Consider the following 56,113-nt stretch of genomic DNA (forward strand, 5'->3'; position numbering starts at 1 on the left):
TATGACCAGAAAGTTGTGCCTATTCCGGTCATCAATTACGAAGGGGATAACTTCTGGGTTCGTGGCCTCGGCGCGGGCTATTACGTCTGGAACGACCAGACGGATAAGCTCTCCATCATGGCCTATTATCTTCCGTTCCAGTTCAAGCCGAAGGACAGCGATGACGAACAGCTTCGCCGTCTGGATAAACGCAAGTCCACCTTAATGGCGGGCCTTTCCTACACGCACTTCACGCAGTACGGTTTCCTGCGCACCTCTCTTGCAGGCGACACGCTGGATAACAACAACGGCATCCTCTGGGATATCGCCTGGCTTTATCGCTATACCAACGGCAACCTGACGCTGACGCCTGGCATCGGCGCGGAGTGGAACAGCGATAACATGAACGAGTACTACTTCGGTGTGAGCCGCAACGAGTCTCGCCGCAGCGGCCTTGACGATTACGATCCAGAAGATGGCTGGAACCCGTATGTTGAGCTGACCGCCAGCTATCGTATGTCGGATAACTGGACAGTTTACGGCTCCGGGCGCTATACCCGTCTTAGCGACGAGATCAAAGACAGCCCGATGGTGGATAAATCCTGGGCGGGTCTGTTATCAGCGGGTGTGACTTACACCTTCTGATCCTGTGTAGTGCATATATTGCTTAATAACGGGGCGTTCGCGCCCCGTTTGCATTTCCATGGTGCAATGTTTACAGGCAACGGTTACGGAGGATGTGATGGCGAAAAAAGAGGTTATCTTTCCTGAAGCGCTGGCGCTGCCCGCTATTGGCCAGGGAACCTGGTACATGGGGGAAAAGGCGAGCCAGCGCAAGAGCGAGGCGGATGCACTGCGCGCGGGCGTCGACCTCGGTTTAACGCTTATCGATACCGCTGAGATGTATGCCGAAGGCGGCGCTGAAAAAGTGGTGGGCGAGGCGATACGCGGACTGCGTGACAACGTGTTTCTGGTTTCCAAAGTCTATCCGTGGAATGCGGGCGGAGCGAAAGCCATTGCCGCCTGCGAAGCGAGCCTGAAGCGACTCGGCACCGATTATCTCGATCTCTACCTGCTGCACTGGCGTGGCGATATCCCGCTGGAAGAGACGGTCGACGTCATGCAGACGCTGATGCAGCAGGGGAAAATCCGCCGCTGGGGCGTCTCTAATCTGGATTACGACGATATGCAGGCGCTCTGGCGCATCGGCGGTGGCAGCGAGTGCGTTACCGATCAGGTGCTGTACCATCTCGCCTCGCGCGGTATAGAACATGACCTGCTGCCCTGGTGCCAGCAGCATCAGGTGCCGGTCATGGCTTACTGTCCGCTGGCGCAGGCGGGCAGGCTGCGCGAAGGGTTGATGCATGACCCGGTGGTAAATGATATTGCCCGCGAGCGCGGCATTTCGGTAGCGCAACTGCTGCTGGCGTGGGTTATCAGCCATCAGGGGGTAATGGCTATTCCCAAAGCGGGCAGCGTAACGCATGTGAAAGAAAACGCGGCCGCGCTGGAGATAAGCTTAAGCGGCGACGAACTGGCCCGGCTGGATAACGCATTTCCGGCGCCAAAAGGAAAAACGCGGCTGGATGTGGTGTAAGCGCGTTTTCCCCTCGCCGGGAGGCGAGGGGAGCGAGGCTTACCCTTTTTTCACTACGCGCAGCGTCTGCGCCAGGCGGGAAGGTTTCTCAACGCGTGTTTTCTGCGGCGTCGTCACGCAGGCGGTCTCCACGCAAACGAAGCTCTTATAGCCCTCATCCGCTACGTCCGCCATGCTGACAGAGAGCGCCGGGCCCGGGTTCCAGCCCACCACATTGCTGTGGTGGTGATGCACCACTTCAATACAGCGCTTGAGCGCAGCGTCGTGAATCAGGCTGCACGCTTCGGCGTTCAGATAAACGCGGTCGGTGCGGTCCGGGAAGGTCTGGACGCCATCGCTAAGTTTGCCCTGTTCCCCGCCGTTCACTTTATCAATATAGGTGTCGCCAAGGCCGCTGACCTTAACCGCGCTGATGTCGCCTACGTTGAAGTAGGTGTGCAGCGCAGAGGTAGTTTCAAAATCGCCGTGCGCTTCCAGTTCCATTTCACACGTTTTTCCTACTTTGAAACGGGCGTAGAGCGTGAAATCGTGCGGCCAGTACTGACGGCTGGCGTCGCTGCTGTGCAGTTCAAACGTCAGCACGACGCCGTTTTCGTCTTCATTATGAGCGCTTAAGGACCAGGGCAGGTTGCGGGCGAAGCCGTGAGAAGGCAGTTCTTTCTGCGCCGCCGGGCCAAACCACGGCCAGCAGACGGGCACGCCGCCGCGCAGCGCTACGCCAGTTTTGAATGGCGTAATGTTGCTCAGCCACAGCACTTCTTCTTCTCCGGCCGGTTTCCAGGAGAGCAAATGCGCGCCCTGCAGCGCAAATGAGGCGCGAACCTGAGGGTGGTCCACCACTATCAGTTCCAGCTCATCATGCTGGCGGCGGGAAAGGACAGGCGTAATCTGTTCAACTACCGGCAGCGCAAAAATCTTATTCATCATTTCGGGCAATCCTCTGTCTCGAAGCCATAAAAAAGGGCGACCGAAGTCGCCCTTAGGATCAGATTCTCATCTCGTCTTATTTGGAGATGTGAGCGATCAGGTCCAGAACTTTGTTGGAGTAGCCGGTTTCGTTGTCGTACCAGGAAACCAGTTTCACGAAGTTGTCGTTCAGCGCGATACCTGCTTTGGCATCGAATACAGAAGTGCAGATTTCGCCGTTGAAGTCGGTGGAAACCACGTCATCTTCGGTGTAGCCCAGCACGCCTTTCATTTCGCCTTCAGCCGCTTTCTTAATCGCGTCTTTGATCTGCTCGTAAGTTGCTGCTTTTTCCAGACGAACGGTCAGGTCTACAACGGATACGTTCGGGGTCGGAACGCGGAACGCCATACCAGTCAGTTTGCCGTTCAGTTCCGGCAGCACTTTACCTACCGCTTTAGCTGCGCCGGTAGAGGACGGGATGATGTTCTGAGCCGCGCCACGGCCGCCGCGCCAGTCTTTGTGAGACGGGCCGTCAACGGTTTTCTGCGTAGCAGTGGTAGCGTGAACGGTAGTCATCAGACCTTCGATGATGCCGAAGTTGTCGTTGATAACTTTAGCCAGCGGCGCCAGGCAGTTGGTGGTGCAGGATGCGTTGGAAACGATGTCCTGGCCTGCGTATTTATCAAAGTTAGCACCACGTACGAACATCGGGGTGTTGTCTTTGGACGGGCCAGTCATTACCACTTTTTTCGCGCCAGCGGTGATATGCTTACGAGCGGTTTCGTCGGTCAGGAAGATACCGGTTGCTTCAGCGACTACGTCAACACCCACTTCATCCCATTTCAGGTTAGCCGGGTCTTTTTCAGCGGTAACGCGGATTTTTTTACCGTTAACGATCAGGTGGCCGTCCTGCACTTCAACGGTACCGTCGAAACGGCCGTGAGTGGAGTCATACTTCAGCATGTAAGCCATGTAGTCAGCGTCTAACAGATCGTTGATTGCAACGATTTCCACGTCAGAACGTTTCTGAGCAGCACGGAAAACAATGCGACCGATACGGCCAAAACCGTTGATACCTACTTTGATAGTCATATATTCCACCAGCTATTTGTTAGTGAATAAAAGGTTGGCTGTAAAATTACAAAAACCTTACGCAGCGTCAAGCGGAATCGTGTCAATCATTGCGACAAATCAATCCTGTGCACAACCTTTGCTCGACTGACTCGCTCACTCTTCCTTTTGAGCTACAGCACCACATTGGGACGTTGCGGTGAATTTTAAAGGCCCATTAAGCCAAAAACGTGAACGCCATCACATTTAGCCCCTGGGCTTTCTTTCAGCGCTAAGTTTAGTCTAAAAGATGACACCTCACTGTTAATGTTTTGTTAGAATCTGCCAGATAATGTGACTGCTTAACCCTGCCCCGAGATGTGAATTATGGCCAATCAAAACTCCCAGGATGAACTGAAGAAAACCCTGACGGAAATGCAGTTTTATGTCACCCAGAACCACGGCACCGAGCCGCCGTTCACCGGTCGTCTGCTGCATAACAAGCGGGAAGGCGTCTACCACTGCCTGGTGTGCGATGCGCCTTTGTTTAACTCGCAATCCAAATATGACTCTGGCTGCGGCTGGCCGAGTTTTTATGAGCCGGTAAGCGAAAATGCTATCCGCTATCTCAATGATTACTCGCACGGCATGCAGCGTATTGAGATCCGTTGCGGCACCTGCGACGCGCATTTAGGTCACGTTTTCCCGGATGGCCCACAGCCGACAGGCGAACGTTATTGCGTCAACTCCGCCTCACTGAGCTTCTCTGATGACGACGGCGGCGAGCAAATTAAAGGCTGAAGAATCGATTCAGCAAATTATTCCTGGAGACTTGCTTTTATGAACCTGGATGACCTCATCAGCAGCATGACGCCGGAAGTTTATCAGCGCCTCGCCACGGCGGTGGAATTGGGAAAATGGCCTGACGGCGTGGCGCTGACGCCGGAGCAAAAAGAGAACAGTTTGCAGCTGGTGATGATGTGGCAAATGCGCAATAACACGGCGCCGCAGCATATGACCATCGGCACGGACGGCGCTATCGTCATGAAGAGCAAACAGCAGCTTAAAGAAGAGTTCGGCATTGTGCCGCCTGCTATTGCCAGGATGAAGCCCGAGTAAGCTGAACGCGTTGCTGAACGAAAAAGCCCTCCGTACGGAGGGCTTTTTTACTGGCCTGAAAGTAAGCGCGACGGCGGGGGGCGTTAACCCTGCGTTTCCCGCCAGTCATCAAGCGTGTAGAGCGTTGCGCCTTCCGTCGCCATCTCCATAAACGCGCGGGCGCTATCCTGCGGCTGTAAGTTAACGCCGCGACAACCGTCGGTGATAACGTTTACGTCATAGCCAAGCTTCAGCGCATCCAGGGTGGTGAATTTCACGCAATAGTCCGTTGCAAGCCCCATCACTATCAGCTCGCTGACGCCGCGTTCGCGAAGCCAGCTGTCCAGCGCCGTTTTCTGGCGGTGGCCGTTATCGAAAAAAGCGCTGTAGCTGTCAATAGTGGGGTTCTCGCCTTTGTAGAACACCGCTTCAATGGCTTTTTTATTTAACAGCGGGTGCAGTTCCGCCCCTTCGGTATGTTGCACGCAATGGTCTGGCCACCAGGTTTGCGGCAGACCGTCAAGCGTACCCTGGGTAAAGGGCTCGGTTCCCTGCACCGAGGCGAAGCTACCATGGTTCGCCGGATGCCAGTCCTGGCTTGCCACAATCCGGATGTCACGGGCCTGACACCACTCAATCAGCGCGTTCGCCACGTCCACCGTGCTGTCGCCTTCCGGGACGGAGAGCGCGCCGCCAGCGCAGAAGTCATTTTGCAAGTCCACCAGCAGCAGGGCGCGTGCAGTCATGAAAGCCTCCTTATTCGTCCGGGGTCAGCTCACCGCGCAGGTTGCGCATCATCGCGTCGCGAATTTCGCCAGCGTCCAGCCCCTGGCTCAGTAAGTAATGGAGTTTAGTCAGCGTCGCTTCCACTGTCATATCGAAGCCGCTGATAACGCCCGCATGCGCCAGCGCGTTGCCGGTGGCGTAACCGCCCATGTTGACTTTACCGGACATGCATTGGGTCAGGTTGACCACCACAATACCGCGCGCGCACGCTTCACCCAGCTCTTTGAGGAATTCGCCGTTCTGCGGCGCGTTGCCCACGCCATACGATCGCAGGATAAGCGCGCGCACCGGCTGACGCAGGAAGTTTCGCACCACATCCGCGGAAATGCCCGGATAGATGGTGACGACGCCGATAGGCTGCGGCGTAATCGGGTGCACCTGCAATTCACCGTGTCCGTGAGGCGCAGGCGGCGTATTCAGGCGACGTATATGAATGCCTGCTTCTAACAGCGGCGGCAGGTTAGGGGAGGCGAAGGCGTCAAAGCCATCCGCGTGCGCCTTGGTGGTGCGGTTGCCGCGATAGAGACGATTGTTGAAAAAGAGCGTGACTTCGTTAATGGGATAGTTCGCCGCGACGTAAAGCGAGTTCAGCAGATTGATTTGCCCATCCGAGCGCAGTTCCGCAAGGGGGATCTGCGAGCCGGTGACAATAACCGGTTTGCTGAGGTTCTCCAGCATGAAGGAGAGGGCCGAGGCGGTGAAGGCCATGGTGTCGGTGCCGTGAAGGATAACAAAGCCGTCGTAATCATCGTAGTGGGCTTTAATGTCATCGGCGATATGCTGCCAGTCCTGCGGCGTCATATCCGAGGAATCCATCAGCGGGGCGTATTCATGAATGGTGAAATCCGGCATTTCGGGGCGGTGAAACTCCGGCATCAGGGAGAGCTGGCGCTGCAGATGGCCGGAGACCGGAATATAACCCTGTTCAGAGCGTTGCATACCGATGGTGCCACCGGTGTAGGCAACGTAAATCGATTTCTTTTGCATGGTATCGCTTAGGTTGTGCATAAACAGGCGCAGTATAGTGGCGCGGGGAGAAAAAAACAGCCCGGCAAAAGCCGGGCCGGGATAGCGTTAACGCACGTTGCCGCAGGTCAGGCAGAAGGCGTAACGGTTTTGCGGGTCGTTAAAGGCGGCGAGTTTATCGCTTTCCGCCTTCGCGGTTTTGGCCGCCTCGCTGAGCGGCGCCGGCAGATAAGCCTGCAACGCTTGCGGCAGCATCGCCTGTACCGAGCCGCTTACGCCGCTGAGCACCATATCCATAAAGGTGGGCTCGTCCTGGTAATAGTCGACGTGCCAGCTTTTCAGTTTCGCAAGCTCCGCCGCCTTCGCCACCGCGTCATCGAAGTCGCCAAGGCTGTCCACCAGACCGTTGTTTTTCGCATCCTGACCGGTCCAGACGTGGCCCTGGGCAATTTCATCAATCTGCTGCGGCGTTTTGCTGCGTGACTGCGCCACCAGGTTGATAAAGCGCTGATAGCCGTTTTCGATGGTGAGCTGCATCATTTGCTGCACTTCTGGCGGCAGCGCCTTAGTGACGGACACGTCCGCCAGCGGGGACGTCGCCACGCCATCAGTGTGTACGCCAATAGCATCAAGGCTGTTTTCCATGGTGTTGATCACGCCGAAGATGCCGATAGAGCCCGTCAGCGTGCTGGGGTTCGCCACAATGTAATTCGCAGGGGTCGAAATCCAGTAGCCGCCGGAAGCCGCCATGCCGCCCATTGAAACCACCACCGGTTTGCCCGCCGCTTTGGCGGCCGCCAGTTCAGCGCGGATGACTTCCGACGCGGTCACGCTGCCGCCAGGGCTGTTTACGCGTAGCACAATCGCTTTTACCTGCGGGTCGAGGCGCGCGTCGCGGATCTGCGAGGCGGTGGTATCGCCGCCGACATTACCTTGCGTCTCTTCGCCGTCCATAATCGCGCCGTTAGCAAAAATCACGGCGACGGACGCGCCCTGCTGCGTCGGCTTATTCACCGGGTAGTCGTAAAGGCTTACCGCGCTGAAGTCTTTATCCTTTTTGCTCCAGCCAAATTGCTTAACCAGCGCTTTTTCCACCTCGGCGCTGGAGGCAAGCGCATCCACAAGCTTATTGTCGAGCGCATATTTCGCCGTGTCGCCGCCTGCTTTTTGCAGCCCGGCCAGCAGCCCCTGCGCGCCCGGGAAGACTTGCGAGGCAGGAATTTGCCGGTTGGCCGCCAGCGTATTGAGATAATTTTGCCAGAGTTCGCCAATCCAGCGGCTATCCGCTTCCCGCGCCTGCGGCGACATATCGTCACGAATAAACGGCTCCACGGCGGATTTATAGGTACCGACGCGGAAAACGTGGGTGCTCACCTTCAGCTTATCGAGCAACGACTTATAGTAAAGCCCGTTAGTGGCGAAGCCGTGCAGATCCACTTCACCCTGCGGTGACAGCCAGATCTTATTGGCGAAGCTCGCCAGGTAATACTGGCCTTGGGTGTAGCTGTCGCCTACCGCCAGCACCGGTTTGCCGCTGTCTCGAAACTCGCGCAGCGCCTTGCCGATATACTGCATAGAGGGTTGGTCGGCCCCGGCGAAATCTTTCAGATCCAGCACGATGCCGGTGATATTGCGGTCGTTTTTCGCCTGGCGAATCGCGGCCACGATATCAAACAGCGAGTTTTCCTGAAGCCTGTCGGAGTTGGCGCCGAACAGCTGGCGGCCCAGCGCGCCAAGCTTGTTGTTGACGGATGGTTTGTCCACCACCACGCCGGTAATATCCAGCAGCAGCGCGCCGCGACCCGGCTGCGATGACTCGCCGCCGCCAAGCTGCATCCAGATGCCGACGCCTGCCAGGATGAGCAAAATAAAGAACAGGTTCATCACCAGTTCGCGGATAAAATTGAGCAGACGCCATGTCCACTTAAAAAAGCCGGCAATAATTCGCCACAGGGTTCGCATGTCCTCTCCCTAATCGTGTGAACGGGGGTATCCCGTAAGCCGCCCGCCTCAAACGCGGGGGCGCTCAAAGTGTAAATAGAGGCAGGCGGCTTGTCAGCAGGAAAGAGGGGCGATGCTGTAACAAAAGAGGGCGCTGTGTTAATTTTGTAAACAAAATGCATGACAGGAGAGACCTGATGGACGCACTTGAACTGCTCGTTAACCGCCGTAGCGCCTCCCGGCTGGCCGAACCTGCGCCAGCGGGCGAAGCGCTGGAAAATATCCTGCGCGCCGCGATGCGCGCCCCCGATCACGGCACCCTGCAACCCTGGCGATTCTTTATTATCGAAGGCGAAGGGCGTGAGCGCTTTAGTCAACTGCTGGAAAAAGCCGCACGGGAAACCGGGCAGGATGAAAAGGCTATCGAGAAAGCGCGCAACGCGCCGTTTCGCGCGCCGATGATTATCACCGTGGTCGCGCACTGCGAAGCGCACCCGAAAGTGCCGCAGTGGGAGCAGGTGGCTTCTGCGAGTTGCGCGGTCATGGCGATGCAGATGGCGGCGCTGGCCCAGGGCTTCAACGGCATCTGGCGCAGCGGCGCGCTAACGGAAAGCCCGCAGGTTCGCGAAGCGTTCGAATGCCGCGAGCAGGATCGGATTGTCGGTTTTCTCTATCTCGGCACCCCGCAGTTAAAAGCCTCCACGACCATCAGCGTGCCCGATACCGCGCCTTTTGTTCGCCATTTTTAATAAAAACGCCTCTGGCTGTCTGGATTGTGAGCAAAAGCGGCGCAATTCAGACAGCCGTACTTATCACCCTCTCTTTCTGGCGCTACCATAGGCGCGCGTCGTCCCGCCCGCAGGGTGCGACACCGTTCATCAACAGGAGAGGTCCATGAGTGAGCAAGCTATTCGTTTGACGCAATACAGCCACGGAGCCGGTTGCGGTTGCAAAATTTCCCCGAAAGTGCTGGAGACCATCCTGCACAGCGAGCAGGCGAAGTTTGTCGACCCGAACCTGCTTGTGGGCAACGAAACCCGCGACGACGCCGCGGTCTACGATCTGGGCAACGGCACCTGCATCATCAGCACCACCGATTTCTTCATGCCTATCGTTGACGATCCGTTTGACTTCGGCCGCATCGCCGCCACCAATGCCATCAGCGATATCTACGCCATGGGCGGCAAACCGATCATGGCGATAGCCATTCTCGGCTGGCCCGTGAACACGCTGGCGCCGGAAATTGCCCGCGACGTGATTGAAGGGGGCCGCGCCGCCTGCCAGCAGGCGGGCATCAGCCTCGCAGGCGGCCACTCCATTGACGCGCCTGAACCTATTTTCGGCCTCGCGGTGACCGGCGTCGTGCCAACCGAGCGGGTGAAGAAAAACAGCACCGCTGAAGCGGGCTGCAAACTCTTCCTCACCAAGCCGCTCGGCATCGGCGTGCTGACCACCGCCGAGAAAAAGTCGCTGCTGCGCGATGAGCATAAAGGCCTGGCCGCTGAAGTGATGTGCCGTATGAACAAAGCGGGGGCGGATTTCGCCAGGGTTGAAGGCGTGAAGGCAATGACCGACGTGACTGGCTTCGGCCTGCTCGGCCACCTGAGCGAAGTATGCCAGGGGGCGGGCGTACAGGCGGAAATCTGGTATCAGGAGGTGCCGAAGCTGCCGGGTGTGGAAGACTATATTGCCCAGGGCGCGGTGCCGGGCGGCTCGGCGCGCAACTTCGCCAGCTACGGCCACCTGATGGGCGAGATGCCGGAAGCCTGGCGCAACCTGCTGTGCGACCCGCAAACCTCCGGCGGCCTGCTGCTGGCCGTCACGCCGCAAGCCGAAGCGGAGGTCGCTGCCATCGCGGCGGAGCACGGCATTACGCTGAGCGCCATCGGCGAACTGAGAGACGCCCGCGCAGGCCGTCCGATGATTGAGATCCGCTAACGCCATGCGGTTGTTCATCGCCGAAAAGCCCAGCCTCGGGCGCGCCATCGCCGACGTGCTGCCTAAGCCGCACCGCAAAGGCGATGGTTTCATCGAATGTGGCAACGGTCAGGTGGTAACCTGGTGCGTGGGCCACCTGCTTGAGCAGGCGCAACCCGATGCGTATGACAGTCGCTATGGGCGCTGGAACCTGGCGGACCTGCCTATCGTGCCGGAAAAATGGCAGTTGCAGCCGCGCGCCTCAGTGACCAAACAGCTCAACGTAATTAAAAAGCTGCTGCGCGAAGCGAGCGAAGTGGTGCATGCGGGCGACCCGGACCGCGAAGGACAGTTGCTGGTAGACGAAGTGCTGGACTACCTGCAGCTCCCTGCGGAAAAACGCAGGCAGGTACAACGTTGCCTGATAAACGACCTTAACCCGCAGGCAGTGGAGCGCGCCATCTCCCGCCTGCGTGAAAACCGGGAGTTTGTGCCGCTCAGCACTTCTGCGCTGGCCCGCGCCCGCGCTGACTGGCTGTATGGCATCAACATGACCCGCGCGTATACCCTCCTTGGGCAAAATGCCGGCTATCAGGGGGTATTGTCGGTCGGGCGCGTGCAAACGCCGGTGCTGGGGCTGGTGGTCAGGCGCGATGAAGAGATAGAAAACTTCATACCCAAAGATTATTTCGAAGTGAAAGCGCATATCGTCACGCCGAAGGATGAGCGCTTTGTCGCCACCTGGCAGCCCAGCGAGGCGTGCGAGCCGCACCAGGATGATGAGGGCAGGCTGCTTAACCGGGCGCTTGCTGAGCATGTCGTCAAGCGTATCGCCGGGCAGCCCGCGCGGGTCACGGCCTACAGCGATAAACGCGAATCGGAAGCCGCACCGCTGCCGTTTTCGCTTTCGGCATTACAGATTGAAGCGGCGAAGCGCTTTGGTTTTTCGGCGCAGAACGTGCTGGATATCTGCCAGAAGCTCTATGAAACCCACAAGCTGATTACCTACCCGCGTTCCGACTGCCGCTATCTGCCGGAAGAGCATTTTGCCGGACGGCACGCGGTAATAAAGGCGATTGGCGTTCACGCAAGCGATCTGCTGCCGCAACCGGCGGTGGACCCGGAGCGCCGTAACCGCTGCTGGGATGATAAAAAGGTCGATGCGCACCACGCCATCATTCCGACAGCCCGCAGCGCTTCCGTTTCGCTTAACGACGGCGAGGCGAAAGTGTACGGGCTTATCGCCCGCCAGTACCTGATGCAATTCTGCGCTGACGCGGTATTTCGCAAATGCGTTATCGACCTTGATATCGCAGGCGGCAAGTTTATCGCCAAAGCCCGCTTTCTGGCGGAAGCGGGCTGGCGCACGCTGCTTGGGGCGAAAGAACGGGATGAAGAAAACGATGGCTCGCCTTTGCCGGTGGTCGCCAAAGACGATGAACTGCTGTGCGAGCATGGCGAAGTGGTGGAGCGGCAGACGCAGCCGCCGCGCCATTTCACCGACGCCACCTTGCTTTCCGCAATGACCGGCATCGCCCGCTTTGTGCAGGATAAAGATCTCAAAAAAATCCTGCGCGCCACCGACGGGCTGGGAACAGAGGCCACCCGCGCGGGGATTATCGAGCTGTTGTTTAAGCGCGGCTTTCTGGAGAAGCAGGGGCGTTATATTCGCTCGACCGAGCCGGGCCGGGCGCTTATCCATGCGCTGCCGGAGCTGGCGGCGCGTCCGGATATGACGGCGCAATGGGAATCGACGCTGACGCAAATCAGCGAGAAGCAGTGCCGTTATCAGGACTTTATGGCGCCGCTGGTGCAAACCCTCTACGCGCTGATAGACCAGGCGCGCAGCGCGCCGGTTCGCCAGTTCCGCGGCCTCGCGGCGCCGCAGGCCAAAGGGCCGCGGAAATTCAAAGGCGGCAAAAAAGGCGGCGGACGCAGTAAAAAAACCGGCGCGCCCGCGTCGGGCGGCGCAATGGAGTAAGCCCCTTGTTTAGGTGTGGTTTTGCTTTATCATGTCGGCGCCGCAGGTGCGGCGTAACGGATAACGCGACAGGTGTTTTCAATGGACAATGAAACGAAAGTACTGCAACTGATGAAAGAGGCCGGCAAGCCGGTTTCGGCGGGTGAAATTGAAAAGGTTTGCGAACTCGATCGCAAAGCCATTGATAAGGCGTTTAATAACCTGAAAGCGCAGGGGCGCATTGTCTCCCCGGTTCGCTGTAAATGGCAGCCCGCTTAACTGACCTTGATAAGCCTGCGTCGCGCCGACGCAGGCTTTTTTATTCTCCGCCGTTCAGATAACGCCCTGCGCCAGCATCGCGTCCGCCACTTTCACAAAGCCCGCGATATTGGCGCCGCGCACATAGTTTACCTGACGCTCGCCTTCGCCATAGGTCACGCAGGCGTGGTGGATGTCGTGCATGATGTGGTGCAGGCGGGCGTCCACTTTCTCCGCTTTCCACCCCATACGCGCGGCGTTTTGCGCCATCTCAAGCCCGGAAGTGGCGACGCCGCCCGCATTGGCCGCTTTTCCTGGGGCAAAGAGCACGCCCGCTGCCAGAAACGCGTCGGTAGCTTCAATCGTGGTGGGCATATTCGCGCCTTCCGCCACGGCTTTTACGCCATTGGCGATGAGCGTTAACGCCACCTTGAGATCCAGTTCATTTTGCGTAGCGCAGGGCAGGGCGATATCCACCGGCACGCTCCAGGGCTGTTTGCCTTCCAGATACGTCAGCTTAAACTCGCGCGCGTAATCGGCTACGCGGCCGTCGCGGCTTGCCTTAATCTGCGCCAGTCGCGCCAGCTTTTCCGTCGTGAAGCCGCTTTCATCCACCACCGTGCCGTTGGAATCGGAGGCGGTGATGACGCGCGCGCCGTAAAGCATCGCTTTTTCAATAGCGTATTGCGCGACGTTGCCGGAGCCGGAGACCGCCACGCGCATCCCTTCAAGCGCCATGCCGTGCTGCTTGAGCATGGCGTCGGTGAAGTAAATCAGTCCATAGCCGGTCGCTTCCGGGCGAATCAGGCTGCCGCCGAAAGAGAGCCCTTTGCCGGTAAAGACGCAGGCGTTATGGTTGCCGAGCTTTTTCATCATGCCCGCCATATAGCCGACCTCGCGTCCGCCCACGCCGATGTCGCCCGCCGGAACGTCGGTATCCGGGCCGAGGTGGCGCCACAGTTCAGTCATTAGCGCCTGGCAAAAACGCATAATTTCGCCTTCGCTCTTGCCTTTGGGGTCGAAATCGCTGCCGCCTTTGCCGCCGCCCATGGGCAGCGTCGTCAGTGCATTTTTAAACGTTTGTTCAAAGCCGAGAAATTTCAGAATCGATAAGTTCACGGACGGATGAAAGCGCATGCCGCCTTTGTAGGGGCCGATGGCGGAGTTGAACTGCACGCGCCAGGCGCGGTTGACCTGCACTTCATTACGATCGTTTACCCATACGACGCGAAACTGGATAACCCGCTCCGGCTCGACAAGGCGCGCCAGTAAAGCGTGGTCGCGGTAGTGAGGGTGGTTATCCAGAAAGGGCCACAGGGTGGTCATTACTTCGCGCACCGCCTGGGCGAATTCCGGCTGGTGCGGGTCGCGCTGCTGCGCAGAGGAAAGAAACTGCTCCAGAGTAAGATGTTGTCCCATAAGGTATAAGCTCCTTTTATAGATAAATGATTTTATTTGTGAAATTTATGAATAAAAATGCGCCAACCCGGCGACTATACCATTCAGTTAAGGCGATAAAGCAAGCAAATTTTGTCAGCTGCCCGGTGGCTTTTTTTCGTTATCATCATGAAAACTTATGACAAAAAGCGATATATTGACGAAGCTTGTGAGATATGGCGCAGTAGCGGTTAACGGCGCGGCGTAACCGTAACCATCAGGAGAAAATGCATGCTCAGGATAAACGTAGTGCTGGCGGGAGGATTACTGCTGCTGTCGGGCTTTTGCGCAGCGGGAGAGCGTTATCATTCGGGTTCCGACGGGTATCCCGAAGAGCGCTACTCCTCGGATATTGGCGTTGCCGTACCGCCGGAAGTGTTCAGCAGCGGCGGTCATCGCCCGCCGCCCTGTAACCAGTGCTGTATTTATCAGGATCAAAACTATTCGGAAGGGGCGGTCGTCAATGCCCAGGGCGTCATGCTGCAATGCCAGCGCGATGAAAAAACGGTTAGCACGAACCCTCTGGTCTGGCGTCGCGTGCAGCCATAAACGCGGCGAGCAGGGGGATATCCGCCGGAGCGAGATCATAACGCGACGCGTCGGCGGGGTAGCACCACACCAGCGCGCTGTGGCAGTGAGCAGTCAGCGTGCCTGCGAAATCGGCCACATGCCAGGCGTGCAGACGGATGCGTCTGCCGCTGACTTCCTGCTCGTGGCTCGCGACATAGTGGCCAACGTGCGCCTGAATGCCTAATTCCTCCGCCAGCTCGCGCGCCAGCGCCTGCGGCTGGCTTTCTCCCGCTTCCACTTTGCCGCCGGGAAACTCCCAGCGTCCCGGCTGGTCGCCGCTGGCTGGCCGCTGCGCCAGCAGGATCTTGCCCTGCTTTTCGATAATGGCGGCGACAACATCAATCGTTTTCATAAGCTCAAGATGAAAAAAGAGACGTCCGTGCTCGCCTTACCGCTCCCCTCAGGGGAGAGAAGCGGCGAGCGGGACGGACAGGGTAGTCTGCGGATTTCGCTTTGCGCTCGCCCTGAAAAGAAAAAAGGCGAGCACGCATATAACGATGCTTAAAGCTTAAATTTCGCCCACACCGGCGCATGGTCGGACGGTTTTTCCATGGCGCGAATATCGTAGTCGATACCGGTTTCCACCAGACGCTCCATTAGCGGCGAGCTTGCCAGCAGCAGGTCGATGCGCAGCCCGCGATTATCGTCAAAGCCGCGCGAACGGTAGTCGAACCAGGAGAAGCGGTCGGTCGATTCCGGGTGAGCATGGCGGTAGGTATCTACCAGCCCCCAGTTCAGCAGGCGGCCCATCCATTCGCGCTCTTCCGGCAGGAATGAGCACTTGCCGGTGCGCAGCCAGCGTTTGCGGCTCTCTTCGCCGATGCCGATATCCAGATCCGTTGGGCTAATATTCATATCACCCATAATAAGCACCGGGTTCTCGCGCTTAAGCTCGCTTTCCAGATAATCCTGCAGGTTTTGATAAAACGCCGCTTTAGCCGGGAATTTTGTCGGATGATCGCGGCTTTCGCCCTGAGGGAAATAACCGTTAATTACCGTAATGTTGCCGATTTCAGAGGGGATCTCCGCCATAATCAGACGGCGCTGCGCCTCTTCATCATCCCCCGGAAAGCCGCGACGCACGGCGACCGGCGTCTCTTTTGTCAGCAGCGCCACGCCGTAATGTCCTTTCTGGCCGTGGTAGAAAACGTTGTAACCGAGTTTTGCTACCTCTTCGAGCGGGAACATATCGTCATGCACTTTTGTTTCCTGAAGACCGATGACGTCGGGCTGATGCTGCTCCACCAGCGCTTCAAGCTGATGGGGGCGGGCGCGCAGGCCGTTGATATTAAAAGAGACAAATTTCATAGTCGCTGCCACATTGCGGAAAGTCAGGCGCCAGAGAATATCAGAAAAGCCCCCGCATCGCTGCCCCTGAGGCCATCCTTTTACTTGCGCGGATGAATGGCTCGCTTTCGCCGCTACGCCCCGTTTCGGCGCACAGCGCCCTGTTTCAGCGCATGGCGCCCTAAAAAAGGGCGTTTTTTTCCTCTGAATCCTGCCTGCGATCACAAATCCAGAAGGATATTCGGTTTATGCATAACATTGCTTATTTATTTTTCTGCAACCGCAGCGCATCACGTTAGTATGCACTGTTTATGCACTAATAGTGAATAATTCTGGTTCGTAAGTTGTTGATTTTAATTGTGCTGTCATCTCTTATGCATTTTTGCCGCTGGCTGGCACGAAGCCTGCAATCTATTGTAAGAGCGCAAACACATCATATTTATTAACAAATCGACAACCATTAATTTACCGGAAGAGGTCGCTATGTCGCAGTCAATTACCCGTCAAAACTTTGATGAATGGATGATCCCGGTTTACGCGCCGGCGCCGTTTATTCCGGTACGGGCTGAAGGTTCGACGCTGTGGGATCAGGAAGGCAAGGAGTATATCGATTTCGCTGGCGGCATCGCCGTTAATGCGCTGGGGCACGCTAACCCGGAGCTGCGCAAAGCGCTGGAGGCGCAAGCGGCGAAGCTGTGGCACACCGGTAACGGTTATACCAACGAGCCGGTATTAAAGCTGGCTAAACAGCTTATCGACGCCACGTTCGCCGATCGCGTTTTCTTCTGCAACTCGGGGGCAGAGGCCAACGAGGCGGCGCTGAAGCTGGCGCGCAAATACGCCCACGATAATTTCGGTCCGCAGAAAAGCGGCATTGTCGCTTTCAAAAACGCGTTTCATGGTCGCACCCTGTTTACCGTCTCGGCGGGCGGCCAGCCGGCTTATTCTCAGGATTTCGCGCCGCTGCCACCGCAGATTTCTCACGCCGTGTATAACGATCTCGCCTCCGCCCGCGCGCTTATCAATGACGATACCTGCGTGGTGATAGTCGAACCGATGCAGGGCGAGGGCGGCGTAGTGCCAGCCGACCCCGCTTTTCTGCAAGGGTTGCGCGAACTGTGCGACGCGCACAACGCGGTACTGATTTTTGACGAGGTGCAGACCGGCGTAGGGCGCACCGGTTCGCTTTACGCTTATATGCACTACGGGGTAACGCCGGATGTGCTCTCCACCGCCAAAGCGCTGGGCGGTGGTTTCCCGATTGGCGCCATTCTTACCACCGAGCGTTTCTCAAAGGTCATGGGCGTTGGCACCCACGGCACGACCTACGGCGGCAACCCGCTGGCGGGCGCAGTGGCGGGGCGTGTTCTGGAGCTTATTAACACCCCTGAAACGCTGCAGGGCGTGAAAGCGCGGCATCACGCTTTTATTGAACAGCTTACTGCGTTGAATGACCGTCTGAAGCTGTTTAAAGAAATTCGCGGTCTCGGGCTGCTGCTCGGGTGTGTGCTTCACGATGAGTATGCCGGTAAAGCGAAAGCCATCTCCACGCTGGCCGCGCAGGAAGGCGTCATGGTCTTGATTGCCGGCGGCAACGTGGTGCGCTTCGCGCCCGCGCTTAATATCAGCGAAGCGGAGATCGCCGCCGGGCTTGAACGCTTTGCCCGCGCGTGCAGCCGCTTTCTTGCGGAGGGTTCATCATGATGGTGATTCGCCCTATTGAGCATAACGACCTCGGCGCGCTGCTGGCGCTTGCCGGGAAAACGGGCGGGGGGCTTACCTCGCTCCCGGTCGATGAAGCGACCCTTAGCGCCCGCATTGAGCGCTCGCTGCAAACCTGGCGCGGCACGCTGCCGAAAGCTGACCAGGGCTATGTGTTCGTGCTGGAGGATACGCAAAGCGGCGCGGTGGCGGGCATCTGCGCGATTGAAGTGGCGGTGGGGCTGAACGATCCCTGGTATAACTACCGCGTCGGCACGCTGGTGCACGCCTCAAAAGAGCTAAATGTCTATAACGCGCTGCCGACGCTCTTTTTAAGCAACGATCACACCGGCAGCAGCGAACTTTGCACGCTGTTTCTCGACCCGCAGTGGCGCAAAGAGGGCAACGGCTATCTGCTGTCGAAGTCGCGCTTTATGTTTATGGCCGCCTTTCGCGAACGGTTTAATGAAAAGGTGGTGGCGGAGATGCGCGGCGTCATTGATGAGCACGGCTACTCTCCTTTCTGGGACAGCCTCGGCCAACGCTTCTTCTCCATGGAGTTCAGCCGCGCCGACTACCTGTGCGGCACCGGGCAGAAAGCGTTTATCGCTGAACTGATGCCAAAACACCCGATCTACACTCACTTTTTGAGCGAGGCGGCGCAGGCGGTGATAGGCCAGGTGCACCCGCAAACGGCCCCGGCCCGCGCGGTGCTGGAAGCGGAAGGGTTCCGCTATCGCAACTATGTCGATATCTTCGACGGCGGCCCGACGCTGGAGTGCGATGTCGACCGGGTACGCGCTATCCGTAAAAGCCGACTGGTGGAAGTGGCGGAAGGCCAGCCCGCCGCGGGCGAGGATCTGCCCGCCTGCATGGTGGCGAATGAAAATTACGACATGTTCCGCGTGATGCTGGTGCGCGCGAATCCCCATACCGAGCGGCTGGTGCTGGACGGCGCCACCCTTGACGCCCTGAAATGCCGTCCCGGCGACACTGTACGTCTGGTTCGTCTCTGCCCTGAGGAGAAAAAAGCATGAGTTTGTGGATTAACGGCCAGTGGCTGAACGGCAACGGCGAGGGGTTTGAGAAAACCAACCCGGTTAGCGGCGAAACGCTCTGGCAGGGTAAAGCGGCGGATGCGCAGCAGGTGGCGCAGGCGTGCAAAAGCGCGCGCGAAGCCTTTCCCGGCTGGGCGAAGCGCCCCTTTACCGGGCGTCAGGCTATAGCGGAAAAGTTCGCGGCTTTGTTGGATGAGAACAAAGCGCAGCTCACTGAAATCATCGCCCGGGAAACCGGCAAACCGCGCTGGGAAGCGGCGACGGAAGTGACGGCGATGATCAATAAAGTGGGCATTTCGGTAAAAGCTTACCAGACCCGCACCGGCGAGCAGCACAGCCCGATGCCGGACGGCGCCGCCTCGCTGCGTCATCGCCCGCATGGCGTGCTGGCGGTGTTCGGCCCCTATAATTTCCCGGGCCACTTGCCGAACGGGCATATCGTTCCTGCGCTGCTTGCGGGCAATACGCTGGTTTTCAAACCCAGCGAACTGACGCCGCACACCGGCGAAGCGGTGATGAAACTTTGGGAGCAGGCGGGGCTGCCGGCAGGCGTGCTGAACCTTGTGCAGGGCGGGCGCGAAACCGGGCAGGCGCTTTCCTCGCAACACGATATCGACGGGCTGCTCTTTACCGGCAGCGCGAATACCGGCTACCAGCTTCACCGCCAGCTTGCCGGGCAGCCGGAGAAAATCCTGGCGCTGGAGATGGGCGGCAACAATCCGCTGATTGTGGAAGATCCCGCGGATCTCGACGGCGCGGTGCATCTGGCTATCCAGTCCGCTTTTATTACCGCCGGGCAGCGCTGCACCTGCGCGCGTCGTTTGCTGGTGAAGCGGGGAGACGCGGGCGACGCATTTCTTGCGCGCCTGGTGGAAATCAGCCGCCGCATTCAGCCCGACCGCTGGGACGCCGAGCCGCAGCCGTTTATCGGCGGGCTGGTGTCGGTGCAGGCGGCGGAGCGCGTGCTGGAGGCCTGGCAAGGGCATCTGGCGCGCGGCGGCAAACCGCTGCTGACGCCAACGCTGCTGCGCGCGGGCAGTTCGCTGCTCACGCCTGGCATTATCGACATGAGCGAAGCGCGCGACGTGCCGGATGAAGAGGTTTTCGGCCCGCTGCTTTGCGTTTATCGCTATGACAGCTTCGATGAAGCCATTCGCATGGCCAATGATACCCGTTACGGGCTGGCGAGCGGGCTGATTTCACCCGACCGCGAGCAGTTTGAACAGCTGCTGCTGGAAGCGCGTGCGGGCATCGTCAACTGGAACAAGCCGCTTACCGGGGCGGCGAGCACCGCGCCTTTTGGCGGCGTGGGTGCGTCCGGCAACCACCGCGCCAGCGCGTGGTACGCGGCGGATTATTGCGCCTGGCCGATGGCTTCGCTGGAAAGCCCGAGCTTTACGCTGCCGGCAACCTTAAGCCCGGGGCTGGATTTCACTAAGGAGCAGGCATGAAAGCGCGCGAAGTTAACTTTGACGGGCTGGTGGGCTTAACCCACCACTACGCCGGGCTGTCGTTTGGCAACGAAGCCTCTACGAAGCACCGCTACCAGGTTTCTAACCCGAAGCTCGCCGCGCTTCAGGGGTTGCGCAAGATGAAAGCCCTTGCCGATGCGGGCTTCGCCCAGGCGGTGATCCCGCCGCAAGAGCGCCCCGGCATCGAGGCGCTGCGCCTGCTGGGCTTTAACGGCACAGATGAGCAGGTCGTGGAGAAGGCCTGGCGGCAGGCGCCGCACTTGCTGAGCGCTGCAAGCTCGGCCTCTTCGATGTGGGTGGCGAACGCCGCGACGGTTTGCCCTTCCGCCGATGCGCTGGATGGCAAAGTGCACCTCACCGTCGCCAATCTTAACAATAAATTTCACCGCGCCAGCGAAGCGCCCACCACCGAGCGGCTGCTGCGCGCTATTTTTCGCGATGAAGCGCATTTTTCCGTTCATCCGGCGCTGCCGCAGGTGGCGATGTTCGGCGACGAGGGGGCGGCTAACCATAACCGCCTCGGCGGCGACTACGGCGAGCCGGGCATTCAGCTTTTCGTTTATGGCCGCGAAGAGAGCGGCGGGCTTATCCCGGCCCGCTACCCGGCGCGTCAGACGCTGGAGGCAAGCCAGGCGGTGGCTCGCGTCAACCAGGTTAATCCGAAGCAGCTGATTTTCGCCCAGCAAAACCCGGCGGTCATCGACCAGGGCGTGTTTCATAACGACGTTATCGCCGTGTCCAATCAACAGGTGCTCTTCTGCCATGAGCAGGCGTTTCTTCATCAGCAGGATGTGTTAGGCGAGCTGCGCGCAAAAGTGCCGGGCTTTATGGCGCTCGAAGTGCCGGCGAACCAGGTTTCGGTGCAGGACGCCGTGGAAACTTACCTTTTCAACAGCCAGTTGCTGAGCCGCGACGATGGCTCAATGGTGCTGGTGCTGCCGCAGGAGTCGCGCCAGCATGAAGGCGTCTGGCGCTATCTGAATGCGCTGGTCGCCAGCGACAACCCGATAAACGAGCTGAAGGTATTTGACCTGCGTGAAAGCATGGCCAACGGCGGCGGTCCCGCCTGCCTGCGCCTGCGCGTAGTGTTGAACGACGCGGAGCGCCAGGCGGTTAACCCTGCTGTTATGATGAACGACGCGCTGTTCGAAACGCTTACCCGCTGGGTAGAAAAACACTACCGCGACCGGCTGACGCAGGCGGATCTCGCCGACCCGCAGCTGCTGCGCGAGGGCAGGGAGGCGCTGGAAGAACTGACCCGCTTGCTACACTTAGGATCAGTTTATCCATTCCAGCGTTAATAAGGAGGCACGATGCGCGACTTTCTGGCGCAGACGCTCAAGGGCAAAGCGCCCGGGCAGAGACAGGGCGAGACGGCGCATTTTCGCTGGCAGTGGTGGGATGAGGGCATACTGCTGATGATGCCCCTTCAACCAGTCGAAAAGGCGCTTATCCTCTCGGCAGGCGTTCATGGCAATGAAACCGCGCCGGTGGAGATCCTCGACAGGCTTTTGAAACGGCTCTTTGACGGCGAGCTGGCGCTACAGTGGCGGTTGCTGGTTGTGCTTGGCAACCCGTCGGCGCTGCGCAGCGGCAAGCGTTATCTGCACAGCGATATGAACCGGATGTTCGGCGGCCGCTGGCAACAGTTCCCTGAGAGCGTAGAGACGCAGCGGGCCAATGTGCTTGAACATACGCTGGAGAAATTTTTCGAAAGCGGCGAGGAGAAGCTGCGCTGGCATCTGGACATGCACACCGCCATTCGCGGCTCTTACCATCCGCGATTTGGCGTGTTGCCCGCGCGCCCGCTGCCCTACGACGAGGCTTATCTCGCCTGGCTGGGCTGCGCCGGGCTGCAGGCGCTGGTGTTCCATCGCGCGCCGGGCGGCACCTTTACCCATTTCAGCAGCGAACACTTCGGCACGCTGAGCTGTACGCTGGAGCTGGGTAAGGCGCAGCCGTTCGGTGAAAACGACCTGTCACAGTTCGCGGTCACGGAAGCGGCGCTGGCGGCATTGTTGTGCGGCGGCGAAGCGCCGGCGGCGCAGGACCCGCCGCTGCGCTACAAAGTGGTACAGCAAATCACCCGGCATAGCGACAGCTTCGTGCTGCACATGACCGGCCAGACGCTCAACTTCACCGCTTTTCCGCGCGGCACTTTGCTGGCGGAAGATAGCGATACGCGTTATGAAGTGAAGCATGACTGCGAATATGTTTTATTTCCCAACCCCTCGGTCGCTATCGGTATGCGGGCGGGGTTAATGCTCATCGAAATGAAATAATTCCGGGCTCCGTTCAGGGGCCCGCTTATATTTAGAACAGGATCAAATTTTTTGCGGAATATTCCTGGCTTATTGCTTTCTTTTGCAGCGCCTTATCTTTATACTTTCTGCAAATTTCCTTCTTAATCAGTCTGTTGTTATATTTTCTTGCGCTTCTCTACGCTTTATCCTTATTTTCTTCATAATTGATTATTTCTTGTTTTTTATCCTTTCATTGTTTTACTGTGGCTCTGATTACTTGACGTAATAAGCCCTAAACTCATTCTCGTCAACGCGACAAACCCTGTCGCCGAATAAACAAAGTAAGGACAATATTATGCGTAAATTAACTGCGATTTTTGTTGCTTCCACTCTGGCTCTGGGCGCAGCTAATCTGGCACATGCGGCGGATACCGCCACGTCCGCAACCACCACCGACAGCACGCCGATGCAGCATCATAAAGGCCCGCGCGGTCCGCACAATGAGATGATGTTAAAAGGCCTGAACCTGACCGACGCGCAAAAGCAGCAGATCCGCGATATCCATAAAGCGCAGCGTGAGAAGTTCAAGCGTCCGTCACTGGAAGAACGCCGCGAGATGCACAACCTGATTGCCAGCGATAGCTTCGACCGTGCGAAAGCGCAGGCGCAGGTAGATAAAATGGCTGAGCAGAACAAAGCGCGCATGATGGCCCATCTGGAAACCCAGAATAAAATCTATAACATCCTGACGCCGGAGCAGAAAAAGCAATTTAATGCCAATTTTGAGAAGCGTCTGACAGAACGTCCGGCTCCGGAAGGTAAAATGCCGGAAGCTGCTGAATAATAACAACAGCGACCTCTTAAAGACCGCCGGTCTTGTTCATAGCGCACCCCAGTGCTGTGAACAGGACCGGCGGTTTTCTTTTTGCGTTTCCCTCTTGCCTGCGGCTGGCAGATCGTTATTCTCATTGGCCAGCGTCCATTAAAACCTCATCGTTATCAAAATGTTAAAAAGATAAGCGGTGTGGCGATCTCCGGCCCTGCAGCAATGGCCAGGCGCTGCCGATAACAGGTTTTGTTTATACCCATAATGTTTTTCGCTCCGTCCTTTTTGCGCGGGGCCCTGGCGCATTACGCGTTTTTTCAGGAGTGGTAATGGAATTTTTTGATATTAAAAAAATGCCGGTCAATTTATGGCGAAACGGCGCGGGAGAAACCCGCGAGATCTGCTGTTTTCCGCCCGCTACCCGTGATTTCAACTGGCGCGCCAGTATTGCCTCCCTGTCCAGCAATGGCGAGTTTGCCCCGTTTCCGCAGGTTGACCGGGTTGTTACGCTGCTGGAGGGCGGGGAGGTTACGCTCGATGGCGGCAATGCGTTTCGCCATATCTTACGCCGCCATCAGCCATTCGCCTTTTCTGGAGAACAGACCGTACGTGCGGTGTTATCGGAAGGGCGGATGTCGCTGGACTTCAACGTTATGACCCGCCGCGACCGCTGTCAGGCCAAAGTGCGGGTGGCGGACCGCACCTTTACCACGTTTAGCTCGCGCGCCGGAATCGTGTATGTGATTAGCGGCGCGTGGCAGCTTGAAGATAAGCTGCTCACCGCCGATCAGGGGGCCTGGTGGCAGGAGGGAAGGCATACGCTGCGGCTGCTGAAATCGGAAGGCCAGCTGCTGTTTAGCGAAATCAGCTACCTCTGACGCTTAGCGCGCCAGCTCGACGATATCGTGCTGGCCGCTGATGAGCGGCTTGCAGAGTATTTTATAGCCGTCGTTGTCGAAGCCCTGCGGCGCGCGGCTGATGGTTTTCGCCTCATCCAGCGTGTTGACCGAGCCGAGCCAGAACCAGTTATGGATGATATGGTACTGGGTCATCTCGCCAAAGCTCTCTTTAAGCCCCACCGGCCCCTGCCACGGCCAGCAGATCACCTGCATGCGCGCCAGGCCCGCCATCAGCCGCTCATTGTGCGCCTCTTCGCTCTCGCGCCCGCAGCAGGCACCCGCGCAGCGCTTAAGCGCCGAGCGAAAGCAGGCGCGGCCGCGGCTTAACGCCTCAAGCCCCAGCAGGCCGTAACAGAGCTGATGCTCATCAGCCAGCGACTGCAGCGTTTGCAGCGCGGCGCGGCGGCTGGAAAAAAGACCATAGAGCCCGGGCTCGCTGGAGAAATCGACTTCGCGGGCATAAACCACTTCCGGCTTCGCGCCGTTCAGGCGCAGCGAGCAGAGCTGACGGTTGCGGCGCAGGCGTTTGTTGAACAAGGGCTGCTGCTCTTTGATCATCTGCGCTTCCAGCAACAGCGCGCCTATCTCGCCAGCCGTGCGGATAAATGTGATTCGCCGGGACTGGCGCAGCATCGCCGCTTCATCCGGGGTGCGCAGGTGAGAAAGCACCCGGCTGCGAATATTCACGCTTTTACCGATATAAAGGGGCATGGTTTCGCTTTCGCCATGGAAAACATACACGCCGGGGTGTTTGGGCAGATCGTCGAGCCAGGGACGCAGATGCTCGGGGTATTCATAAATCGCCGCGGCTTCAAAATCGAGCCTTGGCGCGCCAGTACGCCTTACCACTCATTACTCTCCTGAATACTGTTTACTTATCCAGTCTATCAGGGAATGTCTGGTTGAAAAAGCGGCATGTTGTTCAGCGGTTGCGCGTGGCAAGCCAGCAGACCAGCGATCCAAGCACCACCATTACCACGCCTTGCCAGAAGCCGAAGCCGGGCGTCAGGCCGAGCCAGAGGCTGGCAAGCAGCGCGGAAAGCACCGGCGTGAAGTACGAGGCGGTGGCGAGCAGGGTCATATTGCCGTGGCTTATGCCTCGATTCCATGCGGAGTAAGCGATAGCGGTCGACAGCCCCATAAACAGCAACTGGAGCGAGGCGGGCAGCGAAAAGTGCAGCGCGGGCTGCGGCGTAATAAAAAACATAACCCATAAGACGATGGCCGTTGCGCAGAAGAAAAGCGTCACGCCGCTTCTGCCCTCGCTCCAGCGGCGCGTAAGGTTACAGTAAAGCGCCCAGATAAGCGCGGCGGCAAAGGCCAGACCATAGGCGATGGGGTTATCCTGCATATTGGCCCACAGCAGGGCGAGCGACCAGTCGCCGTCGCCTTTCAACACCTGCGCGACGCCAGCCACCGCCAGCGCTAAGCCGGGCCAGATGAGCCACGAGGCGCGCTGGCCGTTTAAAAACAGCGCCAGCAGAACGGTAAGGCTCGGCCACAGATAGTTGATCATGCCAAGCTCCAGCGACTGCGCTCGGGTGTGGGCAAGACCAATCGCGAGAGCGAGACTGATTTCATAGCCGACAAAAAGCGCGCCGCCGATAAACAAATACCGTTTCGGCAACTGACGCGGGCGCGGCAACCCCAGCGCCAGACAAAGGCAAATGGCGCTGAGCGTGTAAATAAGCGCGGCGCCGCCGGTTGGACCGAACTGCTCGGCGATGCTGCGAAACAGGCCGACGGAAGCGCTCCAGAGGAGAATCGCTATCAGCCCTGCAAGAGTGGCGCGCTGTGCTGAAACCGGATGGGCGGTAAGAGAAGGGGCTGACTCAGGCATACGCTTTCCATAAAAAAGGTGGCCGAAGCCACCTTCGCGTGATTATTTTTTCCAGAAATCGTCAAAAATAGTGATCGGCGGGCGGCGCTTATGCTCCGTCTTGAGATACCAGCCTTCAATGGTTTTGGCGAGGTTTTCGTCGATCTGCTTGCCTTCGAGGTAATCGTCGATGTTTTCGTAAGTCACGCCCAGCGCCACTTCATCCGGCAGCGAGGGGCGATCGTCTTCGAGATCGGCGGTCGGCACTTTCAGGTAGAGGTGTTCCGGGCAGCCCAGCTCTTTAAGCAGTTGTTTGCCCTGGCGCTTGTTGAGACGGAACAGCGGGTTGATGTCGGTGCCGCCATCGCCATACTTGGTGAAGAAGCCGGTAATCGCTTCCGCCGCGTGGTCTGTGCCCACCACCACGCCTTTGGTCATGCCCGCAATGCTGTACTGCGCTTTCATACGCTCGCGCGCTTTTTCGTTGCCGCGCACAAAATCGCTGAGCTCAATGCCCGCGTCGCGCAGCGCCTTCTCGCTCGCCAGCACGGATTCCTTAATATTCACCGTCAGTACTTTATCCGGCTGGATAAAGTTCAGCGCGTCCTGGCAATCCTTTTCATCAAACTGCACGCCGAAGGGCAGGCGTACGGCGATGAACTGATAGCTGCTGTCGCCAGTTTCTTCACGCAGTTCGCTGATAGCCGTCTGGCTCAGTTTGCCTGCGAGCGTGGAGTCCTGGCCGCCGCTGATGCCTAATACCAGGGTTTTCAGAAACGGATAGGTTTTGAGGTAGCTTTTGAGGAAATCAACGCTGGCGCGGATCTCTTCGCGGGCGTCAATCTGCGGTTTCGCGCCAAGCGCCTGAATAATCTCTTGCTGCAAAGACATTTAACCCCTCCGGTTGTGGTTAACCTGCAACGCGCAGGCGAAAAAACAGGATTTGTTAAAGCTAACCCTTTGACGGCAAAACGACAAGTTTCGTACCGCTACAGACAGCGCGAGCGCTGCTAATTGCGGCGTTTTCTCTTTCCCTCCTGTCGATAAGGGAATAATCCTAATTCGCTTCGCTTATCGCTAACAAGTTGATAAATGTTCGTTTCTATTCCAGGCTTACTTCACACGCTGAGAAAAGAGGACGACAAAATGAAAAAGAACTTTGCAGGATTTTTAAGTGCAGCGGCGGTTATGACCATGCTTGCGGGCTGTACGGCTTATGACCGGACGACCGATCAGTTCACGCAGCCGGTTGTGAAAGATGTGAAAAAAGGCATGAGCCGTGAGCAGGTTCGCCAGATTGCCGGTCAGCCTTCTTCTGAAGTGACCATGATCCACGCTCGTGGTACCTGCCAGACCTATATCCTGGGTCAACGTAACGGTAAAACCGAAACCTATTTCGTCGCGCTCGACGATACCGGCCACGTGCTGAACTCCGGCTACCAGACCTGCGCCGAATATGACACCGACCCGCAGGCGCCGAAAAAGTAAGCGCGCAGGGTTAAAAAAACCGGCTTCGGCCGGTTTTTTTATTGTCTGCCCCCTCCGGTAAAGGAGGGGGAGAATAACGATCAAGCCGGTATGGTCAGACTTTTCGTGGTGCGCGACCAGATGCGATGGCCCGCCAGCAGCTTCACAAAATCGTCGGTAAAGTTGCCTGTCGCATCATCCGCCTCCAGCACGCCTTCCTCGCCCGCATCCGGAACCTTAATGAACGGTTTGAACTGACGGGCCTCCCCGAGCAGCGCGATAACCTTGAGGTGCTTGTAGGCTTCCATCAGGTAGTACGCGGCATCGGCGTTATCAAGAATCGAAGCGACATCGCCCCCTGGCACAATCACCGCATCCACGGTTAATGACGGGGAGCCGGCGAAAGTGCCCGCGACCGGAATTCTTGAGCCATCATCCGCAACCGCTTCACCCATGCGTTTGTAGAGCAGCTTTGCATGCACGCCATGCGTTTTTAGCTTTTGCAGTACAGAGAGCAGCTCGGCGCCATTCACTTTATCGTTAAGCAGGACCGCCACCACGCGGCCTTTTACCGAGCCGCCCGGCACCGCATAAAGGCTAAGCGAGGCATCTTTTTTCAGGCCGTTGACATCTTTCGGCGGAGCGATATGCATCTGCTCATCCGTCAGCTCAATCCCCAGATTTTCAGCGACAGGCTGGGCCAGCGAAATGTCGATTCGACAAAGCTGATCCACCACGCGCTCACGAATATAGGGACGTACGACCTTACTTAGCTCAAAGCTGAAAGCGTCGATAATATGGCGCTGCTCAACCGGCGTCTGGCTTTGCCAGAAGAGGCGCGGATGCGCGTAATATTCGCCAAACGACGGGCTGCGCTCGCGGACTTTATAGCCTTCAATACGCTCCTGATAGCTCTCGAACCCGCCGCGTTTCGGCCCCGGCGGCGTTTCGCGCGGCCAGTTGTCATTGATTGAGTTGGGTTCGTAGTTCGCCGGATTCGTGTCGATATCCATGCGGTGCATGCCGTCCCGCTGGAAATTATGATAAGGGCAGGTAGGGCGGTTAATCGGAATTTCGTGGAAGTTCGGCCCGCCGAGACGGCTGATTTGTGTATCGGTGTAGGAGAAGAGGCGGCCCTGCAACAGCGGGTCGTTGGTGAAATCCAGCCCCGGCACGATATGGCCTGGATGGAATGCCGCCTGTTCGTTCTCGGCGAAGAAGTTATCCGGGTTGCGGTTGAGCACCATTTTGCCCACCAGTTGCACCGGCACCAGCTCTTCCGGAATCAGTTTGGTGGCATCCAGCAGGTCGAAATCAAACTTGAACTCATCTTCTTCCGGGATAAGCTGCAGGCCGAGCTCATATTCCGGGAAGTCGCCCGCTTCGATAGCTTCCCACAGATCGCGACGATGGAAATCGGGGTCGCGGCCAGTGAGCTTTTGCGATTCATCCCACAGCAGTGACGCTTTCCCTGCCACTGGCTTCCAGTGGAAGCGTACAAAGGTCGCTTTGCCTTCGGCATTGATCATGCGGAAAGTGTGAATGCCGAAACCTTCCATGGTGCGGTAGCTGCGCGGAATGCCGCGATCGGACATCGCCCAGATAACGTTATGCAGCGTCTCAGGCTGCAGCGAGACATAATCCCAGAACGTGTCGTGGGCGCTCTGGCCTTGTGGAATAGCCCAGTGCGGCTCCGGCTTCACGGCGTGAACGAAATCGGGGAATTTATGGGCGTCCTGAATGAAAAACACCGGCGTATTGTTGCCGACCAGGTCAAAAATGCCTTCCTGGGTATAAAACTTCGTGGCGAAACCGCGGATATCGCGCACGGTATCCGCCGAGCCTGCGCCGCCCTGAACGGTAGAAAATCGTACAAAGACAGGGGTGATTTTATCAGGGTCGGAGAGGAAATCGGCTTTCGTGATATGGCTCAGGCTCTTGTAAGGCTGAAAATAACCGTGGGCCGCCGAGCCGCGGGCGTGGACGATACGCTCCGGGATACGCTCATGGTCAAAGTGGGTGATTTTTTCCCGCAGGATAAAATCTTCCAGCAGCGTAGGGCCGCGTGTGCCTGCGCGCAGGGAGTTCTGATCGTCGGCGATGCGCACGCCCTGGTTGGTGGTCAACGGAAAGTCTTCGCTTCCTTTGCGAAAGGTTTCCAGCGCTTTAAGCTTTTCATTAGAGGTGTCCGGCGCTTTCAGACTGCCGGGCGCGGTGGGTTGCTCTCCGGGCGGGGTGGGAACCGGGTCGGGGCGGTGCGAACCATCTTCCGGAGCAAGGGAATCGAGGCCGGGACGCGACTCATCGGCATCATGCACCGGCGATTCATGATGGTGTGGTTTTTTCTCTTCTTGCGACATTGAACGCTTCTCCTGTTTTCATTGCTGAAAGGCGGCTTTTTTGTGTTCAAAAGCTTTCTAACTATAGAACAGGGAAGGGGATCCAGCGCTTGCGCCAGACGGCAAAACGGCGTGAAAAACGTCATCTGGGGCGCGTTGAAGCACGCTATACGCGACGCCGCAGCCCACAATCCGCTATGATAGTTTTTTCCTGTTTATGGAATTATTAAGAGTAAAAAACCGACGCCTATGAAACCACTTCGTCAACAGAATCGTCCCATCATCAGCTATGTACCCCGCGTGGAGCCGGCACCGCCGGATCATGCCGTGCGCATGGAGGGTTTTCAGGATGTGTACCTGCTGCGTGGCAAATACGTCGCGTTTGTGCTGGTGGGCGAGCACTTTCGCCGCTCCCCCGCCTTCGGCGTGCCTGAAGCCGCCCAACGCTGGGCTACGCAGATGCGTCAGGAAACGGACGTTTAGCCTGCTTCAGGCATAAAAAAGCCGCCCGCAGGCGGCTTTTGCGTTTTTTATCGCTTAGCGGTGAGCCAGTTCGGCTTCTTCCTCGCTGTTAAGAACCGTTTTGTCGGTCTGCTTCAGCCACTGGCTGGTGAGCGTGCCGGCGGTCATTGAACCGCTCACGTTCAGCGCCGTACGGCCCATATCGATAAGCGGTTCAACCGAGATCAGCAGAGCGACGAGCGTTACCGGCAGGCCCATCGCTGGCAGCACGATCAGCGCCGCGAAGGTGGCGCCACCGCCCACGCCCGCTACGCCTGCCGAACTCAGGGTGACGATGCCAACCAGCGTTGCTATCCACATCGGGTCGAAGGGGTTAATGCCAACCGTCGGGGCAACCATTACCGCGAGCATAGTCGGGTAGAGACCCGCGCAGCCGTTCTGTCCGATGGTGGCGCCGAAAGAGGCGGCGAAGCTTGCGATCGATTCCGGCACGCCCAGACGACGCGTTTGCGCTTCCACATTCAGCGGAATGGACGCTGCGCTTGAGCGGCTGGTAAAGGCGAAAGTCAGTACCGGCCAGACTTTGCGGAAATATTTCAGCGGGCTGACGCCGTTAACCGCAAGCAGAATGCCGTGCACGACAAACATGATGCCCAGCCCCAGGTAAGAGGCGACAACGAAGCTGCCGAGCTTAATGATGTCCTGCAGATTGGAGCCTGCAACCACCTTAGTCATCAGCGCCAGCACGCCATAAGGCGTCAGCTGCATAACGAGACGCACCAGCTTCATTACCCAGCTTTGCAGAGTATCGATGGCCGCCAGCACGCGTTCGCCTTTCGGCGCATCGTCTTTCAGCAGCTTAAGCGCGGCCACGCCGAGAAAAGCGGCAAAAATCACGACGCTGATAATCGACGTGGGGTTCGCGCCAGTCAGGTCGGCAAAGGGGTTTTTAGGCACAAACGACAGCAGCAATTGCGGTACGGTCAGGTCCGCCACTTTGCCGACGTAGTTCGTCTGAATAGCGTTCAGGCGAGCGGTTTCCGCGCTCCCCTGCACCAGACCTTCCGCCGTCAGGCCAAAGAGGTTAGTGACAAACACGCCCACCAGCGCCGCGATAAGCGTCGTGAAGAGCAGAATGCCGATAGTCAGTACGCTAATCTTGCCAAGGGAAGAGGCGTTATGCAGGCGCGCCACGGCGCTCAGAATAGAGGCGAAGACCAACGGCATAACAATCATCTGCAGCAGTTGAACATAGCCGTTGCCGACCACGTTGAACCACTGGATAGAGCTTTTCAGCACATCGCTTTGCGCGCCGTAGATCAGCTGCAGCGCGAGGCCAAAGACCACGCCGATGACCAGGCCGAGCAACACTTTTTTGGCGAGACTCCACTGCTTGTGGCGCGTTTGCGCCAGCAAGAGCAGCAGAATGACGAACGCGACAACGTTCGCGATTAATGGAAGGTTCATCCCCGTTTCTCCTGATTTCTTATGACGGGCATGCGTAAAATGGCATGCCTTTATGCCGCAAAGGGTATCAGAAGCGTTGCGAGTTACTTATATCCAAAAAGAATAGGTTATTCCGCACGGTATTATTTTGCTGGTTTATTGTCCTGTCTGGTGATGAATAAACCGATTAAAGCCGTTTTGCAGCGAATTAATCGCCTGAGATGACCAGCGAATTGCACTGTTTTCGGGCATGCCCTGCGGCATCCAGACCGCCCAGGCGAAAAGCGCCATGCACAATACGCGCTCCAGCTGGTTGCCTTTTTGCGGCGCCAGGATAGGCAAACGAAAGCGCCAGCGGCAGGGCCACAGCAACGGCACGCCCGCTGGGGTTAGCATGTCGGCGAGAATATGGCTCAGGTAGCCCAGCACCATGCCCTGCAGCGCGTCGGCGGGAACAATCCAGCTTTCCGGCACCTGAAGATAAAACACCGTCAGCAAGCCAAATACGGCCAGCAGGCTGTGAGTAAAGCCACGGTGCCCAAAAGCGCGGGCGATGGGTTTCGATATCCATTTAAGCCGCTGCCCAAGAAATGATTTGGGGTGATCGATATCCGGCAGCAGGCAGGTGAGAATGGCGGAGGGAACAATATGCCACCAGTCGCCCTGCGCCAGTACAGGCGTGAGCTCGGCGTTTTTGGCGAACACCGCGCAGGCAATGGAAAAAAGCAGGTGGCCTTCCGCCGTCATGATAAAACCCAACGTAACTGTCAATTCATCCAGTATAGGAGTTTTATACAGTAGACGGAAGTGGTGACGGTGTAACTCTTTGTCACAATCCGCGCCTGCAGTCAGCGCGCCAGCCAGCCTCCGTCCACAGCCAGCGTATACCCGTTTACATAATCGGCAGCGGATGAAGCCAGAAAAACCACCGCTCCCTGTAAATCCTCCGGTTTGCCCCAGCGTCCGGCTGGAATGCGGTCGAGGATTTCCTGATTGCGCGCCGCGTCTTCACGCAGCTCCTGGGTGTTATTGGTCGCCATATAGCCCGGCGCGATGCCGTTGACGTTGATACCGTATTTTGCCCATTCGTTCGCCAACAGGCGGGTCAGACCCAGCACGCCGCTTTTCGAGGCGGTATAAGAAGGCACGCGAATGCCGCCCTGAAAAGAGAGCATTGAAGCGATATTGATAATCTTGCCGCCGCTGCTTTGCTTAATAAACTGCTTCGCCACGGCCTGGGAGAGGAAAAACAGTGATTTCAGGTTCAGGTCCATGACCTCATCCCAATCCTTTTCACTAAAACTGAGCGCCTCTTCCCGGCGAATGGTGCCGGCATTGTTAACCAGAATATCTATCCTCCCCATCTGCTCAACCGCTTCGCGAACGATATCCTGCAGCCTGTCATGGCGGCTGAGGTCGGCCTGAATGGCGTGAAAGCGGCGGCCCAGCGCCTGCACTTTCTGCGCCGTTTCCTGCGGCGCTTTGCGGTTGACGCCAATAATATCGCAGCCCGCCTCAGCCAGGCCCAGCGTCATGCCTTGTCCCAGACCCGTATCGCAGCCGGTAACCAGCGCTACTTTCCCTGCAAGCGTAAAAGCGTCAAGAATCATAGATGCCCCTGTGTGGTGATGAAATGGTCCGTGGGTGAGCTTGCGAGAAGCATAGGAAGGGGCGTGATAAAACACAAATGGAATTGAAAAGGTGTTTCATAAATTTTGATTGGGTTAATAAAAAAGGGCAGCGGCGTGCCCTTTTTCAGCGGTAACCGCTTAACCGCGCAGATGCGTTGCCGTCAGCGCCTCCAGCGAGTCCAGCTTCACGTTAGCCAGTGCCCAGCGGGGGTCGTCGCGGTTTTCCGGGGCCGGGATGACGATGGAGCGCATGCGCGCGGCTTTCGTTGCCACCATGCCGTTAACGGAATCTTCCAGCGTGACGCAGGTCAGCGGATCTACGCCAAGCTTCGCGGCGGCATCAAGATAGACCTGCGGGTGCGGCTTGCTGTACGGCAAGTGCTCCGCCGAGGCGAGGGCGTCAAACTGGTCGCGCAATTCAAACATGTCCAGCACCTGTTCAAGCATGCGCAAAGGCGAAGCGGAGGCCAGACCTACCTTCAAGCCCTGCGCTTTGCACAGGGCTACCGCCTGATGCACGCCAGGCAGCAGAGGGCGTTCCTCTTCCACCAACGTGATGGCGCGGTTAATGATGCGCTCCGTCACTTCCGCCACCGACGGGCCATTCCAGGGTTGTTGGGCGAACCAGAGCTCCACGACAAGATCGATGCGTAACCCCAGCGTGTCGGGCAATTCATGACGGCGGGAGATATCCACGCCCAGCGTTTTCATCACTTCCAGTTCCGCCTGGTCCCACAGGGGTTCGGAATCGATCAGCAATCCATCCATATCAAAGATCGCGGCGAGGATTTGGCGCGAGGTCGACATCGGCTGCACTCCTTTCAGATTGTTTAAGAAGGATTATCAATAGCCTGAAAAACGAAGTATGGCTACTGCTTTGTCTTCCCGCCTGGAAAGTGCAGCGAAAAGCGCAGGGAGAAGGTAGACTTAAAGCGACAATGTGACGTCACAATCAAGGGGAAAGCATGACGTATCAACAAGCTGGACGCATTGCCGTAGTAAAACGCATTGCCGGGTGGCTTATCTTTATTCTGGCGACGATTTCCACGGTTATTTCTGTTCTGAAATTTATGTATGAGCACAGCGACAAGCAGCCGGGCATCAATGCGGTGATGATGGACTTTGCTCATGTAATGATTGAGATGATGCGCTTTAACACGCCGTTTCTGAACCTGTTCTGGTATAACTCGCCGCTGCCCGACTTCCGGCATCAGGCCAATATTCTGTTCTGGGTGATTTTTGCGCTCATTTTTGTCGGCCTCGCACTTCAGGCCAGCGGCGCGCGCATGAGCCGTCAGGCGCGCTTTCTGCGCGAAGGGGTGGAAGACCAGTTAATTCTTGAGCGGGCAAAAGGCGCCGATGGGCTTAGCCGCGAACAGATAGAGTCTAAAATCGTGGTGCCAAGGCATACCATTTTTCTGCAAATCTTCCCGCTTTATATCCTGCCGGTCATCGTCATCGTGCTGGGTTACCTTTTCTTCTCACTGCTTGGTTTTCTCTGATGCGTCAGCCACTCCATTGAGGAGTGGCTGACCTGGGCGTCGTCAGGCCGCTAAAATCCTCTCCAGCGCTTTTTGCGCCGTGACCAGATGTTGCCCGCCGAAGAGTATTGCCCGGTTAAGCAGCGTATAAAGCTGATAAAGCGGCTGTCTCGTTAAGAAGTCGGGCGGCAATGGCGCAACAGACTGGTAGCCATCGTAGAGCTGCGGCGGCTGTTCCGAATGCAGCGGCAGCATCGCGAGGTCGCATTCCCTGTCGCCCCAGTAACAGGCGGGGTCGTAAATATAGGGACCGTTCGGGCCGAGCGCGCAATTGCCGGACCAGAGATCGCCATGCAGCAGGGAAGGTTGAGGCTGGTGGCCGGCGAGCTGTTGATGCACCGCATCGACAATCAGGTCGATATCGCCGAACTCCAGCCCTTTTTCCGCCGCCAGCTCAAGCTGCCAGCCGATGCGCTGCTCGGCGAAAAAGGTCGCCCAGCGTCGCTGCCAGGCGTTGGGCTGTGGCGTCGTGGAAAGATCGTTATCGAAATCAAGGCCAAACTGAGGTTGTTCGCTCCACTGATGCAGGCGAGCCAACTGTTGCCCCAGAAGAAAAGCGTTATGCGCATCAAGCGGACGAGGAGCGAGGTATTCCAGCAGCAAAAAGCTGTAATCCCTGTCGCTGCCTACGGCGTAAACTTCCGGCACCGTTACCGTCTTGCTGCGCGCCAGCAGATCGAGCTGATCCGCTTCGGCGGTAAAAACGGACAACAGTTCTCGATCGTCACACTTAATAAATACCGGTCGGCCTGCGAAAGTCACTTTCCAGGCGGCGTGGATTTCACCTCCCGGCAGCTCCTCCCGGTGGGTTATTTCGCCTTCACCCAGCTGCTCATTCAATAACCGCGTAATCGCTTGCCACATGACGCTTCTCTCCCGGGTTATCAATCAGATCATCAGGTTAGCGCAAAAGGGCGAGCGAAAACGTCGAGCTGACGCACACCCTGACTCGCTTTGCGCCGTGGTCGTTACGTCGCTTTTTGCCACTCCTCCCAGGTGGTTATCTCCACCTCAGGTTGTCTGTCCAGCGCCACTTCGCCGAGGCCGCGCGCCATTGCCAACACCTCTTCTTTGCTAAGCGCGCTGATCATGCCAAACGTGTTGGGGCCCAGTTCATGAATTTTACCTTCTTCATCGCTCATGGTGAGCTGAAAACCGCCCCGGGTGAGCGCATTGGTTAGCTCATTGATATCCGCAAGGCCGTGCTCCTGATATTTCAGGGTAACTACATAGCGCGTAATGTCTCCGCTGCTCATTATTTACCTCACTGTTGCAAGTCGCCAGGGCAATGCCTGCCCGACGCGATGGAAAGGAAGAGGGGGAAACTAGCCCTTCAGGTAGTCGTAAATTTTGTCGGTGTTTTCGCGCGAGCAGAGCTGGGTGCCCTGGTGCAGTGTGGCGGCGCTGCCTGCGGCCACGCCATAGCGCACCATATCCAGCAGCGAAGCGCCTTCGGCCAGTTTGAGCGTCATCGCGCCGACCATGCTGTCACCCGCGCCCACGGTGCTCTGGCTTTTCACCGGCGGCGGCACCACCTGCACGCAATCCTGTTCATCCACCGCCAGCGCGCCTTGCGGGCCAAGCGAGACGACAACACGTCGCGCCTTGCCGCGCCTGACCAGCTCCATCGCCGCCTGACGTACGTCATCCGGCTGCGTGAGGTCGCGTTTCACCAGCGCGCCAAGTTCTTTCTGGTTGGGCTTCACCAGTTCGATATCGCCAATCTCCAGCGCAGCAGCCAGCGCGTCGCCCGAGCTGTCGAGAATGCAGCGTATGTTTTGTCGCTGGGCGGCTTTTATCAGGCCACAAAGTTTGGCGACATTCACGCCCGGCGGCAGGCTGCCGCTTATCACCAGAATGGAACCCGCTTCAATAGCCAGTACTTTTTCTTCGAGCTGGCGGAATTCTTCATCGCTGAGTGCCGCGCCGGGCATAACAAATCGGTACTGTTCACCGCTTGCCTCGACGTGCACGTGCAGATTTTGTCGCGTCCAGTCTTTTGACTCTATGGTTTGTACGGCGACGTGTTCATCCAGCAACAGGGCCGTGAGGTGTTCGCCGGTGGCGCCGCCAGCCGGGAAAATCGCGGTGGCTTTGCCGCCAAGATGCGCGATAGCGCGCGCGACGTTAATCCCGCCGCCGCCGGGTTCGAAAACCGGCGCGCTACAGCGAAGCTTGCCTTCAGGATAAATTTGCGCCGTGAGGGTAGCGCTGTCGAGAGAAGGCGCCAGCGTCAGCGTATAAATGCGTACCATGTGACCTCCTTTTTATATGGGCTGCGGTAAGCGTAGCACTCCATACCGGGTTAGGGTGTGAATTAACACGCTGATTTCTCAAATAAAGCAGGTTTTTTCATCGGCGCTATATTTATGAAATAAAAGCAGATTTAAGATCCCTCTTATTCAAAAATAGAGATAAGAATTTATTGCCATGTTATGCGGGCCTTTTTATAATTTGTTACCTTTCGACGAGCCTTATGTCGTTGATTCCGGGAAAACATTCCAGGACCTTATCGGTCTCTTTTTTTTGTTGTACGGACCTAAAAATAAATGAAGCTTTTGAAGACAGTACCCGCAGTTATACTGCTTGCGGGGGGCGCGCTTGTGAGTCAGTTCGCAATCGCGGACAACACCGTTTTTACTGTCATGGACGATCCTTCCACCGCTAAAAAACCTTTCGAAGGCAACCTGAACGCCGGTTATCTGGCCCAGTCAGGCAACACGAAAAGCTCCTCTTTAACCGCCGACAGTACGCTAACCTGGTACGGTCAGAGAACAGCCTGGTCGCTGTGGGGCAATGCCAGCAACACCTCTTCTAACGATGAGCGTTCGTCAGAAAAATATGCGGTGGGCGGCCGTAGCCGCTACAACGTAACCGATCTGGATTATCTGTTCGGCCAGGCGAGCTGGCTGACCGACCGTTACAATGGCTATCGCGAGCGTGACGTAGCAACGCTGGGTTATGGTCGCCAGTTGCTTAACGGTCCGGTGCATAGTCTTCGCGTCGAATTTGGTCCGGGCGTGCGCTACGACGAATACACCAACGGTGACACCAAGACTCAGGGTCTCGGCTACGCTTCCGGCACCTATGCCTGGCAGCTTACCGATAACACGAAATTTACCCAGGGCGTTTCCGTCTTTGGCGCTGACGATACGACCGTTAACTCCGAAACCGCGCTTGATGTGGCTATTAACGCGCATTTTGGTCTTAAGGTCGCTTATAACGTCACCTGGAACTCCGAGCCGCCTTCTTCGGCGCCTGAGCATACCGACACTCGTACCTCCGTTACGCTCGGTTATAAGATGTAAAACAACAGGCCGGTTTATCCGGCCTGATTTTTTAAGTTAATTCTTAAAGTTGCATTTCAACCTGGTCGCTTAGTCTGGAAAATATAAAAATCCGTTTCTTCACTTTCTCTTCATAATTAGCCCCGCCATCAAACATTCAATTAATTTGAAACGAAATGACAAATAATTTGAGTGGGCAGAAATGTGATCTGGATCTACAATCTGATCACAGCGGTTTTATTACCGCACGGTTTAACCTGATTCAGAAAAATAAGAGAAGAAAATGATGAATATGATGAAAACCACAGCCGCAGCCGTTGTGCTGTCCGCGCTCTCGTTCGGCGTTTTTGCGGCCGAAACCGCAACTGATACCCGCACCGCACCTTCCAGTACCTGGAATGTCAAAGATGTGGAAGCCGGTTCGAATATTCAGCCTGGCGCCGCCTCTACCGGCCAGTCTATGAATGACGCCTTTGATGTTCATAAATTAGTGGCGGGTGAATGGTCTTAATAATCCGACCTTTTGCTTTTAGGCGTGTTAACTGCAAGCCATATAGGTTACGTCTTATATAAAAAACCGGAATTTAACGTCCGGTTTTTTATTATTTTATTTTTATATCCTGTCTTCTTTCCTTTTACTGCCAGTAATTTCGTCATTTCTTCTTTTACAACTGCCGACCGGTTTTAAGACGCAAAGCGCGTTTTATTAACCTGTATCACGGTCATGGCAAAAGTGCGCTGAAATAAATACCCCCACTTTTTGTGAATTTGATCACAAATTTAAACGCTGGTAGGGTAAAGGCTCAGGCATCCGAAACCGTCTACGCTTTTTCGATTGGATGCATTGTAACCAACCTGCAGGGGTAAACCTGCTACGCTCTTAAAGGGAGCCCGAACGTTCAGGTTTCTTTATCGCTAAGGAGGCGGGCCGCAGTCGGTAAAATACGCGCATGCAGGACGTATGCCGCCGGGTCAGAGAGCGATTCTAAAGAGGATGGATATGAAATTAAAAAGAAAAAAAGTTGAGCCTATTTCGCTTAGCGACGTAACGATTATTGATGATGCAAAATTACGCAAAGCCATCACAGCAGCTTCGCTTGGCAATGCGATGGAGTGGTTTGATTTCGGTGTTTATGGTTTTGTCGCCTATGCGCTGGGTAAAGTGTTTTTCCCTGAGGCGAATCCAAGCGTACAGATGATAGCTGCGCTTGCCACCTTCTCCGTACCTTTCCTTATTCGTCCCCTGGGCGGACTTTTCTTTGGGATGCTCGGCGATAAATATGGCCGACAGAAAATCCTTGCTATTACCATTGTTATTATGTCGATCAGTACATTCTGCATCGGCTTAATTCCCGGGTATGCAACTATCGGCATTTGGGCGCCGATTCTATTATTGATTTGTAAAATGGCGCAGGGCTTTTCCGTCGGTGGGGAATATACAGGCGCATCCATCTTCGTTGCTGAATATTCCCCCGATCGCAAGCGTGGGTTTATGGGGAGCTGGCTCGATTTTGGCTCGATAGCGGGGTTCGTTCTGGGGGCGGGCGTCGTGGTGTTGATCTCCGCCATCATCGGCGAAGAGAACTTCCAGAGCTGGGGTTGGCGTATTCCATTCTTCCTGGCGCTGCCGCTAGGCATCATCGGCCTTTATCTGCGCCATGCGCTTGAAGAGACGCCGGCATTCCAGCAGCACGTTGATAAACTCGAGCAGGGCGATCGCCAGGGGCTGCAGGATGGGCCGAAAGTCTCCTTTAAAGAGATCGCCACAAAACACTGGCGCAGCCTGCTGACCTGTATCGGTCTGGTTATCGCGACTAACGTGACCTATTACATGCTGCTTACGTACATGCCAAGCTACCTGTCGCATAACCTGCACTATTCCGAAAGCCACGGGGTGCTCATCATCATCGCAATCATGATGGGGATGCTGTTCGTACAGCCGGTAATGGGGCTGCTGAGCGACCGTTTTGGCCGCCGTCCGTTTGTTATTATTGGCAGTATCGCGCTGTTTGTATTAGTTATCCCGGCGTTCACTCTTATCAACAGCAATGTGATTGGACTGATTTTCGCCGGTCTGCTGATGCTGGCGGTTATCCTGAACGCCTTTACCGGCGTAATGGCTTCAACCTTACCGGCGATGTTCCCGACGCATATTCGTTATAGTGCCCTTGCCAGCGCCTTCAACATTTCGGTGTTGATTGCCGGTCTGACGCCGACGCTTGCCGCCTGGCTGGTGGAAAGCTCAGAAGACCTGATGATGCCAGCCTATTATTTGATGGTTATCGCGGTTATCGGCCTCATTACCGGGATTACGATGAAGGAGACGGCGAACCGCCCGCTGAAAGGAGCGACGCCCGCCGCATCGGATATTCAGGAGGCGCGTGAAATCCTGCAGGAGCACCACGACAATATCGAACAAAAAATTGAAGATATTGATAAAGAGATCTCTGACTTGCAGGAAAAACGTAAGCGTCTGGTGCAGCAACATCCGGACATTAACGAGTAAGCCTGTTATCTGTCCTGTAATGGACAGATATTCTCCCGCAAAGCCCGGCTGTACAAGCCGGGCTTTTAACAAACCGGCAAGGCGTGTACTATTTACAGCGAACTTATCGGTAAGCAGGTGAGGGCGCAGGCCTATTATTCCCCCGCGCAGATTCCGCAGAGTGAAGCGGAAAACCCACCTTACTGGCCGGTAATTTTTTTTATTTTCATACTCTCATATGTGCTCTTTCGTGCGGGGCACCACTGTGAATAAGGATTTAACATGCCTGTTATTACGCTTCCTGATGGTAGCCAACGCCATTTTGACCATGCCGTCAGCCCCATGGATGTCGCTCTGGACATCGGTCCCGGTCTCGCCAAAGCCTGCATTGCTGGCCGCGTGAACGGTGAACTGGTAGATGCTTCCGATCTGATTGAACACGATGCCCAGCTCGCCATTATCACGGCTAAAGACGAAGACGGTCTGGAAATTATTCGCCACTCTTGTGCGCATCTGCTGGGCCATGCCATTAAGCAGCTTTGGCCGCACACCAAAATGGCGATCGGCCCGGTTATCGACAACGGCTTTTATTATGACGTTGATCTGGACCACACGCTGACCCAGGAAGATCTCGACGCGCTCGAAAAGCGTATGCACGAGCTTGCTGAGAAAAATTACGACGTCATCAAGAAAAAGGTGAGCTGGCACGAAGCGCGCGAAACCTTCGCACAGCGTGGCGAAAACTACAAAGTCTCCATTCTTGATGAAAATATCGCTCATGATGACAAGCCGGGCTTGTATCATCATGAAGAATACATCGACATGTGCCGCGGACCGCACGTGCCGAATATGCGCTTCTGCCATCATTTTAAATTGATGAAAATCGCGGGCGCTTACTGGCGCGGCGACAGCAACAATAAAATGCTGCAGCGCATCTATGGCACCGCCTGGGCGGATAAAAAAGCCCTGAACGCTTATCTTCAGCGTCTGGAAGAAGCCGCCAAGCGCGACCACCGTAAAATCGGCAAGCAGCTTGACCTCTACCATATGCAGGAAGAAGCGCCGGGCATGGTTTTCTGGCATAATGACGGCTGGACTATCTTCCGCGAACTGGAAACGTTTGTTCGCTCCAAGCTGAAAGAGTACCAGTATCAGGAAGTGAAAGGTCCGTTTATGATGGACCGCGTCCTGTGGGAAAAAACCGGTCACTGGGATAACTATAAAGATGCGATGTTCACCACCTCTTCCGAGAACCGTGAATACTGCATCAAGCCGATGAACTGCCCAGGCCACGTCCAGATCTTCAACCAGGGCCTGAAATCATACCGCGATCTGCCGCTGCGTATGGCGGAGTTCGGCAGCTGTCACCGTAACGAGCCGTCAGGCGCGCTGCACGGGCTGATGCGCGTACGTGGCTTCACGCAGGATGACGCCCATATCTTCTGTACAGAAGAGCAGGTGCGTGACGAAGTGAACGCCTGTATCCGCATGGTTTACGATATGTACAGCACCTTCGGCTTCGAGAAGATTGTAGTAAAACTCTCTACTCGTCCGGAAAAACGTATCGGCAGCGATGAAATGTGGGATCGTGCGGAAGCGGATCTTGCTGTGGCGCTGGAAGAGAACAACATCCCGTTTGAATATCAACTGGGTGAAGGCGCGTTCTATGGTCCGAAAATTGAGTTTACGCTCTACGACTGCCTCGATCGCGCCTGGCAGTGCGGCACAGTTCAGCTAGACTTTTCACTGCCTTCGCGCCTTAGCGCATCGTATGTAGGCGAAAACAACGAACGTCAGGTGCCGGTTATGATTCACCGCGCCATCCTGGGTTCTATCGAACGTTTCATCGGCATCCTGACCGAAGAGTTCGCCGGGTTCTTCCCGACATGGCTCGCGCCGGTTCAGGTTGTGGTGATGAATATTACTGACTCACAGTCTGAATACGTTAACGAATTGACTCGTAAACTGCAAAATGCGGGCATTCGTGTAAAAGCGGACTTGAGAAACGAGAAGATTGGCTTTAAAATCCGCGAGCACACTTTACGTCGTGTCCCTTATATGCTGGTTTGTGGCGACAAAGAAGTCGAAGCTGGCAAAGTGGCCGTCCGCACCCGTCGTGGCAAAGACCTCGGCAGCCTGGATGTGAACGACGTGATTGAGAAGCTGCAGCAAGAGATTCGCAGCCGCAATCTTCATCAACTGGAGGAATAAGGTATTAAAGGCGGAAAACGAGTTCAAACGGCGCGCCCTAATCGCATCAATGGTGAGATTCGCGCACAAGAGGTTCGCTTAACAGGTCTGGATGGCGAGCAGATTGGTATTGTCAGTCTGAGAGAAGCTCTTGAGAAGGCTGAAGAAGCCGGGGTCGATTTAGTTGAAATTAGCCCTAACGCCGAGCCGCCAGTTTGCCGCATAATGGACTACGGCAAATTCCTCTATGAAAAGAGCAAGTCTTCTAAGGAACAGAAGAAGAAGCAGAAAGTTATCCAGGTTAAGGAAATCAAATTCCGTCCTGGTACTGACGAAGGCGACTATCAGGTAAAACTCCGCAGCCTGATTCGCTTTCTCGAAGAAGGCGATAAGGCCAAAATCACCCTGCGTTTCCGCGGGCGTGAAATGGCCCACCAGCAAATCGGTATGGAAGTGCTTAATCGCGTGAAAGACGATTTGCAAGAACTGGCAGTAGTCGAATCCTTCCCAACGAAGATCGAAGGCCGCCAGATGATTATGGTGCTCGCTCCTAAGAAGAAACAGTAAGGCCATCAAGTAACATTCCCTGTGAGGCCTCCAGGCTTCACAGGTTTTGTTCGCCTGGGTTTCGTTTATCAACAATGCGAAGTGGAAGTTAATAAAATGCCAAAGATTAAGACCGTACGCGGTGCTGCTAAGCGCTTCAAAAAAACCGGTAAAGGTGGTTTTAAGCACAAGCACGCTAACCTGCGTCATATTCTGACCAAAAAAGCAACCAAGCGTAAACGTCACCTGCGCCCGAAAGCCATGGTTTCTAAAGGCGATCTGGGTCTGGTAATCGCGTGCCTGCCGTACGCATAAGCCGTTAACCTTTAACTTTTTTATCGCCGAAATCCCAGCGATATCGCAATGCAGCGACATCTGGGGTAAGGCAACATCAGAATATAGATACAGGAGAGAGCCATGGCTCGCGTAAAACGTGGTGTGATTGCACGTGCACGTCATAAGAAAATTTTGAAACAAGCTAAAGGTTACTACGGTGCGCGTTCTCGCGTATACCGCGTTGCCTTCCAGGCTGTTATCAAAGCTGGTCAGTACGCTTATCGTGACCGTCGTCAGAAAAAGCGTCAGTTCCGTCAACTGTGGATTGCACGTATCAACGCAGCAGCACGTCAGAACGGTATCTCTTACAGCAAATTCATCAACGGCCTGAAAAAAGCCTCTGTTGAAATCGACCGTAAGATCCTGGCTGACATCGCCGTATTCGACAAAGTGGCATTCTCTGCCCTGGTTGAAAAAGCGAAAGCAGCTCTGGCGTAAGCCAGTTTGAAAGAGGGAGCTTGTCTCCCTCTTTTAACTTAACTGCTTCAATACGTTGACAATTGTTCGCTTAGCCCTTTCAATAGACGCAAAAGACGTGAACATAAGGTAACTGCAAGCATGAATGCTGCTCTTTTCCGCTTCTTTTTTTACTTTAGCACCTGATTTCAGGAGGCTAGCGCGTGAAAGCAGAAACGGAAAATAGCGCCAAAAGCCTCCCTTGTGGAGGCTTTTTTATTGCCTGATGGTTTTGCAGAACACTAATGATTACGGCACAACGCCACTATTAATGAGGAACACCATGCCACATCTCGCAGAGCTGGTTGCCAGTGCTAAGGCAGCCATTAACGATGCCCAGGATGTTGCCGCGTTAGATAACGTACGCGTCGAATATTTAGGGAAAAAAGGGCAGCTGACCCTTCAGATGACCACCCTGCGTGAACTGCCGCCGGAAGAGCGTCCGGCTGCGGGCGCGGTGATCAACGAAGCCAAAGAGCAGGTTCAGCAGGCGTTGAACGCCCGTAAAGAAGCGCTGGAGAGCGCGGCGCTGAACGCCCGTCTGGCTGCGGAAACCATCGACGTATCGCTCCCGGGCCGCCGTGTGGAAAATGGCGGCCTGCACCCGGTTACCCGCACCATCGACCGTATCGAAAGCTTCTTCGGCGAGCTGGGCTTTACCGTGGCGACAGGGCCGGAAATCGAAGACGATTACCATAACTTCGACGCATTGAACATTCCGGGACATCACCCGGCGCGTGCTGACCACGATACCTTCTGGTTCGACGCGACCCGCCTGCTGCGTACGCAGACTTCCGGCGTGCAGATCCGCACCATGAAAAATCAGCAGCCGCCGATCCGCATCATCGCACCGGGCCGCGTTTACCGTAACGATTACGATCAGACTCACACCCCGATGTTCCATCAGATGGAAGGGTTGATCGTCGACAAAAATATTAGCTTCACCAACCTCAAAGGCACGCTGCACGATTTCCTGCGTAACTTCTTTGAAGAAGATTTGCAGATTCGTTTCCGTCCTTCTTATTTCCCGTTCACCGAGCCTTCCGCTGAAGTGGACGTGATGGGTAAAAACGGCAAGTGGCTGGAAGTGCTGGGCTGCGGCATGGTGCACCCGAACGTGCTGCGTAACGTTGGCATTGACCCTGAAATCTATTCCGGCTTCGCATTCGGCATGGGAATGGAGCGCCTGACCATGCTGCGCTATGGCGTTACCGATTTGCGCGCATTCTTCGAAAACGATCTGCGTTTCCTCAAACAGTTTAAATAAGGGCAGGAAAAAACAATGAAATTCAGTGAACTGTGGTTACGCGAGTGGGTTAACCCGTCCCTGGACAGCGAAGCGTTAGCAAACCAAATCACCATGGCGGGGCTGGAAGTCGATGGCGTTGACCCGGTTGCCGGCGCTTTCCATGGTGTGGTCGTGGGTGAAGTGGTGGAGTGCGGGCAGCACCCGAACGCAGACAAATTGCGCGTAACGAAAGTTAACGTCGGCGGCGAACGCCTGCTTGATATCGTCTGCGGCGCGCCAAACTGCCGTCAGGGACTGAAAGTCGCCGTGGCGACGATTGGCGCAGTTCTGCCGGGCGATTTTAAAATCAAGGCGGCGAAGCTTCGCGGCGAACCTTCAGAAGGCATGCTTTGCTCTTTCTCCGAGCTGGGTATTTCCGACGATCATAGCGGGATTATCGAACTGCCTTCCGATGCGCCGATCGGCACCGATATCCGCGAGTACCTGAAGCTTGACGACAATACCATTGAGATAAGCGTAACGCCGAACCGCGCCGACTGCCTCGGCATCATTGGCGTGGCGCGCGATGTGGCGGTTCTGAACCAGCTGCCGCTGAACGAACCGGAAATGGCGCCTGTCGCTGCGACTGTAAACGACACGCTGTCTATCCGCGTTGACGCCCCTGAGGCTTGCCCACGTTACCTGGGGCGCGTGGTAAAAAGTATTAACGTTTCTGCGCCGACTCCGCTGTGGATGCGTGAAAAACTGCGCCGCTGCGGCATCCGCTCTATCGACGCGGTTGTCGATGTTACTAACTATGTGCTGCTGGAACTGGGGCAGCCGATGCATGCATTCGACCTGAACCGCATTGAAGGCGGTATTGTGGTGCGGATGGCGAAAGAGGGCGAAACGCTGGTGTTGCTGGACGGCAACGAAGCGAAGCTCAATGAAGATACGCTGGTTATCGCTGACCACAGCAAAGCGCTCGCGATGGGCGGCATCTTTGGCGGCGAACATTCCGGCGTGAACACCGAAACGCGCGATGTGCTGCTGGAGTGCGCGTTCTTCAATCCGCTTTCTATCACCGGTCGCGCCCGTCGCCACGGTTTGCACACCGACGCGTCTCACCGTTATGAGCGCGGCGTGGATCCGGCGCTGCAATACAAAGCCATGGAGCGAGCTACCCGTCTGCTGATCGACATCTGCGGCGGTGAAGCGGGCCCGGTAGTGGATGTAACCAGCGAAGCGCATCTGCCGAAGCGTGCGACCATTACCCTGCGTCGCAGCAAACTGGATCGTTTGATTGGCCACGTGATTCCAGACGAGCAAGTTACCGACATTCTTAAACGTCTGGGCTGCGAAGTCACCGAAGGTCAGGACGAGTGGCAGGCCGCGGCCCCGAGCTGGCGTTTCGACATGGAAATCGAAGAAGACCTGGTGGAAGAGGTCGCTCGCGTCTATGGTTATGACAATATCCCGAACGAGCCGGTGCAGGCGGGGCTGGAGATGGGCAGCCACCGTGAAGCGGATCTCTCCCTTAAGCGCGTGAAAACGATGCTGGTGGATAAAGGCTACCAGGAAGTGATCACCTATAGCTTCGTCGATCCGAAAGTACAGCAGTTGCTGCACCCCGGCGAAGAAGCACTGATCCTGCCAAGCCCGATTTCCAGCGATATGTCCGCGATGCGTCTGTCGTTGTGGACCGGCCTGCTCAGCACAGTGGTGTACAACCAGAACCGTCAGCAGAACCGCGTGCGCATTTTCGAAACCGGCCTGCGCTTTGTGCCTGATACGCAGGCGGACCTCGGCATTCGTCAGGATCTTATGCTGTCCGGCGTGCTGTGCGGCAACCGCTATGAAGAGCACTGGGATCAGGCGAAAAGCGCCGTGGATTTCTACGATCTGAAGGGCGATTTGGAATCCGTTCTGGAGCTTACCGGTAAATTATCTGAAATTGAATTTAAGGCAGAAGCCAATCCGGCCTTGCATCCTGGCCAAAGTGCTGCCATTTATTTAAAGGGCGAACGCATTGGTTTCATTGGCGTTGTGCATCCGGAACTCGAGCGTAAGCTTGATCTCAACGGCCGTACGCTGGTGTTTGAACTGCTGTGGGACAAGGTAGCGGACCGTATTGTGCCGCAAGCCGCCGAGGTTTCTCGCTTCCCGGCGAACCGCCGCGACATCGCTGTGGTCGTGTCTGAAAACGTACCGGCAGCAGATATTTTGGCCGAATGTAAGAAAGTTGGCGCAAATCAGATAGTTGGCGTAAACTTATTTGACGTGTACCGTGGTAAGGGTGTTGCGGAGGGTTACAAGAGCCTTGCCATCAGCCTGATCCTTCAGGATACCAGCCGTACACTCGAAGAAGAGGATATTGCCGCTACTGTTGCGAGATGTGTAGAGGCACTAAAAGAGCGATTCCAGGCATCATTGAGGGATTGAACCTATGGCGCTTACTAAAGCGGAAATGTCAGAATATCTGTTTGATAAGCTTGGGCTTAGCAAGCGGGACGCCAAAGAACTGGTGGAGCTGTTTTTCGAGGAGATCCGTCGCGCGCTGGAAAATGGCGAACAGGTGAAACTCTCCGGTTTTGGTAATTTTGACCTGCGAGATAAGAACCAACGTCCCGGACGCAACCCGAAAACCGGTGAAGATATCCCCATTACGGCGCGCCGTGTGGTGACCTTCCGACCCGGTCAGAAGTTAAAAAGCCGGGTTGAGAACGCTTCGCCGAAGACAGAGTAATCTGACCTAGTCAAAAAGGCCGCATCGTGCGGCCTTTTTTCTTTTTTGGGCGGTCGCAGGGCCGTAGAATCAACGGATTGCGATCATAACGACCAATTCATTCATGCTCTCTTTTATTGAACAACAACGCCAGCGCGAGCAGCGCTGGCTGTGGAGCCTGCTGTCGTTCACGCTGCTTGCGATGCTGTTCAGCCTCTGCGTGGGCGACAAATGGCTGGGGCCGACGGACTGGTTTAGCGAAAGCGGTAAGCTATTCGTCTGGCAAATTCGTCTGCCGCGCACGCTGGCGGTGCTGGTGGTTGGCGCGTCGCTGGCGCTTTCTGGCGCCATTATGCAGGCGCTGTTTGAAAACCCGCTCGCTGAACCCGGGCTGCTTGGCGTGTCGAACGGCGCAGGCGTCGGGCTAATCGCCGCCGTGCTGCTGGGCCACGGCGCGCTGCCCGGCTGGGTGCTCGGTCTGTGCGCCATCGGCGGGGCATTGATTATCACGCTTATTCTGCTGCGTTTTGCCAGACGGCATCTTTCTAATAGCCGACTACTGCTGGCTGGCGTGGCGCTGGGCATCATTTGCAGCGCATTGATGACCTGGGCGGTCTATTTCTCCACCAGCCTCGATCTGCGCCAGCTGATGTACTGGATGATGGGCGGTTTCGGCGGGGTTGACTGGCGGCACGGTTGGCTTATGGCTGCGCTGTTGCCGGTCATGATATGGGTCTGCCGCCAGGCGCTGCCGCTCAATATGCTGGCGCTGGGCGAAACCTCCGCGCGCCAGCTCGGCTTGCCGGTGTGGCTGTGGCGCAACCTGCTGGTTATCGCGACAGGCTGGCTGGTGGGGGTAAGCGTAGCGCTTTCAGGCGCTATCGGTTTTATCGGGCTTGTTATCCCGCACGTGTTGCGGTTATGCGGGCTGACTGACCATCGTGTCCTGTTGCCCGCCTGCGCGCTGGCGGGGGCGGCGGTGCTGCTGGCGGCTGACGTTATCGCCCGGCTGGCGCTCGCTTCGGCGGAGTTGCCGATAGGCGTCGTCACCGCAACGCTGGGCGCGCCGGTATTTATCTGGCTATTATTAAGGGCTGGACGTTAAGTTCCTCACACCACCATTAAGGGGATGCTATGCAACACGATGTGCTGAACACCGAAGTGACCACCATTGACGGGGAAACCACGTCACTCAAACGCTGGAAAGGCAAGGTGCTGTTGATTGTCAACGTCGCTTCCAAATGCGGCCTGACGCCGCAGTATGAACAGTTAGAGAATATTCATAAGGCCTGGGAAGAGGCGGGTTTCAGTGTGCTGGCTTTCCCCTGCAACCAGTTCCTCGGTCAGGAGCCGGGCAGCGAAGAAGAGATCAAAACGTTTTGCAGCACCACTTATGGCGTCACCTTTCCGCTGTTCAGCAAAATTGATGTGAATGGCGAGAACCGTCACCCGCTTTACCAGAAACTGATTGCCGCCTGTCCGACAGCCGTCGCGCCGGAATCAAGCGGTTTTTATGAGCGTCTGGCCAGCAAAGGGCGCGCGCCGCTCTATCCGGATGACATTCTGTGGAATTTCGAAAAATTCCTGGTTGGCCGCGATGGGCAGGTGGTACAGCGTTTCGCGCCAGATATGACGCCGGAAGATCCTATCGTGATGGAAGCTATCAAAGTCGCGCTGGCGAAATAAACGATGGCGCTGATGCAATTGCGCGATGTGGCGGTGTCCGGCCGTCTGGAGCCATTCTCCGCCAGCGTTAAGCCTGGCGAATTACTGCATCTGGTCGGGCCGAACGGCGCCGGGAAAAGCACGCTGCTTTCGCGAATGGCGGGGCTTACCAGCGGCGCGGGCAGCATCGATTTCGTCGACGAGCCGCTGAGCGCGTGGCGTAGCGAGCAGCTTGCCCGCCATCGCGCCTATCTCGCGCAGCAGCAGATGCCACCCTTCGCCATGCCCGTCTGGCATTATCTGGCGCTACACCAGCACGCCAGTCCGAATGAAAAAAGAATGACCGACGTCGCCACGTCGCTCTGGCTTGGCGACAAGCTCACCCGGCCGGTTAACCAGCTCTCCGGCGGCGAATGGCAGCGGGTGCGGCTCGCTGCCGTCGTGCTGCAAATTGATCCGCAAACTAATCCGCATGGCAAACTGCTGCTGCTCGATGAGCCGATGAACAGCCTGGACGTGGCCCAGCAGGCGGCGCTTGATAAAGTCATTTACCAGCTTTGCGATGCGGGCGTAACGGTCGTGACAAGCAGCCATGACCTCAACCATACGCTGCGCCATGCGCACCGGGTCTGGCTGTTGCGTGACGGCAAGCTGATAGCCGAAGGCAAGCGCGACGACGTGCTCACGCCAGCCTTGCTGGGCGCCGCTTATGGCCTGCCGTTTCGTCGCCTTCAGGTGGAAGGTCACAGTATGCTCATTTGCCCGCTTTAGGCGCTTCTCTGTCTTGCTTCGGCGCGTCGGGGCAGGCTACATTAGCCAAAATAAAAACAGGGTAGAGGATTTGCCTGAAAATGCGGCTCTGGTTAATCGTTGTGGCGACGCTGGTGCTGGCCGGATGCAGCCATCATCGCGCACCGCCTCCCAATCCACGGCTCTCTGATTCTATCTCCGTTATCGCTGGCCTGAACGATCAGCTCAGCCACTGGCGCGGTACGCCGTATCGTTATGGCGGCATGGGCCGGGGAGGGGTGGACTGCTCCGGTTTCGTCATGCTGACTTTCCGCGATAAGTTTGAGTTACAGCTGCCGCGGGAAACGCGCCAGCAGGCGAAAATCGGCACTGAAATCGATAAAGATGATTTACTGCCGGGCGACCTGGTCTTCTTCAAAACCGGCAGCGGTCAGAACGGCCTGCACGTCGGTATTTATGACACCGATAATCAGTTTATCCACGCCTCTACCAGCCAGGGCGTGATCCGCTCATCGCTTGATAACGTCTACTGGCGCAAAAAATTCTGGCAGGCGCGCCGTATATGATGCTGGCCCGTCGCGTGCGGCGGGCGTTTCTCTTCACACTTCCCGCGTTTGCTGGCCCGACTTTGTAACAATGGCGGCCAGCTCTCTTCCTGTTTACCCACCTGACGCTACGCTTAGCGGGCGCTCGCGCACCGCGGGCAATAACGAGAGCTATCAGGCGAAGGAGCAGCAATGGGTAACAAAATCAAAATTGCGGTTATCGGCGGCGGCAGCAGCTATACGCCAGAACTGGTGGAAGGCTTAATTGCGCGTCGGGAGACAGTCGAACTGCGCGAGCTGGCGCTGGTGGATGTAGAGCAGGGGCGTGAGAAAGTAGAGACTATCGCGGCGCTCACCCGCAGGATGCTGGCGAAGAATGGCATGGAAGCGGTAAAAGTGACGGTTCATTTTCAGCCGGACGAGGCGATTCGCGGCGCGAGCTTTGTATTAACGCAACTGCGCGTAGGCCAGCTGAAGGCGCGCGCCGCGGATGAGCGCCTGGGATTGAAGTACAACCTTATTGGGCAGGAGACCACCGGCGTCGGCGGCTTCGCCAAGGCGCTGCGCACCATTCCCGTGATGCTCAATATCGCCCGCAAAGTTGAAGCCCTGGCGCCGGAGGCCTGGATTATCAACTTCACTAACCCGGCAGGCATTGTAACCGAGGCGGTGCAGCGCCATACGAAAGCGAAAATTATCGGCCTGTGCAACGTGCCGATCACCATGCACCATATGCTTGCCCAGATGCTGGATGAGCCGTTTGAGGCGTTGCGCCTGCGGTTCGCTGGTTTAAATCATATGGTGTGGGTGCATGAAGTGAATGTACGCGGTGAAAACCATACGCGGGAGGTTATCGATAAGCTGTGCAACGGCGCGACGATGACCATGAACAACATCAAAGAAGCGCCGTGGCCTGCCGCGCTGCTGCGAGCGCTTGGCGCAATCCCATGCCCCTATCACCGTTATTTTTATCTCACTCGCGAAATGCTTGAGGAAGAGCAGGCGGACGCCAAAGCCGGAGGTACGCGCGCTGAACAGGTAATGAAAGTTGAAGATTCGCTTTTCAGGCAATATCGCGATCCGCAACTCGACCACAAGCCGGAAGCGTTACGCTTTCGCGGCGGGGCGTTCTATTCGCAGGTCGCGCTGGAATTAATCGCGGCTATTCATAACGATACTGGCGCGCAGCTCGTAGTGAATACCGCGAACCTGGGGGCTATCCAGGGGCTGGCGGCAGATGCGGTGGTGGAAACGAACTGCATTGTCGATGCCACTGGCGCGAAGCCGCTGGCGTTTGGCGCGTTGTCCCCTGCGATGCATGCCCTGACGACGCAGATAAAAACGTATGAACAACTGACCATTGAAGCGGCGGTTAATGGCGATAAACGAGCGGCGCTGTTGGCGCTTATCGTTAACCCGCTTATTGGTGATGCGAAGCTTGCAGCCGATTTGCTGGATGAAGTATTAATATTGAACCGGGACTACCTCAGGCCATTCATTTGATAGCCGGAATAGATGAAATAGCGGGGCGGTAATGTACGTCCCGTAAAAAGCGTTAAACAATTAGGCTGCGCTTAATCGCCCTCGTTAAAAAATAGTTATGCACTTTCCCGACGGTAAATAAATTAAGTCTATTTGTAATCGATATCTTACAAATTATTTATATTGGCGGCGAAATTTTCAGTCTGTTTGTCTATTGACGAATAACCAGGATAAGCTAAAAGAAGCTAAGGATAATTCTGAAACTCTAAGGACAGAGCATGCTAATTATTGCAATAAAAACAGTCTGGTTGCACCGTTGTGATATGCAACATACTCATTGCGTATCACCTTACCAGACGGAGCGTGAATAATGATTGTTTCGCTCGACGTCAAATATCATTCGCAGTATTTATTTCTCCCTGTACGTCGGGGAGATCACTCGCTACTGGGCGTAGAACTTATCGCTGACTTTATTAGCGATAACGCCTCGGTGCGTATTCCGCCTGGCTTAGTGCTTTCCCGTATTACTGCAGAACAGCGGCTCATCCTTTTTTATGAAGCCATTAGTTTGCTGGAGCAAAATCGGGAATTTTTTATACAAAATCAGGTGCTGGCCTGGGTCAGCGTGGATGAGGTTATCGTCAGCGCGCTGTTAAGCGGCGTGGCGCTACAGAAAAGGGTCAGCGAATTGCCGTTTCTGGAGTTCAGCCTTACTGAGGATTATCCCGGCCTGAACGCAGGCAAAGCGCATCCGCAACTGAACGCGCTACAGGCTCTCCACCCGCTGCTGCTGGCGAATTATGGCTCGGGCGGGGCCACCAGTCGGGCGGTGTATGAAGGAATGTATCGTCGGGTTAAACTCGATAAGCAATTTATTAACCGGCAGCTTTCGCCTTCCACCTTCGAGCCCTTTATTTCCGCCATTATTAAGCAAATCTCGCCCTGCTGCGACACGCTGATTCTGCCGGGCATCGACAATGAAATTGCCCGTCGTCACGCCATCGCGCTTGGGGTGGGGGCGGTACAAGGCAGACTGTGGCCGCCAGTGATGGCCGCTTCGCTGGCATCGCTGATTGAATAACCCTGCGCGATAACCGTGTTTGCCTGACGTTTAAGGCACTACACTTAGGGCAGGAGGCCTCATGAGCGAAAACCCCCAATTTGTATCTACCTGGCGCGACGAGCTGCCGGGTTTCTATACCGAGCTTTCCCCAACACCGTTGAAAAATAGCCGCCTGCTCTGGCACAACGCACCGCTGGCGAAGACGCTGCAGCTTGACGATTCTCTTTTCACACCAGACCAGCCCGCTGGGGTCTGGGGCGGCGAAGCGCTGCTGCCGGGCATGGCCCCGCTCGCCCAGGTATACAGCGGCCATCAGTTTGGCGTCTGGGCCGGACAACTGGGCGACGGGCGCGGCATTTTGCTTGGCGAGCAGCAGTTGCCCGACGGACGTAAATTCGACTGGCACCTGAAGGGCGCTGGGCTGACGCCTTATTCCCGCATGGGCGACGGCCGCGCCGTGGTGCGCTCGACGGTGCGCGAGTTCCTCGCCTCCGAGGCGATGCACTATCTTGGTATTCCCACAACCCGGGCGCTTTCTATTGTCACCAGCGATACGCCAGTGCGACGAGAAACCATGGAACGCGGCGCGATGTTAATGCGTATTGCAGAAAGTCACGTGCGCTTCGGCCACTTCGAGCACTTTTACTACCGCCGCGAGCCGGAAAAGGTGCAGCAACTGGCTGATTACGTCATTCATCACCATTTCTCTCATCTTGCGCAGGAACAGGATCGCTACATCCTGTGGTTCAATGACGTTGTGGATCGCACCGCATCGCTGATGGCCCACTGGCAAAGCGTCGGTTTCGCCCACGGCGTCATGAACACCGATAACATGTCTATTCTGGGGCTCACTATCGACTACGGCCCCTACGGCTTTCTGGACGATTATCAGCCGCATTTTATCTGTAATCACTCCGACTATCAGGGACGCTATGCTTTTGATAATCAGCCAGGCGTTGGGTTATGGAACCTGCAACGACTGGCGCAGACGCTGTCGCCTTTCATTGATGTGGACGCGCTGAACAGCGGCCTTGAGCGTTATCAGATGGCGTTGATACGCGCTTACGGCAAGCAAATGCGCGCGAAGTTAGGTTTTCATACCGAGCAGATGGCGGATAACGATTTGTTGACGGAGCTCTTCTCGCTGATGGCTCGTGAGGGCAGCGATTACACCCGCACTTTCCGTATGCTGAGCCAGACGGAGCAGCTTTCCGCCGCCTCGCCGCTGCGCGACGAGTTTATCGACCGGGCAGCGTTCGACAGCTGGTTTGGCCGTTATCGCGAGCGTCTGCAACAGGAGGATGTGGCGGATGAAACTCGTCAGCAGTCAATGAAAGCGGTAAACCCGGCGGTTGTGCTGCGAAACTGGCTGGCGCAGCGGGCCATTGAAGGGGCAGAAAAAGATGACCCCAGCGAGCTGGCGCGCCTGTGCGAGGCGTTGCAAAACCCGTTTGCGGATCGCAATGATGATTTTACCCATCGCCCGCCTGACTGGGGCAAAAGGCTTGAGGTCAGCTGTTCAAGCTAAAACAAAGGCGCCGCAAGGCGCCTTTTGGCTGGAGGTTTACGCGCGGCTTTGCATCGCGTCGGCAAGCATCGCGAGCAGCGCTTCGCTGTCTTCCCAGCCGAGGCAAGGGTCGGTAATGGACTTGCCGTAAACCAGCGGTTGCCCGGCGGCGACCGGCTGGGTGCCTTCTTCCAGGAAACTCTCCGCCATCACCCCGGCGATGCCCTGTGAACCGGCGCGCAGCTGGCGGCAAATTTCTTCACACACTTCCAGCTGGCGTCGGTGCTGCTTCTGGCAGTTGCCATGGCTGAAGTCGACCACCAGCCGCTCCGGCAGGTTAAACTCACGCAGCGCGGCGCAGGCGGCGGCGATGTCCGCTTCGTGGTAGTTAGGCTGCTTTCCGCCGCGCATGATGATGTGACCATAGGGATTGCCGCTGGTCTGGTAAATCGTCATGCGGCCATGTTTGTCCGGAGAGAGAAACATGTGGCTGGCGCGGGAAGCGCGAATAGCGTCCACTGCGATGCGGGTATTGCCGTCCGTGCCGTTTTTAAAGCCCACCGGGCAGGAGAGGGCTGAAGCCATTTCACGATGAATCTGGCTTTCGGTGGTGCGCGCGCCAATGGCGCCCCAGCTAATCAGGTCGGCAATATACTGGCCGGTCACCATATCCAGAAATTCGGTGGCGGTCGGCACGCCAAGCTCGTTTATCTGCACCAGCAGACGGCGCGCCAGCTCTATGCCGTGATTAACCCGGTAGCTGCCGTTGAGATCCGGGTCGGAAATCAATCCTTTCCAGCCGACCACCGTACGCGGCTTCTCGAAGTAAGTTCGCATAACGATTTCAAGCTGCGACTGGTATTTTTCGCGCAGCGGTTGCAGGCGCTGCGCATACTCCAGCGCAGCGGAAAGATCGTGAATAGAACAGGGCCCCATCACCACCAGCAGGCGGTTATCTTCGCCATTCAGGATTTTTTCAATACGGCGACGTGCGCGGGTAACATGTTCCGCCACTTGCGGCGTGACGGGATAGCGTTGCGCCAGCTCCTCCGGCGTCACAAGGGTGTCGATGCGCGCTGTGCGCAGTTCATCGGTTTTATTCATTGGGTGTCTCGAAAGTGGTTGCTTCCCGGCTACAGCGCCGGGAAGTGATGGCCATCACGATAAACGAATCGCTCCTGATTTCAAGAA

The 56,113-nt window shown here is 56.5% G+C and carries 57 protein-coding genes and 1 other annotated feature (1 of these 58 running past the window's edge); of the genes, 37 read left to right on the forward strand and 20 right to left on the reverse strand.

Annotated features, from left to right (window positions below; all coding sequences use genetic code 11):
• Together MT962_RS04710 and MT962_RS04715 are read left to right on the forward strand one after the other, a co-directional pair.
• Positions 1-624 carry the 3' portion of a MipA/OmpV family protein gene (locus MT962_RS04710; protein ID WP_024558035.1) on the forward strand. It extends 123 nt beyond the left edge of the window, so the window shows 624 of its 747 coding nt (coding positions 124-747); its start codon lies beyond the left edge, outside the window; its stop codon occupies positions 622-624.
• A gap of 97 nt (positions 625-721) precedes the next feature.
• Positions 722-1,576, forward strand: coding sequence for an aldo/keto reductase (locus MT962_RS04715; protein WP_024558036.1), 855 nt, complete (start codon positions 722-724; stop codon positions 1,574-1,576).
• Between the two features lie 39 nt (positions 1,577-1,615).
• Here MT962_RS04715 and MT962_RS04720 read toward each other — a convergent pair whose 3' ends face one another.
• Positions 1,616-2,503, reverse strand: a complete 888-nt coding sequence (locus tag MT962_RS04720) for a D-hexose-6-phosphate mutarotase (protein WP_247364769.1) — start codon at positions 2,501-2,503, stop codon at positions 1,616-1,618.
• 76 nt (positions 2,504-2,579) lie between these two features.
• Positions 2,580-3,575: a glyceraldehyde-3-phosphate dehydrogenase gene (gene gapA, locus MT962_RS04725; RefSeq protein ID WP_024558038.1), complete on the reverse strand. Its 996-nt coding sequence runs from the start codon at positions 3,573-3,575 to the stop codon at positions 2,580-2,582.
• Positions 3,576-3,920: 345 nt separating this feature from the next.
• Here gapA and msrB point away from each other — a divergent pair, with 345 nt between their 5' ends.
• Both msrB and MT962_RS04735 read left to right on the forward strand, forming a co-directional pair.
• Positions 3,921-4,334 (forward strand): peptide-methionine (R)-S-oxide reductase MsrB, encoded by a 414-nt coding sequence (msrB, locus tag MT962_RS04730; protein ID WP_024558039.1) that lies wholly within the window; start codon positions 3,921-3,923, stop codon positions 4,332-4,334.
• Between the two features lie 39 nt (positions 4,335-4,373).
• Entirely contained in the window at positions 4,374-4,652 is a 279-nt protein-coding gene (locus tag MT962_RS04735) for a YeaC family protein (protein ID WP_024558040.1), read from the forward strand.
• Between the two features lie 83 nt (positions 4,653-4,735).
• Here the strand turns inward: MT962_RS04735 and pncA are convergent, their stop codons facing one another.
• From pncA to sppA, 3 genes are all read right to left on the reverse strand, one after another.
• Positions 4,736-5,377 (reverse strand): bifunctional nicotinamidase/pyrazinamidase, encoded by a 642-nt coding sequence (gene pncA, locus MT962_RS04740; protein WP_024559601.1) that lies wholly within the window; start codon positions 5,375-5,377, stop codon positions 4,736-4,738.
• A gap of 10 nt (positions 5,378-5,387) precedes the next feature.
• On the reverse strand, positions 5,388-6,404 hold the full coding sequence (gene ansA / locus MT962_RS04745; protein ID WP_024558042.1) for an asparaginase: 1,017 nt from the start codon (positions 6,402-6,404) through the stop codon (positions 5,388-5,390).
• Positions 6,405-6,491: 87 nt separating this feature from the next.
• Complete coding sequence (sppA, locus tag MT962_RS04750) at positions 6,492-8,345, reverse strand: signal peptide peptidase SppA (protein ID WP_024558043.1); 1,854 nt, start codon at positions 8,343-8,345, stop codon at positions 6,492-6,494.
• A 176-nt stretch (positions 8,346-8,521) separates the two neighbouring features.
• Here sppA and MT962_RS04755 point away from each other — a divergent pair, with 176 nt between their 5' ends.
• The 4 genes from MT962_RS04755 (at position 8,522) to MT962_RS04770 (ending at position 12,480) form a co-directional block, all read left to right on the forward strand.
• Positions 8,522-9,073 (forward strand): NAD(P)H nitroreductase, encoded by a 552-nt coding sequence (locus MT962_RS04755; RefSeq protein ID WP_024559603.1) that lies wholly within the window; start codon positions 8,522-8,524, stop codon positions 9,071-9,073.
• 145 nt (positions 9,074-9,218) lie between these two features.
• A complete protein-coding gene (gene selD, locus MT962_RS04760; RefSeq protein WP_024558045.1) occupies positions 9,219-10,262 on the forward strand; it encodes a selenide, water dikinase SelD in 1,044 nt (347 codons plus the stop codon).
• A 4-nt stretch (positions 10,263-10,266) separates the two neighbouring features.
• Positions 10,267-12,222, forward strand: a complete 1,956-nt coding sequence (locus MT962_RS04765) for a DNA topoisomerase III (protein WP_247364778.1) — start codon at positions 10,267-10,269, stop codon at positions 12,220-12,222.
• Positions 12,223-12,303: 81 nt separating this feature from the next.
• Positions 12,304-12,480, forward strand: a complete 177-nt coding sequence (locus MT962_RS04770; RefSeq protein WP_247364779.1) for a transcriptional regulator — start codon at positions 12,304-12,306, stop codon at positions 12,478-12,480.
• A gap of 54 nt (positions 12,481-12,534) precedes the next feature.
• Here the strand turns inward: MT962_RS04770 and gdhA are convergent, their stop codons facing one another.
• A complete protein-coding gene (gene gdhA, locus MT962_RS04775; protein ID WP_247364780.1) occupies positions 12,535-13,878 on the reverse strand; it encodes an NADP-specific glutamate dehydrogenase in 1,344 nt (447 codons plus the stop codon).
• Between the two features lie 258 nt (positions 13,879-14,136).
• On the opposite strand from gdhA, the gene MT962_RS04780 reads away from it, so the two are divergent.
• A complete protein-coding gene (locus MT962_RS04780; RefSeq protein WP_247365115.1) occupies positions 14,137-14,445 on the forward strand; it encodes a DUF1496 domain-containing protein in 309 nt (102 codons plus the stop codon).
• On the opposite strand, the gene MT962_RS04785 is transcribed toward MT962_RS04780, so the two are convergent.
• Positions 14,405-14,818, reverse strand: a complete 414-nt coding sequence (locus MT962_RS04785) for a pyrimidine (deoxy)nucleoside triphosphate diphosphatase (protein ID WP_247364787.1) — start codon at positions 14,816-14,818, stop codon at positions 14,405-14,407. The two genes, MT962_RS04780 and MT962_RS04785, sit on opposite strands and share 41 nt — an antisense overlap.
• 149 nt (positions 14,819-14,967) lie before the next feature.
• On the reverse strand, positions 14,968-15,774 hold the full coding sequence (xthA, locus tag MT962_RS04790; RefSeq protein ID WP_029696792.1) for an exodeoxyribonuclease III: 807 nt from the start codon (positions 15,772-15,774) through the stop codon (positions 14,968-14,970).
• A gap of 462 nt (positions 15,775-16,236) precedes the next feature.
• Between xthA and MT962_RS04795 the strand changes: the two genes are divergently transcribed.
• From MT962_RS04795 to ves, 7 genes are all read left to right on the forward strand, one after another.
• Positions 16,237-17,457: an aspartate aminotransferase family protein gene (locus tag MT962_RS04795; protein WP_247364790.1), complete on the forward strand. Its 1,221-nt coding sequence runs from the start codon at positions 16,237-16,239 to the stop codon at positions 17,455-17,457.
• On the forward strand, positions 17,454-18,491 hold the full coding sequence (gene astA, locus MT962_RS04800; protein ID WP_247364793.1) for an arginine N-succinyltransferase: 1,038 nt from the start codon (positions 17,454-17,456) through the stop codon (positions 18,489-18,491). Before MT962_RS04795 ends, astA begins: the two co-directional genes overlap by 4 nt.
• Positions 18,488-19,963 carry a succinylglutamate-semialdehyde dehydrogenase gene (gene astD, locus MT962_RS04805; RefSeq protein WP_024559609.1) on the forward strand — a complete coding sequence of 492 codons (1,476 nt, stop codon included), beginning with the start codon at positions 18,488-18,490 and terminating at the stop codon, positions 19,961-19,963. The genes astA and astD overlap by 4 nt, the downstream gene beginning before the upstream one ends.
• A complete protein-coding gene (gene astB / locus MT962_RS04810; protein WP_247364795.1) occupies positions 19,960-21,285 on the forward strand; it encodes an N-succinylarginine dihydrolase in 1,326 nt (441 codons plus the stop codon). The genes astD and astB overlap by 4 nt, the downstream gene beginning before the upstream one ends.
• A gap of 12 nt (positions 21,286-21,297) precedes the next feature.
• Complete coding sequence (gene astE, locus MT962_RS04815) at positions 21,298-22,266, forward strand: succinylglutamate desuccinylase (protein ID WP_024559611.1); 969 nt, start codon at positions 21,298-21,300, stop codon at positions 22,264-22,266.
• 316 nt (positions 22,267-22,582) lie between these two features.
• A complete protein-coding gene (spy, locus tag MT962_RS04820; protein WP_024558057.1) occupies positions 22,583-23,071 on the forward strand; it encodes an ATP-independent periplasmic protein-refolding chaperone Spy in 489 nt (162 codons plus the stop codon).
• Positions 23,072-23,382: 311 nt separating this feature from the next.
• Positions 23,383-23,931, forward strand: a complete 549-nt coding sequence (gene ves / locus MT962_RS04825) for an environmental stress-induced protein Ves (protein WP_048888229.1) — start codon at positions 23,383-23,385, stop codon at positions 23,929-23,931.
• A 3-nt stretch (positions 23,932-23,934) separates the two neighbouring features.
• Here the strand turns inward: ves and cho are convergent, their stop codons facing one another.
• The 3 genes from cho to nadE form a co-directional block, all read right to left on the reverse strand.
• Positions 23,935-24,801 (reverse strand): excinuclease Cho, encoded by an 867-nt coding sequence (gene cho, locus MT962_RS04830; protein WP_024558059.1) that lies wholly within the window; start codon positions 24,799-24,801, stop codon positions 23,935-23,937.
• A gap of 73 nt (positions 24,802-24,874) precedes the next feature.
• A complete protein-coding gene (gene yddG / locus MT962_RS04835; protein ID WP_247364797.1) occupies positions 24,875-25,792 on the reverse strand; it encodes an aromatic amino acid DMT transporter YddG in 918 nt (305 codons plus the stop codon).
• Between the two features lie 42 nt (positions 25,793-25,834).
• Positions 25,835-26,662 carry an ammonia-dependent NAD(+) synthetase gene (gene nadE / locus MT962_RS04840; RefSeq protein WP_024558061.1) on the reverse strand — a complete coding sequence of 276 codons (828 nt, stop codon included), beginning with the start codon at positions 26,660-26,662 and terminating at the stop codon, positions 25,835-25,837.
• Between the two features lie 255 nt (positions 26,663-26,917).
• Here nadE and osmE point away from each other — a divergent pair, with 255 nt between their 5' ends.
• Positions 26,918-27,259 carry an osmotically-inducible lipoprotein OsmE gene (osmE, locus tag MT962_RS04845; RefSeq protein WP_024558062.1) on the forward strand — a complete coding sequence of 114 codons (342 nt, stop codon included), beginning with the start codon at positions 26,918-26,920 and terminating at the stop codon, positions 27,257-27,259.
• Between the two features lie 80 nt (positions 27,260-27,339).
• On the opposite strand, the gene katE is transcribed toward osmE, so the two are convergent.
• Complete coding sequence (gene katE / locus MT962_RS04850) at positions 27,340-29,598, reverse strand: catalase HPII (RefSeq protein ID WP_024559613.1); 2,259 nt, start codon at positions 29,596-29,598, stop codon at positions 27,340-27,342.
• Between the two features lie 228 nt (positions 29,599-29,826).
• Between katE and cedA the strand changes: the two genes are divergently transcribed.
• Positions 29,827-30,060, forward strand: coding sequence for a cell division activator CedA (cedA, locus tag MT962_RS04855; RefSeq protein ID WP_024558064.1), 234 nt, complete (start codon positions 29,827-29,829; stop codon positions 30,058-30,060).
• A gap of 54 nt (positions 30,061-30,114) precedes the next feature.
• Here the strand turns inward: cedA and MT962_RS04860 are convergent, their stop codons facing one another.
• From MT962_RS04860 to hxpB, 4 genes are all read right to left on the reverse strand, one after another.
• Positions 30,115-31,506: an L-cystine transporter gene (locus MT962_RS04860; protein ID WP_247364798.1), complete on the reverse strand. Its 1,392-nt coding sequence runs from the start codon at positions 31,504-31,506 to the stop codon at positions 30,115-30,117.
• A 135-nt stretch (positions 31,507-31,641) separates the two neighbouring features.
• Positions 31,642-32,244 (reverse strand): metal-dependent hydrolase, encoded by a 603-nt coding sequence (locus tag MT962_RS04865; protein ID WP_125454258.1) that lies wholly within the window; start codon positions 32,242-32,244, stop codon positions 31,642-31,644.
• An 89-nt stretch (positions 32,245-32,333) separates the two neighbouring features.
• Positions 32,334-33,095 carry a 2-dehydro-3-deoxy-D-gluconate 5-dehydrogenase KduD gene (gene kduD / locus MT962_RS04870; protein WP_247364799.1) on the reverse strand — a complete coding sequence of 254 codons (762 nt, stop codon included), beginning with the start codon at positions 33,093-33,095 and terminating at the stop codon, positions 32,334-32,336.
• A 159-nt stretch (positions 33,096-33,254) separates the two neighbouring features.
• Positions 33,255-33,923, reverse strand: coding sequence for a hexitol phosphatase HxpB (gene hxpB / locus MT962_RS04875; protein WP_024558068.1), 669 nt, complete (start codon positions 33,921-33,923; stop codon positions 33,255-33,257).
• Between the two features lie 158 nt (positions 33,924-34,081).
• Between hxpB and MT962_RS04880 the strand changes: the two genes are divergently transcribed.
• A complete protein-coding gene (locus tag MT962_RS04880; protein ID WP_024559617.1) occupies positions 34,082-34,618 on the forward strand; it encodes a YniB family protein in 537 nt (178 codons plus the stop codon).
• A 42-nt stretch (positions 34,619-34,660) separates the two neighbouring features.
• Here MT962_RS04880 and MT962_RS04885 read toward each other — a convergent pair whose 3' ends face one another.
• The 3 genes from MT962_RS04885 to pfkB form a co-directional block, all read right to left on the reverse strand.
• Entirely contained in the window at positions 34,661-35,521 is an 861-nt protein-coding gene (locus tag MT962_RS04885) for a fructosamine kinase family protein (protein WP_247364800.1), read from the reverse strand.
• A gap of 104 nt (positions 35,522-35,625) precedes the next feature.
• Positions 35,626-35,913, reverse strand: coding sequence for a type V toxin-antitoxin system endoribonuclease antitoxin GhoS (gene ghoS, locus MT962_RS04890; RefSeq protein ID WP_048888225.1), 288 nt, complete (start codon positions 35,911-35,913; stop codon positions 35,626-35,628).
• A 69-nt stretch (positions 35,914-35,982) separates the two neighbouring features.
• Positions 35,983-36,912 carry a 6-phosphofructokinase II gene (gene pfkB, locus MT962_RS04895; protein WP_024558072.1) on the reverse strand — a complete coding sequence of 310 codons (930 nt, stop codon included), beginning with the start codon at positions 36,910-36,912 and terminating at the stop codon, positions 35,983-35,985.
• A gap of 294 nt (positions 36,913-37,206) precedes the next feature.
• On the opposite strand from pfkB, the gene MT962_RS04900 reads away from it, so the two are divergent.
• The 18 genes from MT962_RS04900 to selO all read left to right on the forward strand — a co-directional run bounded on the left by MT962_RS04900 (position 37,207) and on the right by selO (position 54,943).
• Positions 37,207-37,965: a YdiY family protein gene (locus MT962_RS04900; RefSeq protein ID WP_024558073.1), complete on the forward strand. Its 759-nt coding sequence runs from the start codon at positions 37,207-37,209 to the stop codon at positions 37,963-37,965.
• Between the two features lie 265 nt (positions 37,966-38,230).
• Positions 38,231-38,455, forward strand: coding sequence for a hypothetical protein (locus MT962_RS04905; RefSeq protein WP_048888224.1), 225 nt, complete (start codon positions 38,231-38,233; stop codon positions 38,453-38,455).
• A gap of 489 nt (positions 38,456-38,944) precedes the next feature.
• Positions 38,945-40,450 carry a glycine betaine/L-proline transporter ProP gene (proP, locus tag MT962_RS04910; protein WP_024558075.1) on the forward strand — a complete coding sequence of 502 codons (1,506 nt, stop codon included), beginning with the start codon at positions 38,945-38,947 and terminating at the stop codon, positions 40,448-40,450.
• Positions 40,451-40,711: 261 nt separating this feature from the next.
• Positions 40,712-42,640, forward strand: a complete 1,929-nt coding sequence (gene thrS / locus MT962_RS04915; protein ID WP_024558076.1) for a threonine--tRNA ligase — start codon at positions 40,712-40,714, stop codon at positions 42,638-42,640.
• Positions 42,641-42,643: 3 nt separating this feature from the next.
• Positions 42,644-43,186 (forward strand): translation initiation factor IF-3, encoded by a 543-nt coding sequence (gene infC, locus MT962_RS04920; RefSeq protein WP_071788487.1) that lies wholly within the window; start codon positions 42,644-42,646, stop codon positions 43,184-43,186.
• A gap of 96 nt (positions 43,187-43,282) precedes the next feature.
• Complete coding sequence (gene rpmI, locus MT962_RS04925) at positions 43,283-43,480, forward strand: 50S ribosomal protein L35 (RefSeq protein WP_001124225.1); 198 nt, start codon at positions 43,283-43,285, stop codon at positions 43,478-43,480.
• A gap of 102 nt (positions 43,481-43,582) precedes the next feature.
• On the forward strand, positions 43,583-43,939 hold the full coding sequence (rplT, locus tag MT962_RS04930) for a 50S ribosomal protein L20 (protein WP_007374646.1): 357 nt from the start codon (positions 43,583-43,585) through the stop codon (positions 43,937-43,939).
• Between the two features lie 115 nt (positions 43,940-44,054).
• Positions 44,055-44,178 (forward strand) — a sequence feature (Phe leader region).
• Positions 44,060-44,104, forward strand: a complete 45-nt coding sequence (gene pheM / locus MT962_RS04935) for a pheST operon leader peptide PheM (protein ID WP_152525475.1) — start codon at positions 44,060-44,062, stop codon at positions 44,102-44,104. It overlaps the preceding feature by 45 nt.
• Before the next feature lie 62 nt (positions 44,179-44,240).
• Entirely contained in the window at positions 44,241-45,224 is a 984-nt protein-coding gene (gene pheS / locus MT962_RS04940) for a phenylalanine--tRNA ligase subunit alpha (RefSeq protein ID WP_048888222.1), read from the forward strand.
• Between the two features lie 15 nt (positions 45,225-45,239).
• Complete coding sequence (gene pheT, locus MT962_RS04945; protein ID WP_247364804.1) at positions 45,240-47,627, forward strand: phenylalanine--tRNA ligase subunit beta; 2,388 nt, start codon at positions 45,240-45,242, stop codon at positions 47,625-47,627.
• 4 nt (positions 47,628-47,631) lie between these two features.
• Positions 47,632-47,931 (forward strand): integration host factor subunit alpha, encoded by a 300-nt coding sequence (gene ihfA, locus MT962_RS04950; RefSeq protein ID WP_024553451.1) that lies wholly within the window; start codon positions 47,632-47,634, stop codon positions 47,929-47,931.
• 103 nt (positions 47,932-48,034) lie between these two features.
• Positions 48,035-49,015, forward strand: a complete 981-nt coding sequence (gene btuC / locus MT962_RS04955; RefSeq protein ID WP_024558079.1) for a vitamin B12 ABC transporter permease BtuC — start codon at positions 48,035-48,037, stop codon at positions 49,013-49,015.
• A gap of 29 nt (positions 49,016-49,044) precedes the next feature.
• On the forward strand, positions 49,045-49,596 hold the full coding sequence (locus tag MT962_RS04960) for a glutathione peroxidase (RefSeq protein WP_247364811.1): 552 nt from the start codon (positions 49,045-49,047) through the stop codon (positions 49,594-49,596).
• 12 nt (positions 49,597-49,608) lie between these two features.
• Positions 49,609-50,346, forward strand: coding sequence for a vitamin B12 ABC transporter ATP-binding protein BtuD (gene btuD / locus MT962_RS04965; RefSeq protein WP_029697747.1), 738 nt, complete (start codon positions 49,609-49,611; stop codon positions 50,344-50,346).
• Between the two features lie 80 nt (positions 50,347-50,426).
• Positions 50,427-50,891, forward strand: coding sequence for an NlpC/P60 family protein (locus MT962_RS04970; protein ID WP_024558082.1), 465 nt, complete (start codon positions 50,427-50,429; stop codon positions 50,889-50,891).
• A gap of 171 nt (positions 50,892-51,062) precedes the next feature.
• Entirely contained in the window at positions 51,063-52,373 is a 1,311-nt protein-coding gene (locus tag MT962_RS04975; RefSeq protein WP_247364814.1) for a 6-phospho-beta-glucosidase, read from the forward strand.
• 349 nt (positions 52,374-52,722) lie between these two features.
• Positions 52,723-53,433 (forward strand): EAL domain-containing protein, encoded by a 711-nt coding sequence (locus tag MT962_RS04980; RefSeq protein WP_024558084.1) that lies wholly within the window; start codon positions 52,723-52,725, stop codon positions 53,431-53,433.
• 61 nt (positions 53,434-53,494) lie between these two features.
• Complete coding sequence (gene selO / locus MT962_RS04985) at positions 53,495-54,943, forward strand: protein adenylyltransferase SelO (protein WP_247364816.1); 1,449 nt, start codon at positions 53,495-53,497, stop codon at positions 54,941-54,943.
• 36 nt (positions 54,944-54,979) lie between these two features.
• Here the strand turns inward: selO and MT962_RS04990 are convergent, their stop codons facing one another.
• Positions 54,980-56,026 carry a 3-deoxy-7-phosphoheptulonate synthase gene (locus tag MT962_RS04990; RefSeq protein ID WP_024560440.1) on the reverse strand — a complete coding sequence of 349 codons (1,047 nt, stop codon included), beginning with the start codon at positions 56,024-56,026 and terminating at the stop codon, positions 54,980-54,982.
• Between the last annotated feature and the right edge of the window lie 87 nt (positions 56,027-56,113).

Origin of the sequence: Franconibacter sp. IITDAS19 (assembly GCF_023079515.1) — a bacterium.
Lineage (GTDB): Bacteria > Pseudomonadota > Gammaproteobacteria > Enterobacterales > Enterobacteriaceae > Franconibacter > Franconibacter pulveris.

Coding starts and splice junctions, on each gene's coding strand:
- MT962_RS04715 (WP_024558036.1), top strand. CDS start 722: ATGGCGAAAAAAGAGGTTATCTTTCCTGAAGCGCTGGCGCTGCCCGCT.
- MT962_RS04720 (WP_247364769.1), bottom strand. CDS start 2,503: ATGATGAATAAGATTTTTGCGCTGCCGGTAGTTGAACAGATTACGCCT.
- gapA (WP_024558038.1), bottom strand. CDS start 3,575: ATGACTATCAAAGTAGGTATCAACGGTTTTGGCCGTATCGGTCGCATT.
- msrB (WP_024558039.1), top strand. CDS start 3,921: ATGGCCAATCAAAACTCCCAGGATGAACTGAAGAAAACCCTGACGGAA.
- MT962_RS04735 (WP_024558040.1), top strand. CDS start 4,374: ATGAACCTGGATGACCTCATCAGCAGCATGACGCCGGAAGTTTATCAG.
- pncA (WP_024559601.1), bottom strand. CDS start 5,377: ATGACTGCACGCGCCCTGCTGCTGGTGGACTTGCAAAATGACTTCTGC.
- ansA (WP_024558042.1), bottom strand. CDS start 6,404: ATGCAAAAGAAATCGATTTACGTTGCCTACACCGGTGGCACCATCGGT.
- sppA (WP_024558043.1), bottom strand. CDS start 8,345: ATGCGAACCCTGTGGCGAATTATTGCCGGCTTTTTTAAGTGGACATGG.
- MT962_RS04755 (WP_024559603.1), top strand. CDS start 8,522: ATGGACGCACTTGAACTGCTCGTTAACCGCCGTAGCGCCTCCCGGCTG.
- selD (WP_024558045.1), top strand. CDS start 9,219: ATGAGTGAGCAAGCTATTCGTTTGACGCAATACAGCCACGGAGCCGGT.
- MT962_RS04765 (WP_247364778.1), top strand. CDS start 10,267: ATGCGGTTGTTCATCGCCGAAAAGCCCAGCCTCGGGCGCGCCATCGCC.
- MT962_RS04770 (WP_247364779.1), top strand. CDS start 12,304: ATGGACAATGAAACGAAAGTACTGCAACTGATGAAAGAGGCCGGCAAG.
- gdhA (WP_247364780.1), bottom strand. CDS start 13,878: ATGGGACAACATCTTACTCTGGAGCAGTTTCTTTCCTCTGCGCAGCAG.
- MT962_RS04785 (WP_247364787.1), bottom strand. CDS start 14,818: ATGAAAACGATTGATGTTGTCGCCGCCATTATCGAAAAGCAGGGCAAG.
- xthA (WP_029696792.1), bottom strand. CDS start 15,774: ATGAAATTTGTCTCTTTTAATATCAACGGCCTGCGCGCCCGCCCCCAT.
- MT962_RS04795 (WP_247364790.1), top strand. CDS start 16,237: ATGTCGCAGTCAATTACCCGTCAAAACTTTGATGAATGGATGATCCCG.
- astA (WP_247364793.1), top strand. CDS start 17,454: ATGATGGTGATTCGCCCTATTGAGCATAACGACCTCGGCGCGCTGCTG.
- astD (WP_024559609.1), top strand. CDS start 18,488: ATGAGTTTGTGGATTAACGGCCAGTGGCTGAACGGCAACGGCGAGGGG.
- astB (WP_247364795.1), top strand. CDS start 19,960: ATGAAAGCGCGCGAAGTTAACTTTGACGGGCTGGTGGGCTTAACCCAC.
- astE (WP_024559611.1), top strand. CDS start 21,298: ATGCGCGACTTTCTGGCGCAGACGCTCAAGGGCAAAGCGCCCGGGCAG.
- spy (WP_024558057.1), top strand. CDS start 22,583: ATGCGTAAATTAACTGCGATTTTTGTTGCTTCCACTCTGGCTCTGGGC.
- ves (WP_048888229.1), top strand. CDS start 23,383: ATGGAATTTTTTGATATTAAAAAAATGCCGGTCAATTTATGGCGAAAC.
- yddG (WP_247364797.1), bottom strand. CDS start 25,792: ATGCCTGAGTCAGCCCCTTCTCTTACCGCCCATCCGGTTTCAGCACAG.
- nadE (WP_024558061.1), bottom strand. CDS start 26,662: ATGTCTTTGCAGCAAGAGATTATTCAGGCGCTTGGCGCGAAACCGCAG.
- osmE (WP_024558062.1), top strand. CDS start 26,918: ATGAAAAAGAACTTTGCAGGATTTTTAAGTGCAGCGGCGGTTATGACC.
- katE (WP_024559613.1), bottom strand. CDS start 29,598: ATGTCGCAAGAAGAGAAAAAACCACACCATCATGAATCGCCGGTGCAT.
- cedA (WP_024558064.1), top strand. CDS start 29,827: ATGAAACCACTTCGTCAACAGAATCGTCCCATCATCAGCTATGTACCC.
- MT962_RS04860 (WP_247364798.1), bottom strand. CDS start 31,506: ATGAACCTTCCATTAATCGCGAACGTTGTCGCGTTCGTCATTCTGCTG.
- kduD (WP_247364799.1), bottom strand. CDS start 33,095: ATGATTCTTGACGCTTTTACGCTTGCAGGGAAAGTAGCGCTGGTTACC.
- hxpB (WP_024558068.1), bottom strand. CDS start 33,923: ATGTCGACCTCGCGCCAAATCCTCGCCGCGATCTTTGATATGGATGGA.
- MT962_RS04880 (WP_024559617.1), top strand. CDS start 34,082: ATGACGTATCAACAAGCTGGACGCATTGCCGTAGTAAAACGCATTGCC.
- MT962_RS04885 (WP_247364800.1), bottom strand. CDS start 35,521: ATGTGGCAAGCGATTACGCGGTTATTGAATGAGCAGCTGGGTGAAGGC.
- ghoS (WP_048888225.1), bottom strand. CDS start 35,913: ATGAGCAGCGGAGACATTACGCGCTATGTAGTTACCCTGAAATATCAG.
- pfkB (WP_024558072.1), bottom strand. CDS start 36,912: ATGGTACGCATTTATACGCTGACGCTGGCGCCTTCTCTCGACAGCGCT.
- MT962_RS04900 (WP_024558073.1), top strand. CDS start 37,207: ATGAAGCTTTTGAAGACAGTACCCGCAGTTATACTGCTTGCGGGGGGC.
- MT962_RS04905 (WP_048888224.1), top strand. CDS start 38,231: ATGAATATGATGAAAACCACAGCCGCAGCCGTTGTGCTGTCCGCGCTC.
- proP (WP_024558075.1), top strand. CDS start 38,945: ATGAAATTAAAAAGAAAAAAAGTTGAGCCTATTTCGCTTAGCGACGTA.
- thrS (WP_024558076.1), top strand. CDS start 40,712: ATGCCTGTTATTACGCTTCCTGATGGTAGCCAACGCCATTTTGACCAT.
- rpmI (WP_001124225.1), top strand. CDS start 43,283: ATGCCAAAGATTAAGACCGTACGCGGTGCTGCTAAGCGCTTCAAAAAA.
- rplT (WP_007374646.1), top strand. CDS start 43,583: ATGGCTCGCGTAAAACGTGGTGTGATTGCACGTGCACGTCATAAGAAA.
- pheS (WP_048888222.1), top strand. CDS start 44,241: ATGCCACATCTCGCAGAGCTGGTTGCCAGTGCTAAGGCAGCCATTAAC.
- pheT (WP_247364804.1), top strand. CDS start 45,240: ATGAAATTCAGTGAACTGTGGTTACGCGAGTGGGTTAACCCGTCCCTG.
- ihfA (WP_024553451.1), top strand. CDS start 47,632: ATGGCGCTTACTAAAGCGGAAATGTCAGAATATCTGTTTGATAAGCTT.
- btuC (WP_024558079.1), top strand. CDS start 48,035: ATGCTCTCTTTTATTGAACAACAACGCCAGCGCGAGCAGCGCTGGCTG.
- MT962_RS04960 (WP_247364811.1), top strand. CDS start 49,045: ATGCAACACGATGTGCTGAACACCGAAGTGACCACCATTGACGGGGAA.
- btuD (WP_029697747.1), top strand. CDS start 49,609: ATGCAATTGCGCGATGTGGCGGTGTCCGGCCGTCTGGAGCCATTCTCC.
- MT962_RS04970 (WP_024558082.1), top strand. CDS start 50,427: ATGCGGCTCTGGTTAATCGTTGTGGCGACGCTGGTGCTGGCCGGATGC.
- MT962_RS04975 (WP_247364814.1), top strand. CDS start 51,063: ATGGGTAACAAAATCAAAATTGCGGTTATCGGCGGCGGCAGCAGCTAT.
- MT962_RS04980 (WP_024558084.1), top strand. CDS start 52,723: ATGATTGTTTCGCTCGACGTCAAATATCATTCGCAGTATTTATTTCTC.
- selO (WP_247364816.1), top strand. CDS start 53,495: ATGAGCGAAAACCCCCAATTTGTATCTACCTGGCGCGACGAGCTGCCG.
- MT962_RS04990 (WP_024560440.1), bottom strand. CDS start 56,026: ATGAATAAAACCGATGAACTGCGCACAGCGCGCATCGACACCCTTGTG.